General features: G+C 56.0%; 51 protein-coding genes, 2 pseudogenes and 1 riboswitch (2 of these 54 cut by a window edge). Of the genes and pseudogenes, 4 read left to right on the forward strand and 49 right to left on the reverse strand.

Going from position 1 to position 57,671, the window contains the following annotated elements; translation table 11 throughout:
• Positions 1-224, forward strand: partial view of a Gfo/Idh/MocA family protein gene (locus tag SD70_RS05720; RefSeq protein WP_041046468.1) — the 3' portion only. It extends 892 nt beyond the left edge of the window; the window shows 224 of its 1,116 coding nt (coding positions 893-1,116); its start codon lies off the left edge, out of view; the stop codon is at positions 222-224.
• A gap of 97 nt (positions 225-321) precedes the next feature.
• On the opposite strand, the gene SD70_RS05725 is transcribed toward SD70_RS05720, so the two are convergent.
• The 16 genes and pseudogenes from SD70_RS05725 to SD70_RS05800 form a co-directional block, all read right to left on the reverse strand.
• Positions 322-1,599: a sensor histidine kinase gene (locus SD70_RS05725; protein ID WP_041046470.1), complete on the reverse strand. Its 1,278-nt coding sequence runs from the start codon at positions 1,597-1,599 to the stop codon at positions 322-324.
• Positions 1,600-2,058: 459 nt separating this feature from the next.
• Positions 2,059-2,847: an arylamine N-acetyltransferase family protein gene (locus SD70_RS05730; protein WP_041046472.1), complete on the reverse strand. Its 789-nt coding sequence runs from the start codon at positions 2,845-2,847 to the stop codon at positions 2,059-2,061.
• A gap of 80 nt (positions 2,848-2,927) precedes the next feature.
• Positions 2,928-3,620: an LrgB family protein gene (locus SD70_RS05735; protein ID WP_041046474.1), complete on the reverse strand. Its 693-nt coding sequence runs from the start codon at positions 3,618-3,620 to the stop codon at positions 2,928-2,930.
• Positions 3,617-3,991 (reverse strand): CidA/LrgA family protein, encoded by a 375-nt coding sequence (locus SD70_RS05740; protein ID WP_041046476.1) that lies wholly within the window; start codon positions 3,989-3,991, stop codon positions 3,617-3,619. Before SD70_RS05740 ends, SD70_RS05735 begins: the two co-directional genes overlap by 4 nt.
• Positions 3,988-4,599: a GntR family transcriptional regulator gene (locus tag SD70_RS05745; RefSeq protein ID WP_041046478.1), complete on the reverse strand. Its 612-nt coding sequence runs from the start codon at positions 4,597-4,599 to the stop codon at positions 3,988-3,990. Before SD70_RS05745 ends, SD70_RS05740 begins: the two co-directional genes overlap by 4 nt.
• 274 nt (positions 4,600-4,873) lie before the next feature.
• On the reverse strand, positions 4,874-6,058 hold the full coding sequence (locus tag SD70_RS05750; protein WP_041046617.1) for an iron-containing alcohol dehydrogenase: 1,185 nt from the start codon (positions 6,056-6,058) through the stop codon (positions 4,874-4,876).
• Between the two features lie 23 nt (positions 6,059-6,081).
• Positions 6,082-6,924 (reverse strand): SDR family NAD(P)-dependent oxidoreductase, encoded by an 843-nt coding sequence (locus SD70_RS05755; protein WP_041046480.1) that lies wholly within the window; start codon positions 6,922-6,924, stop codon positions 6,082-6,084.
• Between the two features lie 79 nt (positions 6,925-7,003).
• Positions 7,004-7,804, reverse strand: coding sequence for a carbohydrate ABC transporter permease (locus tag SD70_RS05760; protein ID WP_052487091.1), 801 nt, complete (start codon positions 7,802-7,804; stop codon positions 7,004-7,006).
• A complete protein-coding gene (locus tag SD70_RS05765) occupies positions 7,801-8,748 on the reverse strand; it encodes a carbohydrate ABC transporter permease (RefSeq protein ID WP_052487092.1) in 948 nt (315 codons plus the stop codon). Before SD70_RS05765 ends, SD70_RS05760 begins: the two co-directional genes overlap by 4 nt.
• 74 nt (positions 8,749-8,822) lie before the next feature.
• Positions 8,823-10,181 carry an ABC transporter substrate-binding protein gene (locus SD70_RS05770; protein ID WP_041046482.1) on the reverse strand — a complete coding sequence of 453 codons (1,359 nt, stop codon included), beginning with the start codon at positions 10,179-10,181 and terminating at the stop codon, positions 8,823-8,825.
• Between the two features lie 62 nt (positions 10,182-10,243).
• Positions 10,244-11,664, reverse strand: a pseudogene (locus tag SD70_RS05775) (aldehyde dehydrogenase family protein).
• A gap of 26 nt (positions 11,665-11,690) precedes the next feature.
• The gene (locus tag SD70_RS05780; RefSeq protein ID WP_041046484.1) at positions 11,691-12,887 is read right to left on the reverse strand and encodes an iron-containing alcohol dehydrogenase; all 1,197 of its coding nucleotides are present in this window, start codon (positions 12,885-12,887) and stop codon (positions 11,691-11,693) included.
• 3 nt (positions 12,888-12,890) lie between these two features.
• Positions 12,891-14,414, reverse strand: a complete 1,524-nt coding sequence (locus SD70_RS05785; RefSeq protein WP_041046486.1) for a xylulokinase — start codon at positions 14,412-14,414, stop codon at positions 12,891-12,893.
• The gene (locus SD70_RS05790) at positions 14,411-15,445 is read right to left on the reverse strand and encodes a zinc-dependent alcohol dehydrogenase (protein ID WP_041046488.1); all 1,035 of its coding nucleotides are present in this window, start codon (positions 15,443-15,445) and stop codon (positions 14,411-14,413) included. The genes SD70_RS05785 and SD70_RS05790 overlap by 4 nt, the downstream gene beginning before the upstream one ends.
• Before the next feature lie 11 nt (positions 15,446-15,456).
• Positions 15,457-16,899 carry an FAD-binding oxidoreductase gene (locus SD70_RS05795; protein ID WP_052487093.1) on the reverse strand — a complete coding sequence of 481 codons (1,443 nt, stop codon included), beginning with the start codon at positions 16,897-16,899 and terminating at the stop codon, positions 15,457-15,459.
• A 186-nt stretch (positions 16,900-17,085) separates the two neighbouring features.
• On the reverse strand, positions 17,086-17,601 hold the full coding sequence (locus tag SD70_RS05800; RefSeq protein WP_041046490.1) for a GNAT family N-acetyltransferase: 516 nt from the start codon (positions 17,599-17,601) through the stop codon (positions 17,086-17,088).
• A gap of 168 nt (positions 17,602-17,769) precedes the next feature.
• Between SD70_RS05800 and SD70_RS32895 the strand changes: the two genes are divergently transcribed.
• The gene (locus SD70_RS32895) at positions 17,770-18,600 is read left to right on the forward strand and encodes a trypsin-like peptidase domain-containing protein (RefSeq protein ID WP_052487094.1); all 831 of its coding nucleotides are present in this window, start codon (positions 17,770-17,772) and stop codon (positions 18,598-18,600) included.
• Between the two features lie 56 nt (positions 18,601-18,656).
• On the opposite strand, the pseudogene SD70_RS05810 reads toward SD70_RS32895, so the two are convergent.
• The 23 genes and pseudogenes from SD70_RS05810 to SD70_RS05915 form a co-directional block, all read right to left on the reverse strand.
• A pseudogene (locus SD70_RS05810) lies at positions 18,657-19,981 on the reverse strand (MATE family efflux transporter).
• A 330-nt stretch (positions 19,982-20,311) separates the two neighbouring features.
• Complete coding sequence (locus SD70_RS05815) at positions 20,312-20,731, reverse strand: cupin domain-containing protein (protein ID WP_156157902.1); 420 nt, start codon at positions 20,729-20,731, stop codon at positions 20,312-20,314.
• A gap of 269 nt (positions 20,732-21,000) precedes the next feature.
• Entirely contained in the window at positions 21,001-21,771 is a 771-nt protein-coding gene (locus tag SD70_RS05820) for an HAD family hydrolase (RefSeq protein ID WP_156157903.1), read from the reverse strand.
• Positions 21,771-22,592, reverse strand: a complete 822-nt coding sequence (locus SD70_RS05825; RefSeq protein WP_041046496.1) for a carbohydrate ABC transporter permease — start codon at positions 22,590-22,592, stop codon at positions 21,771-21,773. Before SD70_RS05825 ends, SD70_RS05820 begins: the two co-directional genes overlap by 1 nt.
• Positions 22,593-22,631: 39 nt before the next feature.
• Entirely contained in the window at positions 22,632-23,600 is a 969-nt protein-coding gene (locus SD70_RS05830) for a carbohydrate ABC transporter permease (RefSeq protein ID WP_231571058.1), read from the reverse strand.
• Between the two features lie 86 nt (positions 23,601-23,686).
• On the reverse strand, positions 23,687-25,015 hold the full coding sequence (locus SD70_RS05835; RefSeq protein WP_041046498.1) for an ABC transporter substrate-binding protein: 1,329 nt from the start codon (positions 25,013-25,015) through the stop codon (positions 23,687-23,689).
• Positions 25,016-25,049: 34 nt separating this feature from the next.
• Positions 25,050-25,907, reverse strand: a complete 858-nt coding sequence (locus tag SD70_RS05840; RefSeq protein ID WP_041046500.1) for a protein phosphatase 2C domain-containing protein — start codon at positions 25,905-25,907, stop codon at positions 25,050-25,052.
• A gap of 65 nt (positions 25,908-25,972) precedes the next feature.
• Positions 25,973-27,157, reverse strand: coding sequence for an extracellular solute-binding protein (locus SD70_RS05845; RefSeq protein WP_041046502.1), 1,185 nt, complete (start codon positions 27,155-27,157; stop codon positions 25,973-25,975).
• 98 nt (positions 27,158-27,255) lie between these two features.
• Positions 27,256-28,953, reverse strand: coding sequence for an ABC transporter permease (locus SD70_RS05850; protein ID WP_082053159.1), 1,698 nt, complete (start codon positions 28,951-28,953; stop codon positions 27,256-27,258).
• Positions 28,940-29,266 carry a TOBE domain-containing protein gene (locus SD70_RS39705; protein WP_331436729.1) on the reverse strand — a complete coding sequence of 109 codons (327 nt, stop codon included), beginning with the start codon at positions 29,264-29,266 and terminating at the stop codon, positions 28,940-28,942. Before SD70_RS39705 ends, SD70_RS05850 begins: the two co-directional genes overlap by 14 nt.
• Positions 29,266-30,039: an ABC transporter ATP-binding protein gene (locus SD70_RS05855; RefSeq protein ID WP_331436730.1), complete on the reverse strand. Its 774-nt coding sequence runs from the start codon at positions 30,037-30,039 to the stop codon at positions 29,266-29,268. The genes SD70_RS39705 and SD70_RS05855 overlap by 1 nt, the downstream gene beginning before the upstream one ends.
• 131 nt (positions 30,040-30,170) lie before the next feature.
• The gene (locus SD70_RS05860; RefSeq protein ID WP_052487095.1) at positions 30,171-31,202 is read right to left on the reverse strand and encodes an ABC transporter substrate-binding protein; all 1,032 of its coding nucleotides are present in this window, start codon (positions 31,200-31,202) and stop codon (positions 30,171-30,173) included.
• A gap of 1,124 nt (positions 31,203-32,326) precedes the next feature.
• Positions 32,327-33,919, reverse strand: coding sequence for a response regulator transcription factor (locus SD70_RS05865; protein WP_041046504.1), 1,593 nt, complete (start codon positions 33,917-33,919; stop codon positions 32,327-32,329).
• On the reverse strand, positions 33,912-34,148 hold the full coding sequence (locus tag SD70_RS37670) for a sensor histidine kinase (RefSeq protein WP_041046506.1): 237 nt from the start codon (positions 34,146-34,148) through the stop codon (positions 33,912-33,914). The genes SD70_RS05865 and SD70_RS37670 overlap by 8 nt, the downstream gene beginning before the upstream one ends.
• Positions 34,100-35,728: a cache domain-containing sensor histidine kinase gene (locus SD70_RS05875; protein WP_041046508.1), complete on the reverse strand. Its 1,629-nt coding sequence runs from the start codon at positions 35,726-35,728 to the stop codon at positions 34,100-34,102. Before SD70_RS05875 ends, SD70_RS37670 begins: the two co-directional genes overlap by 49 nt.
• A 37-nt stretch (positions 35,729-35,765) precedes the next feature.
• On the reverse strand, positions 35,766-36,848 hold the full coding sequence (locus tag SD70_RS05880; RefSeq protein ID WP_231571059.1) for an MFS transporter: 1,083 nt from the start codon (positions 36,846-36,848) through the stop codon (positions 35,766-35,768).
• A 263-nt stretch (positions 36,849-37,111) separates the two neighbouring features.
• Positions 37,112-37,564, reverse strand: a complete 453-nt coding sequence (locus SD70_RS05885; RefSeq protein WP_041046510.1) for a VOC family protein — start codon at positions 37,562-37,564, stop codon at positions 37,112-37,114.
• 98 nt (positions 37,565-37,662) lie between these two features.
• On the reverse strand, positions 37,663-38,574 hold the full coding sequence (locus SD70_RS05890) for an EamA family transporter (protein WP_041046512.1): 912 nt from the start codon (positions 38,572-38,574) through the stop codon (positions 37,663-37,665).
• 147 nt (positions 38,575-38,721) lie between these two features.
• Positions 38,722-39,816 (reverse strand): Gfo/Idh/MocA family protein, encoded by a 1,095-nt coding sequence (locus SD70_RS05895; protein WP_041046514.1) that lies wholly within the window; start codon positions 39,814-39,816, stop codon positions 38,722-38,724.
• A gap of 36 nt (positions 39,817-39,852) precedes the next feature.
• A complete protein-coding gene (locus SD70_RS05900) occupies positions 39,853-40,683 on the reverse strand; it encodes a sugar phosphate isomerase/epimerase family protein (RefSeq protein ID WP_041046516.1) in 831 nt (276 codons plus the stop codon).
• 23 nt (positions 40,684-40,706) lie between these two features.
• Positions 40,707-42,017 carry an ABC transporter substrate-binding protein gene (locus SD70_RS05905; RefSeq protein WP_041046518.1) on the reverse strand — a complete coding sequence of 437 codons (1,311 nt, stop codon included), beginning with the start codon at positions 42,015-42,017 and terminating at the stop codon, positions 40,707-40,709.
• 118 nt (positions 42,018-42,135) lie between these two features.
• Positions 42,136-42,969 carry a carbohydrate ABC transporter permease gene (locus SD70_RS05910; RefSeq protein WP_041046520.1) on the reverse strand — a complete coding sequence of 278 codons (834 nt, stop codon included), beginning with the start codon at positions 42,967-42,969 and terminating at the stop codon, positions 42,136-42,138.
• Positions 42,969-43,850, reverse strand: coding sequence for a carbohydrate ABC transporter permease (locus SD70_RS05915; protein WP_041046522.1), 882 nt, complete (start codon positions 43,848-43,850; stop codon positions 42,969-42,971). Before SD70_RS05915 ends, SD70_RS05910 begins: the two co-directional genes overlap by 1 nt.
• Positions 43,851-44,006: 156 nt before the next feature.
• On the opposite strand from SD70_RS05915, the gene SD70_RS05920 reads away from it, so the two are divergent.
• Complete coding sequence (locus SD70_RS05920) at positions 44,007-45,803, forward strand: cache domain-containing sensor histidine kinase (RefSeq protein WP_041046524.1); 1,797 nt, start codon at positions 44,007-44,009, stop codon at positions 45,801-45,803.
• On the forward strand, positions 45,800-47,425 hold the full coding sequence (locus tag SD70_RS05925) for a response regulator (RefSeq protein ID WP_041046526.1): 1,626 nt from the start codon (positions 45,800-45,802) through the stop codon (positions 47,423-47,425). Before SD70_RS05920 ends, SD70_RS05925 begins: the two co-directional genes overlap by 4 nt.
• A gap of 58 nt (positions 47,426-47,483) precedes the next feature.
• On the opposite strand, the gene SD70_RS05930 is transcribed toward SD70_RS05925, so the two are convergent.
• The 10 genes from SD70_RS05930 to adhE all read right to left on the reverse strand — a co-directional run.
• Positions 47,484-48,326 (reverse strand): MetQ/NlpA family ABC transporter substrate-binding protein, encoded by an 843-nt coding sequence (locus SD70_RS05930; RefSeq protein WP_041046528.1) that lies wholly within the window; start codon positions 48,324-48,326, stop codon positions 47,484-47,486.
• Between the two features lie 41 nt (positions 48,327-48,367).
• A complete protein-coding gene (locus tag SD70_RS05935) occupies positions 48,368-49,027 on the reverse strand; it encodes a methionine ABC transporter permease (protein WP_041046530.1) in 660 nt (219 codons plus the stop codon).
• Complete coding sequence (locus SD70_RS05940; protein WP_041046532.1) at positions 49,028-50,026, reverse strand: methionine ABC transporter ATP-binding protein; 999 nt, start codon at positions 50,024-50,026, stop codon at positions 49,028-49,030.
• 96 nt (positions 50,027-50,122) lie between these two features.
• A riboswitch (SAM riboswitch) is annotated at positions 50,123-50,228 on the reverse strand.
• 88 nt (positions 50,229-50,316) lie between these two features.
• The gene (locus SD70_RS05945; protein WP_041046534.1) at positions 50,317-51,324 is read right to left on the reverse strand and encodes an SDR family oxidoreductase; all 1,008 of its coding nucleotides are present in this window, start codon (positions 51,322-51,324) and stop codon (positions 50,317-50,319) included.
• 22 nt (positions 51,325-51,346) lie between these two features.
• A complete protein-coding gene (locus SD70_RS05950) occupies positions 51,347-52,183 on the reverse strand; it encodes a sugar phosphate isomerase/epimerase family protein (RefSeq protein WP_231571060.1) in 837 nt (278 codons plus the stop codon).
• Between the two features lie 22 nt (positions 52,184-52,205).
• A complete protein-coding gene (locus tag SD70_RS05955; RefSeq protein WP_041046544.1) occupies positions 52,206-53,297 on the reverse strand; it encodes a M24 family metallopeptidase in 1,092 nt (363 codons plus the stop codon).
• A 137-nt stretch (positions 53,298-53,434) separates the two neighbouring features.
• Positions 53,435-54,238, reverse strand: coding sequence for a GerAB/ArcD/ProY family transporter (locus tag SD70_RS05960; protein ID WP_052487097.1), 804 nt, complete (start codon positions 54,236-54,238; stop codon positions 53,435-53,437).
• A complete protein-coding gene (gene pflA, locus SD70_RS05965; protein ID WP_052487098.1) occupies positions 54,235-54,999 on the reverse strand; it encodes a pyruvate formate-lyase-activating protein in 765 nt (254 codons plus the stop codon). The genes SD70_RS05960 and pflA overlap by 4 nt, the downstream gene beginning before the upstream one ends.
• 30 nt (positions 55,000-55,029) lie before the next feature.
• A complete protein-coding gene (pflB, locus tag SD70_RS05970) occupies positions 55,030-57,300 on the reverse strand; it encodes a formate C-acetyltransferase (RefSeq protein WP_041046545.1) in 2,271 nt (756 codons plus the stop codon).
• A 21-nt stretch (positions 57,301-57,321) separates the two neighbouring features.
• Positions 57,322-57,671, reverse strand: the 3' end of a protein-coding gene (adhE, locus tag SD70_RS05975; protein ID WP_041046547.1) for a bifunctional acetaldehyde-CoA/alcohol dehydrogenase. 2,260 nt of this gene lie beyond the right edge of the window; 350 of the gene's 2,610 nt are visible here — the last part of the coding sequence; its start codon lies beyond the right edge, outside the window; its stop codon occupies positions 57,322-57,324.

The raw sequence follows: 57,671 nt of genomic DNA on the forward strand, positions 1-57,671 counted from the left end.
TCGCGGAATTGCCCGTTCCTGCGCAATATGATCGGCCGGCGGCTTCTCCGTTACAACCGGGACCGGCTTTCAACGTCGCCCAGCTCTATGCCCAAATTTATAGCGATTTGCTGCATAATACGAACCGTGCCCCGGACTTTCGCACTGCCGCAGCTGTTCACGAATTGCTAGATCAGGTCCGTAAGGCGGCGGAAACGGGGACTGCGCGAAAAATTAAGCGGTAACCGCGTCCGCCGTTGCCGCTCGAAGATCGTTCCGTTAGCGATGCGACGGATGTCCCGCGGCAGCCCGGTTCGGCGCCAGCCTCCTAATCCGCTCCTGTTACGTTGCGCTGCTGTCCGCCTTCGCCTTCATGAGCGGCAGCTTGATCAGAAACTCCGTCCCGGCCTTGGGCTCGCTGCGTACGGAGACGGAGCCGCCTAACGCCCGGATGACGCGGTAGGAGAACGTCAGACCCAGCCCGGTGCCGCTCGACTTGGTGGAAAAATAAATGGCGCCGAGGCGGCTCATCTGTTCCTGGCTCATGCCGACGCCGTTGTCTTTAATCGCGATCGCGGCATGTTTGGCCGCCGTATTGAGCCGTATGGACACCATGCCGCCGGCCGTTTCGGAACACGCCTCGACGGCATTTTTAATAAAATTGACGAGCATCTGTTTGATTTCGTCGGCATTGGCGAATATCCAGAGAGGTTCGGGCGGGCGCTGCATGTCCAAACGGACGTTGCTCATATTCGCATACGGGCTCATCACGTCCAGAACGGTCTGCAGATGATGCGCCAAATCGATCCGTTCGCGCCGTTCGATGAGAGGCTTCGACAAGGAGAGGTATTCCGAAAGTATCGATTCCGTGCGCTGCATCTCGTCAAAGCTGATATCGATATATTTTTCGATTTTGTCCTTGGATAGGGCGTTTTCACGGATCAGCGTCAAAAATCCTTTCACCACCGTCAGCGGATTCCGCACTTCATGCACGAGCGAAGCCGCGACGTGGCTCATCACCCACACTTTCTCGATTTGCGCGTAGCTGAGCGACAATTCCTTGTCCAAAACAGCCTGGTTAAATAATGAAATGAGGAGCCAGATGCCGAGCGAGTTTTGGACCGGCAAAGCGAGTACATGAAACCCGATATTGCTTACAAAATAAGCAGAATCGAAAAAGGAGTAAGTGAAAACGAACGGAATGATGGAGAACACGATTCCCGCGAGAAAGGTGATGAAGGTGACGCGGTGTGTGCGCTGGTACAGCCGGTTGAATAAAATCGACAGCGGAAACGTGCACACCATAATGATCATCGCAACCCATCTCCCTTCGCCGCCGAGCCAAAACCGGTAAAGTACGAATTCCACGAGCAAAATAACGCCGGTCTTGACCCCGCCGAACACGATGCCGAAATACATGATGATGTAGCGGATATCGAAAATAATTCCGTGCTTGACGCTGGAAGCGAACGTCATCGACACAAACAAAGAGGTCGCGCAAGTGACGACGATGAATTTGCGGCTGTAATTTTGCGTTTTGTCCCGATAAAACACGTTAAACGCCAAAAACGGCAGCAACGCGAAAAACAGCTGCAGTAAAGTGTCTTTAATTATGTGCACGCGGGTACTCCCTCCGTTACGCTTACAGCAAATGCCAGCTCTTCGTTACTGACATATTCTACATGCTGCGCGCAATGCCTCCTTAAAAAATGTTAAGAATCGACATTTTTCGATAATTTCCTGCCGAAATATTGGAAACCGGCTCCACCTCCGCGGCCCACAACCCGCGGTCGGGCACGACTTGAACCGTTAACCGACAGTGCGGCTTGCTTCCTGCACCCAGCCGAACTATTTTCTTCATTTTCGTTCGGGTATGTGATGTAATGGGTGCAAACAAAAGCAAACAGAGGAGTTGTAGCTATGGAGGAGCTACGTTATCCCATCGGTCCGTTCCAACGGCGGGATTCGCTTGACGAGAAGACGCGGGCAAATTGCATCGCGGTGTTTGAGGAAACGCAGAGCGGCAAAACTGGTCTTGTTCGCGAGAATAAAAGGCAAGCCGCAGCTGCGGCTTGCCTTTTATACGCCTATCTCAATTCCGAAATACGTCCGCAACGCCGTCTGATAGTCGGCTTCCGTCTGCGGCGTAAATGCGCGTACGCCTTCGGATGTAAAAATGCGGAATTCGTTGCCGGAGACGGTATTGCGCCCTTCCTTGGTGCGGATCGCCACCATGGCGTCTTTGATGAAAATCGAATCCGGCGCGTTCTCGCACCAATACGTAGCCATAACGAAATCTTTCGGCAGCTGCGGCTCCTCCGTGAACGAGTAAAGACGGCTCCACTCGCCGCGCTTCCATTCGCACAGCATCCAGCCGTAGTAGTCGACGCGCTCCAGGCGGTAGCATTCGTCGCCTTGCTCATGCTCGAGCTTCTCTACCATCAGAATCGGCCGGCGCGGCACGATCCCGCCCACTCCGACATCGCACAAGTAATAGTTGTCGCCGACGCCGACTTTAAGGACGTGATGGCGGCGTTTCGGCGGAGGATTCGGCTCGTCCCGCCAGAAGCGGGCCATCAAGCTGACGACCGGGTATCCGAGCTCTTGCAGCAGCCAGCCGAACAGGGCGTTAAGCTCGAAGCAGTAGCCGCCGCGGCGGCGAACGACGATCTTATCGAACAAAGCGGGAATTTCCAGCGACAGCGGGACACGGCGCAATATGTCCAGGTTTTCGTATGGCACCGCATGCAAATGGCACTCCTGCAAGGCGGCGAGCGTCTCCGCGCTGCCGTCCAGCGGGCCGTCGTAGCCGATGCGCTCAAGGTATGCCTGAATGTCGGGTTTTCCATCGTGACGAACATCGCTCATCATGATCACTCCTTATCTATGTAAATGTATTCGCACTGCGGTCTCCGTTTACCTTTTTTTTCACTCCTAACGTACAAAATTCAACGCAGCCATGCGTATATCGGGATAAACAAAAGGCAAGTCACGATTCCCGCGAGTCCCATCGTGACGCCGCTCAAGCTGCCCTGCAGTTCGGATTCCCGGATGATGCGCGCTGTCCCGATGCCGTGCGAAGATGTGCCGATGGCGACGCCAATCGGCATGTCGCCCGAGATGCGGACGAGGCGCAGCAGCCCGGGTCCGATCATGCTGCCGAGCAGCCCGGTCAGGACTGTGAAGACAGCTCCCAGTTCGGGAATACCTCCGGCCTGGCGGACGATTTCAAGCGAAATCGGGCTCGTCACCGATTTCGGCATCATGGTCACGATCAGCTCCCGCGTGCCGCCCGTCAGCCATACGAGCACTCCCGCGCTAACGATGCCGCTGACCGAACCGACGGTCACGCCGGAGACGATCGCCGCGAAATACTTCTTGATGTACGCTCTTTGCCTGTACAGCGGTACGCCGAGCGCCACCGTCGCTGGGCCCAGGAAGAATGTGACGAGATCGCCGCCTGTTCTGTACTTCTCTAACGGTATGTCAAAAAGCAGCAGCAGGGCGATGATGCCTCCCGAGCAGACGAACAGCGGATGCAGAAGTTTCCATTTGCCATGCAATTTCAAGGCAATGACGTACGCGCCTACGGTAAGGGCGAAACCGAATAGCGGATGTTGAAAGATGGTTTGCGTACTCATAGATCGATAAGTGCATCCTTCTTTGGTTTATTACCCGAGCCGATGCGCCCGACGAATGCGGCGACCCCGCCGGAAACCAGCATGACGATCAGCGTGCTCGCCACCAAGCTGATGACGATTGTAAACCCGTATTGACGCAATATGGAGAAGAACGAAATCGTGCCCACGATGATCGGCGCGAAAAACAGCATCATATGTTTCAGCAAAAAATCAGCCGATTGTTCCACCCATTCCACCTTCACGATTTTCAGAAACAACGCCGCCACGAATAAAATAAGTCCCAGCACGTTCGCCGGAACCGGAACGCCAACTGTTTTTTCCAAAATCAGGCCAAGCAGATTGAATCCCAGCAGGATGCATAATCCGGTCAAAGGCAGCTCCTCCTATCGGTACAACGTGATGTTGTAGGAATAAAAGTCGCCCCGGAAATAAGACTCGAGCAGCTCGACCGGAGTGCCGTCCGACGTAAAGGAAAGCGTTCGAAATAAAAGAACGGCTGGCTTTCGGCAATGCCGATCGTTTTGGCGATCGTCGGAGCCAGAACGGCTTCCATTCGCTGCTCCGCCTTTTCGACAGGCCGGCCGATGGAATTCAAGTAGGTGTAAAACGAAGATGAGGATAAGTCGACTTGCTCCAGGCCTGGCACCAGATGAGCGGGTGTGACAAGGTTTTGCAATCCGATCGGCTTATCGTCTACATAGCGGATCCTTTGGATGAAATAAACGTCCTGGCTCTTTTGAATATGGAACCGGTGCTGTTCCAGTTGGCTCGGTTCGCGCCGGACGAACTGCAAAATCTTGGAGCTTGGCTTGAGTCCCAGCTCGGTCATATCTTCAAAGAAGCCGTTCAGCTTGTTCAAGTTTCGTTCGAGCTTGGCCCGGGCTACGAAAGCGCCTACTCCGTGGACACGGTACACGAGGCCTTCGTTGACCAACTGGGTAACGGCGTTTCGCGCTGTCATCCGGGAAACGCCGTACATTTCAGAATGTCGTCCTCCGAAGGATTCTGGCATCAACCTCGTACTCCCCGTTTCGGATTTTGTCTCGTATAATTTGCGCAATTTGCAAATAGATCGGTACCGGACTGTTTTTCACTATCAACGGCTTCACTCCCCCAGTTATCGGACCGACAGATTACGTGAACGCGGCATTCCTCAATCCACTAATGCTAGTCGTCTATACATCTAATTATAAAGAACCCTGAATTTATTGTCTAATACCTGGCTGTCATCGTTTTTTTGCCCCTATGTGCGGTCAATCGCCGTGCGCTTCTCTATAGTTGTAAGCGACTTCGTAGAGCCGAATGATCTCTTCCGCGGTCGGTACCCGCGGATTGTTCGCCGGGCTTCCGCTCTGGAGCGCATCATGGGCCATTTTTGGAGCAAGCCGATGGAATTGCGCTTCGTCTATCCCCCACATCTTCATATCCGGAATGTTCAAATCCGTGCACAGCCGGCGAATCTCCCCAAGTGCGTAGTCCGCCAGCCGCTCCTCCGGCATCTCCTCAGCATCGTGAACAAGCAGCCTTCCGATCTGAGCGAATTTTCGTGGAGCACTCGCCTTGGTAAAGTCGAGGACGGCCGGCAACAGCATCGCGTTGGAAACGCCGTGGGGCACATGAAACAACGCGCCGAGCGGCCGCGACATGCCGTGCACAAGCGTGACGGACGCGTTGGAGAACGCGGCTCCGGCGAGCATCGATCCGAGCGCCACGTTCTCTCTCGCCGCAATGTCGTTCCCCTGCTTGTACGCCGTCCGAAGATGCATCATGATAAGCTCAATCGCGGACCTTGCGTAAATATCCGTCACCGGCTGGGCTTTGCGGGAAATGAACGCTTCGATCGCGTGGCAAAGCGCATCGATGCCCGTCGCCGCCGTCACGTTCGGCGGGCAAGACAGCGTCAGCAGCGGATCGACAATTGCCGCGCGGGGCAGCAGCTGCGGATGCGAAATCATCATTTTCACATCGGTTGACCTGTGGATGATTACCGTAACCTTCGTAACCTCCGAGCCCGTTCCGGCGGTCGTCGGCACAGCGACAAGGGGAAGAGGATCGTGTGCGAACAACCGCCCGCCTCCGCTTCCGGCGAAATCGGCTATGCTGCCTTCGTTCGTCATGAGAGCTGCGACCGCTTTGGCTGTATCGATGCAACTTCCCCCGCCGACTGCCACGATGACGTCGCAGTTCTCGCTTCGGCACCTTTCCAGCGCTTCCTGCACATGCCTGTCCGTCGGTTCGGCATCGACGCCCGTATAGGCGGCACTTGCGAGCTGCTGTTCATGCAGGTATGCCTCGCATTGCGCCACGACATTGAGCTTAGCCATTACCGGATCGCTGACGATCAGCGCTTTTCGTCCCAGCATGGCGGCTTGTTTGCCGACCTCGGCAAACGCCCCCTTCCCGTATAAAACCGTTGGCGGCATCAGCAATTGGAAAATCCCGTCCACGAGGGCCCCTCCTTCTAGTCGTGTTTCATATGAAGCCCAGGTTTAAACGTATTCGCCAATCCGTTGTCAATGCTCAGGTCCAGCGCGCTGATGCCTTGCGCGAGCGGGCTGGACAGAAACAAAACGGCGAATGCGATTTCGTCGGGATGGATGAACCTCCGTTGCGGTACATGACGCAGCACCTCATCCTTCGCCTGCTCCCTCTCCAATCCGTGAATTTCGCCGATCCGGTCGAACAGGGCAGACAGCATCGGCGTATCGACCCAGCCGGGGCACAGCGCATTGACGGTAACCCCGAAAGGCGCCAGCTCTGCGGCCATCACCTTCGTCATATTGGATACGGCGGCTTTGGAGGACGAATACGGAGCATAAGTTTCCAATCCGATCAAGGCGGTCATCGACGCGATATTAATGATTCTGCCGCAGCCGCTCCGCTTCAAATACGGCACGAGCGTTTGATTGACGAACAGTGTGCCTTTCACATTAATGCTGTAAATCCGATCCCAGGCAGCCATGTCGATCTCGCCGACCTTGTCCTTATACATGACGCCGGCGCAGTTCACGACGATGTCGACCCCTCCGAAGCGTTGAGCGGTCGCCAGGCCGGCCTGTTCCACCTCATCGACAGAGGCAACGTCTACCGCCATGACGGCCGTCCGATCGCCGTACTGCCGCTCCAGGCTTTGCAATTCCGGGGTCAGCCGGATATCCCAGCAAGCTACGTTCGCACCCGACTGCAACAACGCTTTGGCGACGGCATAGCCGATTCCGCTGCCTGCCCCTGTAACGACTGCGCTGCGTCCTTGGACACGGATTGCTAACTCCGATGTGCTTCGACTATCGATAGCCAGACTCATGAAGACTGTCCCCTTTCATGAATGAACGAGCTATACAGTTTTTCGCGGTTACCCTTTTACGGCACCTGCGGTTAAGCCTCTAATAAAGTAACGAGTAACGAACGAGAATAAGACTACCATCGGAATGGCGATTAGCGCCGCTCCTGCCAGCATGTCCCCGCGCTGCAGCGAGGTAGAATCCTTGATGCCGGCAAGTCCGACCGGGATCGTTTTTGTTCGCGTCCGATGAAACGATCATCAGTCCAAACGTGTAATCCGTAAACGATACGATGAACGAGAATACCGCCACGCTGATCACGCCGGGCAGCATCAACGGAAATATAATTCTTGCCACGCTTGTGAACCGGCTCGCCCCGTCCACCCACGAGCTTTCTTCCAGCTCGAACGGGATGGTCTTGAAGAAGCTGACCAGCATCCATACCCCGAAGGGCAGCGTGATGGAGATATGGGAAATGATGAGCGCAACCAGCGTATCGTCGATGCCAAGCCTAATAAACAGGCCCAAAAGCGGAATCGCGAGCAGCATCGGCGGCAGCATATAGCCGATCAACATCGCGTTTAGCATCATGCTTCGCCCTATAAACCGGTATCGCGTCAGGACATACGCCGTCAGCGTTCCGATGACGATGGTGATGGCCGTCGCAGCGATGCCGACAATGAAGCTGTTTTTGTAGTAAACGGGGAAATTCGTCTCTCCCAAAATGTTGTGGAAAAACGTCAGGTCAAACCCGGTCGGAAGCAAATTGGTACTGTGGGCGAAAAAGCCGTTCTCCCCGCGAAGCGGCGATATGGTAAGCCAGTAAATGGGAAACAGCGAATAAATCAAAACGAGAAAAGCCAGGATATACAAGACGATGCGGTGGCTACGTTTTTCGTTCATTCCAGCGCCACTCCTTTTTCAGCATTCCGGCTTTTTCTTCTCAGGTATTTGCGCTTAGCCTGATTTTCCCGAAAAATCCGAAGGTACACGAGCATTGCCAGAAACATGATAAAGAAGGAAATGACGGCGATCGTGGAGCCGTAACCGACTTTGAACTGCTTGAACGTATTCAAATAGATCAGAATCGGCAGCGTTTCCGTCTTCTCCAGCGGTCCCCCTCCGGTGAGCAGCCAGTTCAGATCGAACTTGTTAAACATCCACAATCCCCGCAGCAGCACAATGGTAATGATGATGTCTTTCAGCATCGGGACGGTGATTCTCCAGAACTGGGTCCATTTGCGGGCACCGTCCAGCATCGCGCTCTCGTATACTTCATGGGATATCGTCTGCAAACCGGACAGGAACACCAGCGTGACGAAAGGCGTCCACGTCCAGGTCGACAGCATGACGCTCGTCCACATGGCCATGTTCGTCGACAGAAACTTGATTTTGCCAAGCCCTAGAGAGGCAATCAAATGGTTGATGATGCCGGTATCGGTATCCAGCATCCATTCCCAGCCGATCGTCACGACAATGACCGGTATGATGTAAGGGACGACGCTGATGCCCCTCAGCACGTTGTTTCCGGCAAATTTCTGATTAAGCACAAGCGCGATAGCGATGCCGACCGCCATCTGCAAAGCAACGGTCGCGCCGGAATAGACGATCGTTTTCATCAGGTCGCGCCAAAACCGGGGATCCAGGAACACGTCCACGTAGTTTTGCATGCCGACATAAACGGCATCGCCGGCAAAGCTGTTCGCTTGATAGAAGCTGTAATCGATAGCCAGAAACGTCGGGAAAATAATAACGAAAGCGAATATGATCAGCCCTGGCAGTAAAAATGAAGCGATTAAAGGAATATCTCGCTTGGTGACTCTATGTTCGATGGCAATCGCCCCCATGGTAAGCGCTTCGTTTCGGCTCGGATATAGCAACCCGGCATAGAAGCGCCGGGTTGCCGTTGGAATCAAAGCTTTTATTGTTTTTTCAGCATGCTGCGAATTTCGTTTGCGGTGTCGTCTACGACTTTTCCGGGATCTTCATTGTTGACCGTGATGCGCTGGAACATTTTTGGGAATACGAGCGACTGGAACACCGTAGCCGGCCTTTCGTCAGCCGCAGGCCCGTCCGAATCGATGGAATTCAGCTTGGCGTTTTTCAGCAGGTCATACTGGGGCTTCACGCCGGAATCCCAATATTTTTTAATGTTGGGCAAGCTTCTCCACGTTTCGTTCTCATAAATCGATTTTTGCGCCGGGAAATAGTGAACCGGGAACGTCCCAAGGAAGCTCAGCAGTTTCTCCTTGTAGAACCACTCCACGAATTTTTTCGTTTCGTCGGAATGATCGGTTTTCAGAATGCCGATGCCGTCATAGCCGAGCGTCGCCGCTACCCCTTTGCCGTCCTTGGTCGGAATGCCGAACACTTCGAACTTGTCGGACAAGTTTTTGTTTTTCGCTTCGATCAGATCGACGAGACGGCCGGAATAGAACGTCATCCCCACCTGATCCCCGATGAACGCTTCCGTCAAATCGGCATAAGACGCGTTCACCGCCTTCTCCGGCATGTAAGGGTACAGCTGCTTCAGCGTATTCAAAGCTTCCACGGCTTTCGGCTTCATTTGCGGCGAATCTAAAACGACGTTCCACTTGTCGTCGAAAATGTGCACGTCGTTGCTCCAGAGCAAAGAAGTCGTAACCCAGTTCGTTGAATCGTCGTTCTTCAGCGGCATGATCAGGCCAAATTTATTTTTGCTTTTATCCGTAAACGCTTTGGCAACCTGGATAAGCTCGTCCCACGTTTTGGGTACGGAAAGCCCTTTTTCCTGCAGCCAATCTTTGCGGATATAGCCGTAAGCCAGGTTGTAGTCGTACGGAATCCAATATGTCTTGCCTTCGATCGGGAACAAGATTTGCCCGTCGTAGAAGTCTTTTTTGCCGCCCAGGCTGTTGATGATATCGTCGACCGGCTCGAGGCGCCCAAGCTTCTGAAGCATGATAATATGGCCGATATAACCGGTCAGAAAGGCGTTGTACTGCGCCGAGGTGAAATAGGTAGCGTTGATTTTCGTATACATGTCGTTCAGCGGAACAGCCTCCGCAATCACTTTGACGCCGGTCTTTTTTTCATACTCGGCCCCTGCATCTGTGAGCGCTTTCATCGCTTCCGCACCCGTTTCCGCCGAAGCGATCCGAATCGTAATGCCGCTTTTGGGGGACGCATCCCCGCCAGTTCCTCCCGCAGCCTGGGTTGTCTTTTTGCCGCTGCTCATACACCCCGCGAGCATAGAGGAAAGCAGACCCACACTTAGAATAATGGATACGGTCTTCTTCATGTTCTCATCCTCTTCCTGTCCCAATTTTCATTTTCCGGATGCATTGTTTGAAGGACGTGACTTTAGGCTTGATTCAGGACAACGAGCTTCAATTCGGTCATTTCCTCGATGGCGTATCTCACCCCCTCCCGCCCCATGCCGCTTTCTTTCACGCCGCCATAAGGCATATGATCGACCCGAAAGGTCGGAATATCGTTAACGATCACTCCGCCTACCTCAAGTTCCCGAATAGCCTTGAAAGCGGTGGAAAGATCGGACGTATAAATGCCTGCCTGAAGCCCGTACCGGGAATCGTTTACGGCCGCAATCGCTTCTTCAATGGAGCGGATCTTATTGACGATCACAACCGGCGCAAACACTTCCTGGCACGATACGCGTAAAGAAGGTGCGGCGTTCAACAGCACAGTGGGCTGCAGGACAGTGCCTTCCATCATACCGCCGCAAGCCAGCTCGGTACCGGCTTGAACGGCTTCCCGAATCCACTGCTGAGCGCGAGCCGATTCTTTGGGCGAAATCATCGCGGAAACGTCCGTCTCCGGATCGAGAGGGTCTCCCAGCCGGAGCCGATTCGTACTTGCCAGGAGCGCCCGGACAAGGTCATCGAATACCTCTTCATGGGCATAAATGCGTTGAATGGAGATGCACAGCTGCCCTTGGTAGGAAAATGCCCCGTGCACGCATCGCGCAGCGATATGTTCCGCGTCGACCCCTCGATCGACGATCAGGGCCGCGTTGGAGCCGAGCTCCAGCGTTACATGCTTGAGTCCGGCCTGATTGCGAATCGCGGTTCCGACCTCCGGACTGCCGGTGAACGTAATTTTGCGAATTCTCGCATCCTTGACCAATTTGTCTCCCACCGTACGCCCTTGTCCGGTTACAATATTCAGCGCGCCGGCCGGCAGGCCCGCTTCCTCAAACAGTTCGCCGATGAACAGAGCCGAGAGCGGCGTTTGGGAAGCTGGTTTCAGCACAACCGTATTCCCCGAGCGATCGCCGGACCGAGCTTGTGGGCTACGAGATTAAACGGAAAATTGAACGGCGTAATGGCCCCTACCGCGCCTAGCGGCTCCCGCATCGTGTACGCGATTTTTCCTTCCCCGCCCGGAACCGCGTCCATCGGGATCGTTTCCCCGCCGATGCGTTTGGCTTCTTCCCCGGAAATTCGATACGTCTCGATTGTGCGGGCGATTTCCATGCGCGCTGCCTTCAGCGGTTTGGCGGCTTCCCGGGCCAGCAGCCGGGCGGCTTCCTCGCAACGTTCCTCCAGCGAGCGGGCTACTTTCTCCAAAATACCGGCTCTGGCATGTGCCGGCATGCTTTTCATCACAGACGCCGTGCGGTGCGCGGAAGCTATTGCGGCCTCAATATCTTCGTCCGTCGCAAGCGGAATTTCCGCCAGGGGCTCTCCGGAATAAGGGGCGGTCAGTCTCGTATAACGGCTTCCCGCAACCCGCTTTCCGCCGATCAACATCGTTTGCTTCATCATGCTTTGTTCCCGCCCTCCTCCTCTTACGGCTCGCCGTCCAGCCCGATGCCCCGGAATGCCGCCTCATAAATGCAGCGTATATTGTCCCTGGCAAGCGGCATCGGGCTTCTGGAGAGCAGCCGGGTTTGTTTCACGGCGTCATCCGCAAGCGCGTCGAGCGCACTGTCGGGAATGCCGAAATCCGTTAATCGCGAAGGCAGCTGAAGCGTTTGCACAAGAGCATGCAGGCGCCTCGCGCAGGTTAATCCGGGATCGGGCTCGAACGCCGGATGCTGCCGCTTATCGAACTCGCCGCCGAGCGCATCGACGATTGCGTCTAGCCGCTCCGGCGCCGCTCTCCGAATATGATGAATCACGTAGGGCAGCAGCACCGCGTTTGCTTCTCCGTGCGGCAAATGGAACTGTCCGCCCAGCGGATAGGCCAGCGCGTGAACGCCCCCTACCCCGGCCATGAAAAATGCGCTGCCGGCCAGAAGGCTGGCCTCGCTCATCCCGGAACGGGCGGCCAGATCGTTCCCGTCCCGCACGGCCCGAAGCAGCGAACGGCCGATCAAGCGGATCGCCTGCAGCGCCAGCCCGTCGGACATAGCGCTCGCCTGCACCGAAAGATAAGCTTCGATCGCGTGCGTCAGCGCATCCATACCGGTTGCAGCAGTGACGCGCGGGGGCAAAGTCATCGTCAGCTCCGGATCGACAATGGCGATGTCCGCGAGCAAATAATCATGTGCCACGACATCCTTTGTGTTGTTCAGGGAAACGACCGATATGTTCGTAACCTCAGAGCCGGTGCCGGAAGTGGTCGGGATCAAAATTTTGGGCAGCCCTTTTCGCGCCGGTCTTCTTGTCCCGGTCAAGTTGAGGTAGTCTGCGACGCCGCCTTCATTCCCGGCGATGACGGCAGCCAGCTTCGCGAGGTCCAATGCGCTACCGCCGCCGACCCCTATGACCAGCTGGCACGAAGTGCTGCGCACATGGCCGACAAGTCGTTCCGCCAGCTCCAGCGAAGGCTCCGGCTCCAGATCCGTGAACAGCTCTACGGACACTCCGGTTTCAAGCAAAGGAGCGGCTAAGCGCTCCAGGACGCCCAGGCGGCGCAGCACCGGATCGGCGACGACCAGGACTGAGTCGGGGGCAAAATTCCCGACCTCGGAAGCCAGCTGGTTTACTGCGCCGGGTCCGAAACAGCAGACCGGTACGAACGCATGTCTCGAAACGGCCATGATCTACACCCGACTTTCCTGCAATTTCGTCAGCCGATGGGACAGCTGCTTCGTCTGCCGGTGCAGCTCCCGGTAAATGTCAAACATTTCATTGTACACGGTTACATGTTTAGGATTGGGAGAAACTGTTTTTACTATCGTTTGCGTGCTTCGCACCGCTTCCTTCAGATCCGGGAACCAGCCGATCGCCGTGGCCGCAATGAGGCAGCAGCCGAAAGACGCGTCGCTGACGCCGGGAATCTCCATCTCGGCATTGAGGATGTCCGCCATAATTTGTACCCAGACGTCGCCCTTGCTTCCGCCGCCAATGATTTTTAGCGACGATTTCGGTGTGCCGGCGAATTCCATCGAAGCGTCCCGGATCGAGTATCCGACGCCTTCGAGCAGCGCCCTGGCGAAGTGGCCCCGGTGATGCCTGGCTGTTATGCCAAAGAAGGAAGCACGCAAATACGGGTCCCAATGCGGCGACCGCTCCCCGTTCAAATAAGGCTGGAACAGCAGTCCTTCCGCTCCTGCGGGAATAGAGCGAATTTCTTCGTCGATGAAAGGGTAGATCGGCTTGCCTGCCGCCTTCTCCTCCAGTTCGCGGTAAAACCCTTCCTTGAACCAGCGGTAGGAGGAAGCGGCAAAATTGGTGGCGCTGTTCTGGTAATACAACCCTTTCACCACATGGTCATAAGCGATAATATTGGTGTTCACGGGCAGTTCCTTGGAAATGACGGTGAAATTGCCGGCCGTCGCCAGCTTGACCACGCCGTCGCCGGCTTCCACAGTGCCGCAGCTGTATACCTCCGCAGCTGTATCGGCCGTTCCCATGACGATCGCTGTTCCTGGCGCAAGCCCGATCCGTTCCGCCATTTCCGGCAGCAGCGTGCCGCATAAATCGGTCGGCTTGTATACAGCGGGGAGCATCGAACGTTCCAGCCCGATCATCGAACAGAGCTGCTCCGACCATTCCTGCTTGCGGATGTCATAGAACAAGGTGCCTTCCGCTTCGATGTAGTCTGTAGCCAGCTCGCCGCTGAAGCGGAAGCGGACGTAGTCTTTCATGAAGACGATTTTATCGATTTTCCCGTACAATTCGGGCTCATGCTTTCTCAGCCACATCATGTGGCACAACGTCCAGGTCGGCGTCGGCCTGTTGTTCGTTATCGCGAAAATGTTATGGCCGTACGTCTCCTCCAACCAGGCCGCCTCTTCCCCGCTCCGCTGGTCGTTCCACATAATGACCCGCCGCAGCACGTTGCGGTCGGCGTCCAGAAGCACCGCGACATGATGGGGGGCCGAAAAGCCGATAGCCCTCACTTGCAGGCGCTGTTCAGGTGTAAAGCCGGACAGCGCCCTGCGTATTCCTTCCACGGCAGCATCGATCCATTGCTCCGGCTCTTGTTCGACCCATCGGTTATGCGGGTAGTAAGAAGGATAAGAGACGTTCGCCTCCGCCGCTACGCGTCCGTTCGAATCGAGACAAGTCACCTTGCAGCCGCCTGAACCGTGGTCTACGCCAAGCACATATTGCCTGTTCATGCTTCACCCTCGTTATCCATCCGAATGAGAATTTTGATGACCGGATCGCCCCGGTCAATCGCTTCAAAACCGTCCCGTATCGCATTTTCCAGCGGAACAATGCGGCTGATATAATCTGCGGGCACAAATTGCCCTGTTTCGAGCAAGCGGAGCGCATCCGTATAGTCCTCCGAGCGGTACACCCGGGAACCGGCCAGCGCCAGCTCCTTCGCTACGATTTGATAAGCGTCGATGACCGGAGGCTTTCTCGGCAAGCCGGCTACGACGATTCTGCCATGCGGACCGGCGGCCGAGATGCAGTCGGACAAACCGAAGTTCGTGCCGGTCGCTTCGAACGCTACGTGGGCGCCATGCCCGCCGGAAACCGCTTGCATCTTTTCGGCGATGTTCTCTTCCTGCGGATTCACCACCCGGAACCCGAGCTCTTTCGCCTTCTCAATCCGGAACGGATGAATTTCCGAAATCCAGACGTTTGCCCCTTGGAGTGCCGCTACCTTGGCCGCAATGAGTCCGATCGGACCTCCGCCGACGACAAGGGCGGTCTGCCCGGGCTTCACCCCGGACTGGCGCACCATATGTACCCCGACCGCCAGTGGCTCGACAAAAGCTGCGCCCTCCAGCGAAACGCCGGCAGGAATCCGGAACAGCTTATCGATCGGGGCCTTGACGTAGCCGGCCATGCCGCCGTCGGTGTCGATCCCGATCAACTGAAAGGAGCGCGTACAGACGTTGTAATGGCCGCTCGCGCACGCCGAGCACGTTCCGCAGGTGAGCAGCGGCTCGACGACGACCCGGTCGCCGATCCCAAAGGACGAGTTCGCATCGCCCAGCTGTACGATGGTGCCGGAAAATTCATGCCCGAGAATAACGGGCGGCTTCACGCGCGCCAGTCCGTCGTGCCAAATCAGCATATCCGTCCCGCAGATGCCGGTGTAAGCGACTCGAATGAGCGCTTCGCCTTTGCCGGCAACAGGCTGCTTAGCTTCTCCGATCGTCAATGTATGGTTTCCTTCGTAAAACAACGCCTTCATCCGTTCTCCTCCTACCAGATCCCGAAGCCCAGTTTGCCAGGATTCATAATGCCTTTGGGATCGATCAGTTTTTTGATGTCCAGCAATACGTCGAATGTGTCTCCGTACTGCTCGCGCATTAACCAGCCCAGCTTAAAGCCGATGCCGTGATGCTCGTTCAGCAGCGCACCGTTCGCCATGTTTACGCGGGAGCATTCCGCCCAGATCTGATTGTGCAGACGGAACGCCTCCTGAGGATCTGCCGGCGGCCGATCGATATAAAACCGGTCGTAGATCATCGTGCCCCAAGGGTACCAGTGGGAAAAATGCGCCATATATTGGGCGTTCCACTCCTTGTACTTTTCCTCCACCAGCTTCTTCTTCTCTTCATATAGCTTCTGGATGTTCGCGTAAGTCGTAACCGTCTCAACCGTGCCGTAAAGCAGCGGATAAGCCGGTTGCAGCGGCGGTTTGTAGAAATCGTAACGGTGCTCCCACCAATATAGGCCCGGTTCCTCGCCGAGGTCAATAGCGCCGTGAGATTTGCAGATTGCCACCACTTTATCCCGGAGCGGCTCGGCAATTTCCCGATAGCCGTCGAACATCAGCACCATATGAACGCCTTCTACGTTCATCCCCGTGTCCTTTAAAGATCTCCTTGTCGAACCCGGATCGTACAGCCGCATAACGGTGGGATTCAGGCGCTTGACCATAATTTCCCGGCCGGCCTTCAGGCCGTCCTGCACGGAAGGAAATTTCATCATGCGGAACAACCGGGTTTCCGGGAGCGGATCCAGCCGCATGCTCACCTTCGTAATCACGCCGAGGGTGCCTTCCGAGCCTACGAACAGCTGCAGCAGGCCGGGTCCGCACGCATGATTGGGCGTAGGGAGCGTTTCGATGATTTTGCCGTCGGGAAGCACGACTTCGAGGGACAGCACCATGTCTTCCGCTTTGCCGTATTTGGTGGACATGACGCCAGAACCGCGGGCCGCCAAATAGCCGCCCAGCGTCGAAATATCTACGGAGGAAGGATAGTGCGCCAGCATATATCCCTTCGCGTTCAGTTCATTTTCCAGAACTCGGCCATTGATGCCTGGCTGGGCAGTCAGAATCAGCGATTGCTCGTCAATTTGGAGAATTCGGTCCATCCGGGTCAGGTCCAGCAAAATGCCGCCATACAGCGTCGCTGCCCCTCCCTGCGTCCCCGATCCGCCACCGCGCGGCACTACAGGTACTTTGTACGTGTAGCAAATCCGCATCACTTTGGAAACCTGTTCCGTAGTAAGAGGCCTCACGATGAAGTAAGGCAAAGGCATATCCTGCTTCTTTTCTTTCCACATGAACGTGAGCCAGTAATGGTCGATGGATTGCTCTTCCTGCTGCTGCTGCTTTACCGATATGACGTTCTCCACACCGACCGCGTCTTCCAATTCCGACCGAAACATCTCCAAAGCGTAGCCAACCAATTTCAACAATCCCACTCCTCGCCCAGATCTTTGATCGACACATTCTCTTGACTAGTTGTATATACGTCTTGTTGTCTATAATAAATCCCGCCTTTTCACCTGTCAACGATTTTTTTATCCGCTTTTATCCAAAATCGAAAAAAATGAAGCCGGACTTGCAGCTGCCGCTGCGTGTCCGGCCTCATTTTTAAGCTAGCTTTCGGCGACGGAACGCTCGTACAGGCTGGCGCTCCAGCCGTTCCCGTCCTTTCGGCCCCTGTACGTAAATCCCGCTCGCGTGTAAAACTCGTTCAGTTTCGGGCTGTCCGCCATGCAATCGAGCCTGAACATCTTCTTGCCGCTCGCCCGCAAATGCCGTTCCGCCAGGTCGAGCAGCTTGAAGCCCAGTCCGCGTCCGGCATAAGCTCTCCTCACGACGAGCCGGTGCAAATAGCCGCAGCCGCCGTCGTCATCGCCCCATATATGCGGATCGGAATCGATGATGAAAAATGACCCTGCCGCCCGCCCATTCTCCTTGACGACAAAAAGCTCGGTTGTGGCCAGGCAGTACTCCGCAATTTCCACCGTCAGCTGGTCTTCCCGCCACTGGTCGATACCGCGCGATTTCATCCAGTCGGCCGCTTCGAGCCACATGGCATGAATTTCCTTGATATCGTGCGGCGAAGCTTTCACCAGCTCCAAACCGTCCCGTTCGTACGCCGAATCCATTCGCGGCACCCCCGTCAAGCCCAACTTACTAAATCTTCCTGCAGCTGTCAACGATTTGACCTTTATTTGGATGAGGCGCATTCATCGGTTTTTAAGGTTTCGCTACTACAATAATGCCGGCGCGGTCGTGGACGATTTTTAACGGATGGGAAAAGGAGTGAACGTGCGATGACGAAAAAATGGATCCCGCTTGCCGCAGTGCTGTTACTGTTGACTTCAGGCGTCGCCTTGGCCGATCGTGAAGGCTTTGTCGACGTCTCGCCAACCTATTGGGCTGCTGGCGCAATCGCCGGATTGGAGAAGCTCGGTATCGTACAAGGGTATGGCGACGATACGTTTAAACCCGAGTCCGGCGTTACCCGCGCCGAAGTCGCACAGATGATTTACAACGAGCACCAAAGCATGGAGAAGGAATTGAAGGCCGTGCAAACGGCGGACAATGCTGTGACAACAGCAATAGCGAACGCGCTTCCCGGCGTCGTGGTGATCGATGCCGGCAACAAGCTTGGGGCGGGATTTTTTATTGATGCAGGCCATATTTTGACTGCGGAGCATGTGGTGGACGGCGAAGACTCGATACAGATCACGACGTTATCGGGTCATTCTTATGCTGCCAAGGTGCAAGCAGCGGACATGGACAAAGACCTTGCGCTGCTGCGGGTAACGACCGGCAATGAACAGGTCAAGCCGCTCTCGTTTGCGAATAGCTATACCGTCGGGGAAACCGCCATTGCGATCGGCCACCCGGACGGTCTGGCATACTCCGTATCCAAAGGCATCATCAGCAATTCCGACCGAAGTTTGGACGGCATTGCCGCCAAAATGATTCAGGTAGATACCGCAATCAGTCCCGGCAACTCCGGAGGCCCGCTCCTCGACATTGGCGGAAACATCATCGGCATCGTCGACTCGAAAATAAACGCCAAAGCTTCGGAAGGACTTGGATTTGCCGTCAGTCTTGAGGATATCCAAAGCTTCCTGAAACAATACGGGCTTTGATCGCGAAAAAAGAACAGCCGCCTTATGGCAAGGCGGCTGTTCTTTTCGTTTGCAAACTATTGTACAAGACGGACAATGCGCTTCTTTTTCCATACCAACCGGTAATACCCATACTGCAAGGCGAGGCTGACGATGAAAGCCGCCGGGTATCCGATCCATATCCCTTCGATGCCGAGCTGCCGATCGAGAGCACGTACGCAACGGGAACTTCGACGCACCAGATCGTAAACACGCCGAGCAGGGTCGGCCAAAGCACCGTGCCGCTTGCCCGCATGAGCGCAGCGATTATTTGCCCATGCCCGAATATTAAATAGCTCCATAGTGTAATCATAAGCAGGCTATGAGCAATATTCAGCGTAGGCACGCTGGTGAGGAACCACGATAAAATCGAATGGGAGAACAAGTAAGCAAGCGCGATTAACACGCCGCCGATCGTATAGTTCAGCAGCAATCCGGCACGAATGACTTGCTTCAGGCGCTCCAGCTGATTGCTTCCGATAAATTGGGCGGCGAATACGGATACCGCAATAGCGATGCTGATGGCCGGCATCTGTACATAGCTCACCACCTGGTTCACCGCGCCGTAGGCAGCGGTAGCGTCGGAGCCGAACCGATTGACGAACGTCATGACGGCTATTTCCGCGAGCGACACCATGATCATGCTGATGCTTGACGGGACCGCCAGGCGCAGAAGCAATTTCAGCAATTCCCCGTCCATCCGCAAATGCCGCCGAACGGAGGCGCCGAACTGCAGCGGATGGTTTTTCATTTTCAAGTAGACGAGCATGATGATAAAAGTCAGAAGCGTTGAAATGACGGCCGCATACGCCGCCCCGTATATGCCGAGCTTCGGCATGCCCAGCCATCCGAATATGAGAAGCGGCAGCAAGGCTATATTGAGCGCCGTACTGACGATAAGAAAATAAAACGGGGTTTTCGAATCGCCGATGCCGCGGAGAAACGTCGTATATACGAAATATAAATACAAAATCGGCATCGCCCAAAATAAAATGCGCGCGTAGCTGGCGCTAACGTCGATAATGTTGTTCGGCGTGCCGATCAGGCGAAGCACATCGTGCGTGAAAATGCCGCCGAGCACGGCAAAGGCGACACCCAGAATGAAAGTAAACGTCAGCGTCGTTCCGACGATGGCGGTGAGCCGTTCTTCGTTACGCGCCCCGTATGCCTGGCCGATCAGAATGGCGCTGCCGGAACCGATGCCGATCGCAAACGAAACGAGCAGAAAAAAGAGCGGAAAAAATGCCGATATCGCAGCCAGAGCTTCTACGCCGAGAGAGCGGCCGACAACGATCGTGCCGACCAGCTGCCCGATCGATTGAAGCGCATTGCTGAGCAGCAAAGGGATAAGGAACAGGAACATGGTTCGCCATAGCGGCCGGTTCGCCCCTTCCTTATCGCGGGGACTCGCAACATTTTGGTTTGTATCTTGATGTGCTTCCAAGTTCATAACTCCTATTCCCGGATAAACGATCACCCGTATTGTTTGTATCCTGCATAGACATATTAGAACATTGTTTATAAAAATTCAATGGGTAAAATCGTTATAAACAAACGTTCCTTGACGAATATAGGGAATTACATAAACAAAATTCGCATATGTTTATGCAACAGCAGCCTCGGAACACTTTTATCGTATCCCGGGGCCGCTGCTGTAAACTTCTATTGAAGTCTGGAAGACTTATCGAATGAACTATTCCGGCCAATTCACCGGTTTATCCGGAATGACACCGTCAGTCATCACCCATTGCCGGAGACTGCCTGACTGAACTTGAATGACAATGAAATACAAATCGCCGGTACCGTTATTGCGCAGCGTGCGTTCGCCCTCAGGCGCTACTCGAACCGCTGTTCCTTCCTTGACATCAAAAATGTGTCCATCCACCTGGAACTGACCCTGGCCGCCGATGAAAAGGTACAGCTCCTCATTCTCGCGATGTTTGTGATAAAACGGGATATCGCCTCCTGCCGGCAGTTGGTTCAGTGAAACCTCCATGCCGGTTAGCCCGAGCCTATCCTTCAGAAAGTACTTACCCGGGATGGGATCCTTCGTCGCATTCAAAAGACCGCCAAAAGAACCCGCTTCGACAACGCTGAAATTCGTTCCGTTCATTTGCCGACTCACCTCGCAAGATTTCATTTTCTGTGCCGTACGTTACTTCGTTGTTCTGCCTCGATTCCAATAATTAACCTACTTCCTGCTGCACTACTATATCATATAGAAACACTGCGTGGTTTCTTACGGATTGCTATTTTGAAACGGTTCGCTAAGGAACGGGGCAGGATAGCTCGATTAATGGCTTGCGGCCGAGATACAAAGAACATGACGCATTGGTTGCCGTTGCGGCAAACAAATGCGTCATGCGATCGCTGTGCCGGGCACTATGTAACGCAGTCGAGCAGTTCCTCCAGCCGAACCAGCACATGGGTCGGCTTATATGCGGCGGGGTATGGATCCACTGCGGCGAGCGGATTTTCCGCTTGCAGCTTTTCCGCGCAAATCGCCGCAAATTCGGCGTTCGCCGCACGTTCCTGCGGCGTCAGCGCGCGGAGCGGCTCAGGCAGCTTGCGGTGGATGAGCACGGACGGGACGCCCGCCCGGTTCGCCATGTACACGTCATGATCGAGCCGGTCGCCAACATGAGCGACGATCCGCCCGGTTTCCTGCAGCAAGCGAAGTATGCCCGCATCCGGCTTGCCGCAGCCCGCCTTCTCGGGGGTGACGATTTCGTCGAACCATTCGCCAAGACCAAGCCGCTCCATGACCGGATACTGGTATTTGTAAAATCCGTTCGTTACGGCCGCGAGCGAATACCCCCGCTCGGCGAGCCGCCGCAGCGTCGGGATGACCGTTTCCTCAAGCAAGTAAATTTTCGGCGCGGCCGAATGTTTGAGCACGAGCCGCTCCACATCGAGGTCAAGCTGGAGCTGCAGCTCGGCGAGCAGCCGCCGCACCATGTCGTCCCAATCGTAAGCTGCCACCGTCAGGCCCTGCTGCATGCGCAGCTCATGCTCCCGCACCAAGGCCTCCGTCGCCCGGAACGGCCGCTGCAGGGCGGCGGAAATTTGCTCCTCCACCTCGGGAAACACTCCTTTGCCGAACGGATTTTGCATGAGCGTCCCGTCCAGATCGAACGTAATCCACTGTTTCACTATTTGACCGCTCCTGTCGTCATGCCCTCGATAAATTGCCGCGAAGCGAACAAGAAGGCGAGAATCATCGGCAGCGAAGACAACGTAAGTCCGCAGAACAGCAAGTTCCAGTCCGTGTCATACTCCCCGAACAGCGTCAGCATGCCGAGCGGAATGGTGCCGAGCTCCGTGCTTTTCAAGAAAATAAGCGGGTAGAAGAAATCGTTCCATATGGCGATCAAATCGACGATGCTGACGGTAGCGAGCGCCGGCCGCATGAGCGGAAGCACGATTTTGTAGTACACCTGGAAGTCGTTGCAGCCGTCGATGCGGGCGCTTTGATCCAAATCTTTGGGCAGCGTACGGAAAAAGCCGTAAAACACGAACACCGCAAACGAAATGTGACCGGCTACATAGACGATAATGAGCGAAGTAAGCGTATCGAGCAGCTTCAGCTTCAGCATCATCATATATAACGGAGATATGGCCAGCCTCATTGGCAGCATCAGGCCCAGCATGAAGAAGAACAGCACGAACCCGCTCCAGCGGAACGAATATCTGGCGATATAAAATGCGGCCAGCGACGATACGAGCAAAATGAGCAGGACGCTTACGGCGCTGACGTACAAGCTGTTGACGAAGTAGTCGGCAAAATGCACTTTGTTCCATACTTCGATGTAATTGTTAAGGGAAAAGCCGCTAGGGAGACCTAATGGGTGAGTGATGATCTCCATCTTCGTTTTGAACGATGACATGATCATCAACAATATCGGATAGATCGAGACGAACGCGAAAAACAGCAAAACGACGTATTTGCACGTTTGTTGCAGTCGCAGCGCCATGAATGACCTCCAAATCTAATGTACTGGCGGAGATTGCCCTTAATGCTCGACTTCCCTGCGTTTAAAGAAAAACATCGATACGGCCGTAGCGCACGAGATGAGCACCAGCAACACGACGGCGAGCGCGGAGCCGATGCCGATCGATTCTCCGCCGCTGACGGAGCCGAACGTCAGGCGGTAAAAATACAAGCCCAGCACGTCCGTCGAGAAATAAGGCGCCCCGTTGTTGCCTTGCATCGCGTAGATGAGCTCGAACGTCTCGAATGCGCCGATAAACGTCAAGATCGTCATGATCATAATGGACGGCATCGCGAGCGGCAAAGTGATCGTGAAGATCATTTTGAGCCCCGAAGCCCCGTCGATTCTCGCTGCCTCGTACACTTCCTGCGAAATGGCCTGGAGCCCGACAAGAAAAATAAGCATGGCGAAGCCGAAGCCGTACCAGCTGTTCACGATAATAATGGCGTAAAGCGCCGTATGCGGATCGCCGAGCCAAGGTCTGGCCAGCCCTTCGAGTCCGATGGCGGCAAGCAGCGTATTCAGCGCTCCGTACGTCGGATTCAAGATAAGGCTGAAGAGGAAGCCGACGACGATAACGGACAGCAGCTTGGGCACGAAGTACAGCGTCTTGAACAGCTCTTTGCCGCGGATTTTGCTGTTGATCAGCAAAGCCAGAATAAAAGCGACGACGAGCTTGGTCAGCACGAGGCCTATGAAAAACGTCACGTTATGCCCGAGCGCCCGGACGAACGTTTCTTTGAACGGCGTTTCGGTAAACAGGCGGACGAAATTTTGCAGCCCGATGAACGGGCCCCGCGTCAGCCCTTTCCAGGCAAACAAGCTGTTGAGCAAAGCCTGAAAGATCGGATAAATCATAAAGCCGACATAAAAGACGAGGGCCGGCAGCAAAAATAGATGGACCAGATGCTTCGCGATCCGCCGCTTTCTTCTGGCGGGCGGCTTGGGCAAGTTCATTTCCGCTTTGCGGTCGAATGTCGTACTCGTCATAGGCAGCTCCTTTCTGCGACGGCCCCGCTTATGACAATGGTGGGAGGGGCTTCCCCCCGTCCCACCATGCCGGCGCGCCATTGGAATTATTTTTGCGGCTTGAACCATTTGTCTGCGGATGCTTGCGTATCTTCAGCCACCTTCTCGGGCGTCAGCTTGCCGATGTACATGCCCTGCAGTGAATCTTCGAACGTCGTCTTGGTCGTCGGCGTGCCTTGGCTGAACTTGGTGAGCAAAAGGTACGGCGTGCTGTTTTTCTCGGCGTAGGCAGCCATTTTCTGAAGCTGCGGATGCTTGGGCGCCACTCCGTTGATCGGGCTCACCCTCGTCAGCTCGTCGCTATACATTTGGCCGAACTTCTTGGACGCGATAAACTCGATGAGCTTGAGCGCCTGCTCCTGGTGCTTCGAGCTTTTGGCGATGCCGTAGGAGCCGTCTACCCAAGTGGCGATCGGAGCCGGGTCTCCCTTTTTGCCGGAGAGGCCGGGCATGAATTCGACAGGGAACGCCACTTTGTTCGTTTCGAACGTTTCCAGCCGCTGGCTTCCGTTGATGTACATGGCGGCTTTGCTCGTATAGAACAGCGCCTGTGCGTCTTTGTCTTCGATCGCTACGAAATCTTTCGGGAAGTACGCCTCGAGCTGCTTCATGCGCTTGATCGACTCGACGAATTTGGCGTCCTTGAAGTTCGTGGCGCCGCTGAGCACCGCATTCATGAAATCGGTTCCGCCGCCGTATGCGCTCGGGCCGATGACGGCATGCGTCGTGGAGAGCAAGTACGCTGCTTTGCCGGACTGGGCGATCGGAATAATGTTTTTCGCTTTCAGCGCGTCGCAAGTTTTCACGAATTCGTCCCACGTTTGCGGCACCTGCAAGCCGTTGTCGTCAAAAAGCTTCTTATTATAGAAAATAACGGCGTTGTTCAGCATAATCGGAATGCCGTACACTTTTTTGTCCGAGCCGCGGGCGGCGTCCAAATAGCTGTCCGGAATATTTTCGATGCCCTTCACCTTGTCTACCGGCGTTAAATAACCCGCGTCGGCAAGCGCTTTGGCGCCGTCATAAGGGCGCAGCTGCAACACGTCCACGCCTGTGCCCGACTGCAGGGCGTTGGTCAGAATCGTGTTGTATTCCGTCGATTTGAATGGCTTGAATTCCACTTTGATGTCCGGATTGTCTTTCTCGAATTCGGCGACAATTTTGGCGTACCCGTCTTTATCTTCCGGCCTCCAGCTGTACATAACCAGCTTCACCGGATCGCCTTTCGGCTTCGCCGCTTCGCCGCCGCTTGCGGCCGGTTTGGCGTCGGACGGCTTGGCGTCGGCCGGCTTGGCAGCGCTTCCACCGCCGCATGCCGTAACGATCGAGCTTAGAAGCAGCATTAAGGAACCGATATACCATTTGCTTCTCTTCATATACCCATGCCCCTTTACATAATTTTCTAGCTCTTCATAAATTATAAATCCAGATTCCCGTTTTGTCGTCGGAAATTTTAAATCTCGGGTATTTTCGGCACTCTTTGTCTTTCGCTTCGATTGCGAAAAGCCAATCGACATACCCTTGGAGCGTCATTTCGGAAACGAGGGGAACGATTTCTTGGACGCTGTCGGTGGCGGGTGAAATGCTCTCTTTAGGCAGAAACAGTCCGTCGGTTACGAGCAGCAGCGACTGCAGCTGGATCCGGTTGATGCGCCCGTACTCGATCAAGTCGTCGAGCTCGAGCTCGCCGCTCAGCACCGAATAGCCGTGGAGCGTATTCATTTTCGATTTGTTGGCGAGAATGGTGGGCTTCACAAGCTCCCACAGCTGCTCTCTGTTCTCGACTCCGTTCTTGATGCCGTCTTCCCAGACGCGTTTCGCCATGTAATCGATGTGCGCCACCTGATCCCTGGATACCGCCCGGACGGTGCCGTCGGCATAAACCGCGGCAATCATGCAGTCTCCCACCTGCGCATAGTCGATATAATGCTCGTGGATGCGGATCAGCGCAAGGGCGCTCGTCCACAGCGCGGTTTTGTCCGAAAGGTCGATTCCCGCCGCTTCCATCTCCTCTCTGAGGCGCATGTTGGCCTCGACGACCAGCTCTTTGAGGCCGATGCCGGCCACGTCTTCCGCCTGCAGCGATTCCAAATATCGCTGGACGATCCGGGAGGCCAAGTAGCCGCCGGTTTCCTGCTGCGGACCTCGATACGGGCGAAGGGAAGTTGCTCCGTCAGCAACGCCGTACAAAGAAAGCGCCTCGTTGACAATAAGCGCATCCTCGTTCCATTCGCTAGTCCCTTTCCTTGTAACCGTCTCTATGTTCATTCCGGTTTCCTCCACCCATCCTTATGATGCGTAACGTTCGCGAGCGTCTCCTCCGGGCGCGCCTATCAATACAGAGCGCGCGTATCCCCCGCCGGTTCTGCCGGATTCAGCTCCAATTGCTCCAGCTTTCGTTCCGTCTGCTTCCATTTCCGAAAATCGTCGTAATCCGGATTCCTCGCGACGAACTGCGGCACGGCCTCCAGTATCCGCTTCCGGCGCTCATCCGTTCCCGGCTCTTCCTCCAGCTTGCGAATGACGTCGGCGCGCGAAGGGATCAAGCCGAACGCGCTCCACAGAGCCGATTGAGTATCCGGCTCCGCCATGTAGCTCAGGAACGTTTGGGTCGCCTTCAATCGGGAGCCGTCCGATTTCGTTACCGCGAGGCCGTGAACGCCGGGCATAACCGATGTCTGCTCCCACACCGGCAGCTGCTCCAGTTCGAACTGGAACTTGCCGCCGATATAACGTTCGATGACCGGCAATTTTTCGGAGGAGCCGATAAACATGCCCGCTTTGCCGTTAATAAAATCGCTGGCCGCCGTATCGTGCTGCAAAGGCTTCATCCGCCCCGAACCATGAACCAGATTCCGCCACAGCTCGAAGGTGCGGCTCCTGCTCGCGGCAGCAGAAGCGGGATCGCCGTTCGGCGCATAGCCCAAGCTGGCGAAAAACCACGGCACCTCTTTATCCATCGCAAGTTTGCCGCTAACGCCGCCCATCACCTCGTCCCACGTGCCGAATGCAGGGCTGCTTCCGCCCGCCCGTTTGACCGGTTCCTCTCTGTAGTAAAGCAGAGGCAGGCTTCCGCCGAGCGGCATCGCCCAGTTTTTATTACCGATCCGGAAGGCGGCCGTGAACGCCGGAACAAATGGAGCGTCTCCGGCCGCTTCCAAATCGCCGGCGGGAGTCATGGCCCCGGTTGCCATCAGCCCGGCAATTCCGTAAAAGCTGTGAATTTCCGCGAGCTGCGGAGCGGCATTCGCCGAGATGGCGGCCAGCAGCTCGGTATACAGCTGCTCGTACGAACGGAACGTGCGCACGTTGACATCGATATTCGGATGCTTTTGCCCGAACGAATGAACGATATCGTCCCAGCCTTTGCTGTATACCCAAAGCGAAAGGGAGGCGGAGTCGGGCGCGGGCGCCTGCCCCTTATCTCCGTGCTGTCCGCTGCGATTCCATGTATAAGTCAACATTCCCGCTGCGGCCGTTCCGATCGCCAGGCCGATCAACCAGTTGCGCAGTCTCACGATGCGTTTCCCCCACATGCCGTAATAGGATGCTCAAGCTTTTTGTCCATTGTATCACGAACGTGCCGGGAACCATCATAGCGAGGGCGCGATACGAATCAAAGCTGGAGCCCTTTTTTGCTCAGCTTGTTGGCGATCAGCAGCGAAATCAAGGTGGTGGCGGACAATATCGATGCCAGCGCCGCCCCGGTTCCGTAGTTAGCCGTAAACACTTCGCTGTAAATGGATACCGATATGGTCGCCGTCGCTCCGGTATAAAGCACGACCGTCGAGCTTAGCTCGTTAATGGTCGTAACCCAGCTCAGTATCCCGCCGGACATGACCCCAGGCGCCATCATCCGGCCCGTTGTCTTAAAGAAGGTTTTCATCGGCGGAACGCCAAGGCTGATGGACGCTTCTTCGACGCTTTTATCGAGCTGGTGAAGGATCGCCGTGCTGGAACGAATCGTATAAGGGAGCTTGCGGATCACATAGGCGATGACCAGAATGACCCAGGTTCCCGTTAAAATGAGCGGCGGCTTGTTAAAAGCGATAATGAGGCTGATCCCAAGCACGGTGCCGGGCATGACGTACGGAATCATAATAATGCCGTCCAGCATCGCGGTAATTTTCGATTTTCTTCTGACGAGCACGTAGGCGACGAGCATCCCCATCACGATCATAATGACGATGGAAATGAGCGAAAACGTGTACGTATGGGCGATCGCTTTCGGCACTCGGAACAAAATTTCTTTGTAGCTGTTCAAGCTGAAGCCCGGATGGAACACCGGCCCCTTCGTTTTGATGAAGGAAGTGACGATGACCGTCGCCTGCGGAATCATGGATACGCACGCCACGAGCAAAGCGCAGCACGTCAATATCCACTTGGGCAGTGTCTTCAGCTGCTGCACTTTCGGCGTCCGCATCCCGGTCATCGTGTAATTTTTACGGGAAACGACGTACCGCTGCAGGAACAAAATCGCCGTCGAACAGACGATCAGAATGACGCTGAGCGTGCTGGCCATGGCCGGATTGCCGCCCATCTCGCTGATGAACTGCTCGTACGCGAGAATCGGCAGCACTTTGAAGCCTTGCCCGAGCAGCATCGGCGTGCCGAAATCGGCGAAAGAGGCCATGAACACCATCAAGGCGCCTGCCGACAACGTCGGGAAAATGAGCGGAAGCGTGATCGTCATCAGCCTGTGAAACGCGGACCGGCCCAAGCTTTCCGCAGCTTCTTCGAGCGATGTGTCGATCGTGCGGAGCGCCCCGGACACGTACAGGAAAATGTGCGGGTAAAATTGCAGCGTGAAGACGAAGACGATCCCTTTCCAGCCGTACACCGATTTAAACGGAATGCCGATTTCGTGCAGAAACCGGGTGATGAAGCCGTTGTTCCCGAGCATCAAAATCCACGAGTAGGCCCCGATGAACGGAGGAGACAACAGCGACATGATGACCAGTATGCGGATTAACCCTTTGCCTTTAATATCGTAGCGAGTCGTGACGTAGGCGAGCGGGACGCCGACCAGAATCGCAAACACCGTCGCCAGCCCCGATACTTTCAAGCTGTTCCACAAGGAGCCGTAGTAATATTTCAGCTTCAGGAAATGGCCGTAGTTTTCCAGCGAGAACGCGCCTTTGTCGTTAAAGAAGCTGTTGAACAGCAGCGAAAAGAGCGGGTACACAATGAACGCCAATAAAAACAAATAGACTGCCGCCGTCACCCAAGTCCAGAAATCCCAGCGCTTCGGCCTGAACAGCGCCCGCAGCGGATTTCCCGGCAGCGGCGGGGTTGCCGCTTTAATATGCTGCACGCGAAAGTACCTCCCTCCCCGCTTCGTCGAACATCGTCGCTTTATCGAGCTGCAGATCGAGATAGACGGTCTGCTTCGCTTTCCGCATCATATGCGGCTGGACGGCGTGCTCCTGAACTTCGAGCTCGGAGCCGTCGGGCAGCCGCACGGAGTAGCTCACTTTTTCTCCCAAAAAAGTGACGTTTTCGATCGTGCCCCGCACGAGACGTTCCCCGGCGCCCTCGGCACTCAGCTTAATCCTCTCCGGCCGCAAGGAGAACAGCACTTTGCCTTGGTACGGTTTGGCCAGCTTTTGCTTCCACTGCTGCTCCATCAGCTGCAGGCTGCTACGTGCGCGCTCTCGTCATAGCCGGTGCAATGTCCTTCAATAATGTTGGAAGTGCCGATGAAATTGGACACGAAGCGGTTGGCAGGGTAAGCGTAAATGTCTTCCGGCGTGGCGATCTGCTGGATCACCCCTTCACTCATAACCGCGATGCGGTCGGAAACGGCCAGCGCCTCTTCCTGGTCGTGAGTCACGTAAATCGTCGTGATGTTCAGTTCCTTTTGCAGCCGCCGGATGTCGGATCTCATTTTGACCCTTAATTTGGCGTCCAAGTTCGACAGCGGCTCATCCATGAGCAAAAGCCCCGGACGAATGACGATCGCGCGGGCTAGCGCAATCCGCTGCTGCTGTCCGCCGCTCATATCGGACGGAACGCGATCCTTCAAATGGGCCAGTTCCACCATTTCGAGCGCTTCCATGGCGCGCTGCTGCATCTCGCTCTTGGACACGTTTCGCGCCTTCAGGCCGTAGCACACGTTCTCGAACACCGTCATATGCGGGAAAATGGCGTAGTTCTGAAACACCATGCCGATGTTTCGTTGGTGTGTCGGCACATCGTTGATTTTCTTGTCGCCGAAGTAAATGTCACCTTCCTCTTGGCGGTAAAAGCCCGCTATCGTGCGGAGCAGAGTCGTTTTGCCGCATCCGCTCGGGCCGAGAAGCGTGAAAAACTCGCCTTCCTGTATCGTGAAATGCGCGTCGTTAACCGCCTTATGGCTGCCGAAATATTTGGTCACATGATCGAATACGATCTTTTGCATAGCTTGCTTAAACCCCCGTTCGAATGCGGATAACAAAGGGTGCCTTATCGGAGCGGATCGTCGTCAAAGGCACCCGTGGGCAAGTTCGTTCAGCGATTATTCCGCACCGGTTACGATTTTATCGAAACGTTTCAAGTTATCGTTCTTCTTGCCGGCTGCCAGTCGAAATCGTAGTTGACGAGCTTGATGTCTTTCGTCGGCACGATGCCCTGGATCGGCTCGGCGTCTTTCCGCACGGAACGGCGCTTGAACTCTTTCTGGATGAGCGACTGTACGTCCTTGCTTACCAGGAAGTCGATAAACTGCTTCGCCTGCTCCATGTTTTTGGCGCCTTTGACGACAGCCGCTCCGTCCGGCACAGCGGACGTGCCTTCCGAAGGATAAATGATGCCTACCTTCGCTCCGCCTTCCACGTAGCGAAGCGCAGCTTCTTCCAGCGTAATGCCGAGCGCAAATTCTTTGTCGGCTACGCCCTTGTACACGAGCCCCGAGCCGGAAAGCACTTTGCCGTCGAGGTTTTTCACGAATTTCTTGAAGAAGTCCCAGCCTTTATCCTCTTTGCCGTAAGCGGTAAGCATCGTCACCATTTGCGTATAGGACGAGCCCGATTTGGACGGATCCGCATAAGCGATTTTGCCTTTCCATTTCGGATCGAGCAGGTCGTTCCAGCTTTTCGGCTCTTCGCCCGCTTTGACCAGCTCCTTGTTGTACATAATGATCATCGGCAAAGCCGCGAACGGCGTCCATACATCGCTCTTGCTCACATATTCCGGCAGCAGGTTGTCGTACTCTTTCGTTTTGTACGGCTCGAAATATTGCTTGTACGCTTCCAGCGAGTCCGCTCCACCCGCCCAGAACACGTCGGCCTGCGGGGAAACGGCTTCCGCTTGCACGCGCTTGAGCAGATCGCCGGTGCCGCCGGTAATGAGCTGCACTTCGATGCCTGTCCGGTCCTGGAATTCCTTGATGATCGGATTGTTCACTTCCGCAGCGTTAGGCGAATACAAGGTGAGCTTGCCGCCTTTTTTCGCCGCCGGCTTTGCGCCGGCGTCTGCTGTCGCTGCCTTGTTCTGCGCCGGCTGGTCCGCCGTGCCGCATCCCGCCAGCATAACCGCGCCGAGCAGAACGGCAACCGTGCCGTTGAACGCTTTTTTTCTGTTCATGTGCTACCCCTCCGTTGTTTGTAAAGGCTTTCGCTTCGTTTCTACTATAACCGCTGCACGTAAACGCTCTCAATGAGGCGAAATTTCCTCTTTGTTGAAAATTTTGCACAAAAAATTCGGGATACTCTCTTGCGGCGCATCTCCCGCTGAGCGGTGCGACGGCTTGGCGCCACAACATGGAACGGTTTGGGCGTTACTACATGGTGTCTGTGTCGTGGCGTCGCTACATAGTAGCTTTGTTGTAGCGTCACTACGTGGTAGCTGTGTTGTGGCGTCACTACGTGGTAGCTGTGTTGGTCATCACATTAGCGTGCGGTGGTTGTTAGCGTTTACCGCCATAGTGCCGACAGCGAATTTATTCTTTAATTTAGGAATTTCCTGACGATGTACAGGGCGGATTTACGAAAATATTCGTGCAGCGCCCGAGAGTTCCATATGCAGCGTACCATGTTCGTTATCTGCGTATCCCGAGGCGCTAACAAGGGTGGAACGCCTTTTGGTTCCTAAATTGCGTCACCACAGTCTCTGCATAAAGAACTCGGGCTCTAAACCGAACTGCTGTTACGCAAAGCAGATTGGAATTCGGAAACTGCCTACAACTGCACATATACGCCGCATGCTGCAGATAATCAGCGAACATGTTCGATAATTAGCGACTCTCATGTCGGTGCTGGAGCCGGATTTTGCACACAAAAGCGATTAGCGACCGGGAATTCCGTGCGGAGAGAACAAACGTCTTTACTATCGAACGCCGGAGCGCTAACCAACGTCATTGGCCTTTTTGTTCCAATCAGCGTCACTAAAGTATTGAATAAAGACTGAGGGGCTTTTCATTGCCTGTACCCGCGCGAAACTTTGCATTGTCCTCTGCACGAACAGCGTGGCCCTAACCAACGTCGTTCGCCCATTCGTTCAGTGTATCCAATCAACAAAAAAATCCGCCTTACAGCGGATAGAGATTCCCGGAGAAAGTCAGAGCGGAGGATGGGAATGTGGGTCGTGCGCCTTTGAACTCGTGTTCCCACCATTGTTTCATAATTCAGGGAAGACGAGTTTAAGGAAGCCGAAAGCCACACTCCCAATCCGCAGCGCAGGCGCCCTTTCACAGGCAACCTGAATCCGCCTTACAGCGGATAATTGGGAATGCCGAGCCGTTTGCGGAATTCGGTCGGCGTCTCCCCGGCCGATTTGCGGAAAATTTGGCTGAAGTAGCGGGAATCCTGGTAGCCCACCTGCAGGCTGACCTCGTATATTTTCAAGCGCGGATTCGCGAGCAGCTCTTTGGCCCGGCGCATGCGCAGAGCGGTCAAATAGTCGACGAAGCTGGTCCCGATTTGCTTTTTGAACAGCCGGCTAAAGTAGCTCTCGCTCATATTGCAGCGCTGCGCCATGCTCTGCAACGTAATGTCCTCCGCATAATGCTCCCGTACGTACGCTTCGATGTCTTCGAAGCCGTTCTTGCTCTGCTGCCCCGCCTGCTCCTGGTAGCGGCGATTCCAAGCGATCAAGCTTTCGTACAGACGGTCCAGCCATTGCTCCAGGCGATCCGGCCGCTCCGCGGTAGCCGTCAGCAAATCGGTCTCCTGCACAATCGGCCTCAATTCGTCCTCGCTCAGAAGGCGCCCGTACAAAGAAACGATGCAGCCGAGCAGCGCTTTGCCGGCTTCCCATTCCTGATCCGGGTATTTTTGCGCAATCAGGCTCCAGCAAAGCTGCGTCTTCTCCCGAATCGCCTCCTCCGTCCCCCATTTGACCAGCTCGACGAATTCCTCGAGGGAGAATTGCAAAGGATCGCTATGGGCCGGCTGCGCTTCCTTGTCCTCGAACCAGGCGAGCCGTTCCGTTCCCCACAGCAGCGACCGGTACAACGTGCTTGCCGCCTGGTCAAAAGCTTCCGGCAGAGCATCCAGGCTGAGGTGCGCAGCGCTTACAGCCAAAGCGAAGCGCTCTTCCGCCGCTTCCCCGCCAGCGTCGTGAACCAGCTTTTCCAGCACGGGCTGCAGCTCGCCGCGTCCGGCATGACGATGAAGCAATATCGCGAACTTTCCCTCGTGAATGCGCACCGGGGGAAAAGAGGATACGGCCGAACACCGGGCCGCGACGCTTTGGCGGAGCTCCGCCGATACTTTTCGCTCGGCCCGCAGAGGCTCCGTGTGAAGCAGAGCGATCCGGAATTCGCCGAGGGCTTCCCCGATTTCGGCGACGTATTCCCGAAACAGCTCTTTCTCCATCGTCCCCGCATGGTCAAGCAGCAAGTCGTACAGCATCGTTTCCAGCATGAGCGGCTGCCCTACGGTCAGCCGCAGCTCCATGCGTTCCTTCTCCGCCGACAAGCGTCGCTCTTCGTCCAATTTGGCCGTCAGCTGCCGGATGAGCCGCGTCAATTCTTCGAAATTCGTCGGCTTCAGCACATAATCGGCCGCTCCGAGCCTGATCGCTTGCTGGGCGTATACGAAATCGTCGAAGCCGGTCAAAAACACGATTTTCACGTGCGGGTAGCGCCCGGCCGTCTCTGCCGCCAATTGAATGCCGTCCATCCCCGGCATCCGGATATCGGTGAGCAGTATATCCGGCGCCTCCTCCTCCATCATCTGCAGCGCCGTTTCGCCGTCGCAAGCTTCCCCCAGCAGGCGGCAGCCGAGCTCTTCCCAATCCATAGTCGTCTTCAAGCCTTCGCGAACGAGCCATTCGTCTTCCACGATGAGCACTTTATACATGCGGTCCCTCCCCCGTCGTCCTCACGACCGGAATCTCGATGATGACGGTAGTTCCCTGCTGCGGAGAGCTGACAATGTCAAACCGGTGCCTTCCCGCAAAATAGAGCTCAAGCCGCTTTTTCACGTTTTCCAGGCCGATTCCCGTTTTCCGCTCCGTGGCGGAGACGAACCGGCCCGACGTCACCCGTTCGACGATGTGCTGCGGCATGCCGACGCCGTCGTCGCGCACTTCGAACCGCACCCGCTCCCCGGCAAGCTTGCGGCGATGTACAAACAGCCTTTACCCTTCTTCATTTCGAGCCCGTGCGTAATGGCGTTCTCGACGATGGGCTGGAGCATCAGCTTCAGCGTATACAGCTCTTCGATCTTCTCTTCCATCTCGATGTGCGCTTCCAGCTTGTCGCCGTACCGCAGCAGCTGAATTGTCAAAAAGTTGCGGATTTGCCCGATATCTTCCCGCACCGGGATGAGCGGCTCGCCTTTGCGGATGCTGAAGCGGAGCAGCTCCCCGAGCGAAACGACAGTGCGGCTAATGTGATCCAGCTTATGAATGCGGGCCAGCCAGTTGATGGAATCGAGCGCGTTGTACAAAAAATGCGGATGAAACTGGGCATGGATCGCTTTAATTTCCGCTTCCTGCAGCATCAGCTGCTTGTTGTACACTTCGTCGATCAGCTGCTTGATGCGATGCACCATCGCATTGAAGCTCCGTCCGAGCTGGCCGACTTCGTCCCTGTATTTGGATGCGAACGATACGTCCAAATTGCCCGTTTCCACCGTACGCATAAGCAGCTTGAGCTTGCGCAGCGGTCCGGTGATGCTCACCGACAGCACGTACGCGAGCAGGCAGGAAACGGCGGCGCCGAGCCCGATCACGAGCAAGGTCAGGCTGCGGATGCTGCTGCTTTGCTTCGTCAGCGCCTCGACCGGCAAAACGTTCACCAGCTTGAACCCCGTCACTTCGGACGTATCGTAGACGACCATGACCGGCGACGCCCCGCCGCTGTCCAGCTCGAAGAAGCCTTTGCTTCCGGCGAGCACTTGATCTACGAAAGGCTCGTCCAGCTTGGTGCCGACCTTGTGCTTGGACGGGGTGCTGGAAATGATGTAGCCGTTCCGGTCGAGAAGGAGCATTTGGCCTCCGGGCTGCAGATGCGCCTTTTTATATTTGTCGGCAAGGGCGCTCTCCATAATATCGACGACCAGATAGCCGAGCGGCTCGTTCGTATCGATTCGTTTCAGGAGCCGGCCGCTGCTGAGCACGACCCCGAAATCGTCGGTTTTCTTCATCGTATAATGCGTATCCCAGACGACGTTGCCGCCGGCTAGGCGCATTTTCCGGAAATGGCCCCAATTGGGGTTGTAGTCGTCGTAAGGGCCGGGAAGCAGATCGCCAGTAAAATACCGGTCGCCGTTCTCCCCCAGCAAGTAAATGGAAATATCCCAGTTTTTGAAGCCGAGGAACGCTTCCAGAATGTCGCCTATTTTTTGCTTGTCCTGATGCTTTTCGGCGAGCGGCCGGTTCGGGTCTTTGGCCAGCACGTCCTGGATGTCCCGGTTGCTGTATATATACATCGTGAGCTGCTCGATGTCTTTCACGAAATAGTCAAGGCTATAGTTGACTTGAGACAAGCTTTCCAAAATCGTCTGGCACACTTGCTGCTGCACGACCTGCGCGGATTTATGGTACGAGAACGTCCCCAGCACGGACAGCGGTATGATGGCGAGCGGCAAAAAGAACAGCAGCAGCTTGGTCTGCAAGCTTGCGCCAAGCATCGTATTTTTCAGTTTGCGCATGAAGTCCGCCATCCCCTGATCCTCCCGTAACTAATCTGGCGCGCCCGAATTACCCGGCTGCGCTCCTAATGCGGCTGTCCGCCTCTTCTGCTGCGCGGAAACGTTCCTTCCCGAAGAACAGATGGAACAAGATCGAAATGAGCGTATACACGATGGCAGTAATGGTAAATGCGTACGCATAGCCGTAGTAGGAGCCATAGCGAGCGACGAGTCCGGTGCTGACGGGGGAGGCCAGGAACCAGCCCAAATTGAACACCGCTTCGCCCGAGCTGGACGCGAGTCCGCGCAAGGAGCGGTCGACGTATTTCATTTTGATCGTATTGTAGAACGGGTTCGCGGCATTCATGAGCGCTTGCCGAAACAAATAGCCGGCGCTCGCCAAGTAAAAATTCGAGGAATACGCGGTAATGAGCAGAAACGGAATCGAGCCGAGCTGGAGCACGACAACCGCCCTGGCCTCGCCGAGCTTGCGCGCGATCGCCGGCCCGAGCAAATAAGCGAAAGCCGTAGCGCCTTGCCCGAGCGATACGATAATGCCGATTACCGTCTTGGACGCTTCGAACCGGTCCTCGAAATAGACGTTCAAGTAAGGAACGATCATGCCCCCAGCGGTGGAGGACAGCAGCCCGAGGAACGCGAACAGGGCGATGACCTGCAGCGACGATTTGTGGTGCTGGGCCGCTTGCCGCAAGTTCGCCTCCTTCCGCGCGGGCGCCGCTCCGGACTGAGGCTGAACGCCGTCCGCCGAATAGCGCATGACCGGAACGATCCCAAGCGCGGCCGAACCGACGCCGATCAGCAGCGTGATGCGCAGGCTCAGCACTTCCGGCAGCCCGAACGCATACTGAAACAAATCGCTGAGAAAGCCGCCGAGCACGTTGCCGATGACGCTCGCGAACATTACGAGGGCCATATTCAGGCTGAACAGATGGACCCGCTGCCCGGGCGAGGAATTGTTCGCCATAAAAGGCAGCACCGTCGCCGACACGACCGCTTGCGACATGCCGCCCAGGAAGGCGGTTGCCGCCAGGCCCGATGGGGCAGCGAGCAGCGAGCGCGCCGTCAAAGCGGCCAGCACAAAAAACAGCCCGAACGAGACGACCCGCTTCGGACCGAATTTGTCGTTCATCATCCCCGCAGATGAGGATGAGAGCGGAAGCGATCGCTGTCATGCCTACCAGGTGGCCTACCATCGTCTGATCGTACCCGAGCGCCCGGACGTATAAGTTATAGACGAGCCCGAACATGCTGAGCCCGATGTTCCACACCAGGTTAAACAGCAAAAACAGGCGTATGTTGCGGCTGTACTGCAGCAGCTGCATTTTCCAATCGTTTAGTAATGTACTCATGTCTTAAGAGTAACCGATTTGGGCGCGAAGCGGAATCCTTTTTTACTCATGCTCTGCCGTGCAGAGTCTCCCATTCCTCCCAAGAGACGATGCCCATCTCGGGCTTAGGCTCGTCGGGCAGCATGGAGATGAATTCCAGACTGTGTCCGTCCGGGTCCGAAAAGTAGATCGACACCGCAGGCATCCAAGCGAAGACGAACGGATTTTCGTCGCCGTCGTCATGAAAGTTGCGAACTTGCAAGCCCCGATCCTTCAAATACGGTACAATGACTTTCATATTGTCTATTGAAGTATGGAAGGCAAAATGCTGGCGGACGATTTGGGATGCCTCTTTCTCCCAAATGCCGAGCATCGCTTGTCCCCGCCCGCCGATCCAATACAATCGCACGCGGCGACGATCTTCATAAGCGAACTCCAGCCCGAGAACCTTCTCGTAAAATTCCGCCGACCGCTGCAAATCGGCAACATGAATATGGGTTTCGAAAAGTCCTTGTATCATAGAAACGCCTCCTTCGGATCAAGTGTAAATCACGGCGCTGCCAACCGGCATCGGTCGAAAGTCGTACGACCGTTTTCGAGCGCCGTATTCCGATCCGCTCAAGCCGCGGTTCCTTTCGTTTGCGAATCTTTCTTTTGCACCCGATGAACAAGCTCGTTCGCCGATACACCTGCCAAAATAACGACAATTCCGAGCCATTGCAGCAAGGACGTCTTTTCGTGGAGGAACAAGCCCGAGCAAGCGATAACGACCGGAAGCTCGACCGAGCCGAGCATGGCGACAGCGCCGGTGCCGATGCGAGGAGCGCCTTTCGCGAACAAGTACGGCGGGATAATATAGCCGAACACGCTTAGCAGCAAAGCCCATAACCACAAGCCGTGGCCAAGGCTGCCGTTCCAAAGAAACTGCGGCGGATATATCAGCAACACCGCCGCTGCGCCGCCCGTCAGCATCCAGGAGCTGCGCTGCACAGCCGGAACGTTCACGGCCACATGGCCGCTGAAATACATAAAAGCCGTATAGCAAACTGCCGCCAGCAGCCCAAGCCCTACACCTGTAAGCCGTACGGAAACGGGCGAATGCTCCGCTATGCCGGAAGCAAGCAGCGTCCCCGCCAACACCATAGCGACCGTGATCCACTGGATGCGGCCGGGACGCCGCCCATGAACCGCCCATTCCACCGCCATCCCCATCCATACGAACTGGAACAGCAGCAGCACGGCAAGCGAAGCGTCCAGCATCTGCAAGCTGTAATAGTAAACGACTCCCGTCAGCCCCGTAAACACGCCGCTGCCGATGAGCTTCCAGCGCGTGGCCCAGCCGATTTCCGCACGATCCCGAATTATAAGCCGCAGCAGCCACATGATGAGGCAGCCGGCCGCCGCTTGCCCTCCGGTAATTTCCCCTACCGTAAACCCGTCCCGATAACCGAGCTTGACCATTGTCGACAGAACGCCGTATGAAGCCCCGCCCAGCAGGACGAGCAGGACAGCTTTTCCTTTTTCGTTCATTTGCAATCACCCATGATGCCGCATCTTCCTTTCTGGCAAAGCCCTTACCATTATAAACAAATACAAACAAAAAAGCAGGGCTTCGCCGCTTGCGAAAGGGGAAGCCCTGCCTTTGCCTATACACGTACGGAAGCCGGCCGAATCGCTTTACCCGTCAAGCGCGTTCCGCGGAAGGTCTGCGGGAAGCGCCGCCGGCCGCCTGCAGCCGCTCTTGACTTCGTAGTGGATGCCCTGTTCGGAGGACAGGTGGAACCCGTGCATCAATTCCAGAACATGATAGGCCATTTCGCCGCTTGCCCGGTGTTCCCGCCCGTTCCTGATCGCGTAAGCCATATCCACGACGCCGAGCCCGCGGCTGTTTTCCGTAAATCCGTGCGTGAGCGGAATTTCCGCAAAATCGGACTGGTTATGCCGCTTGATCAAAACCGGTCCGCCGAACGTGTTCGGGTCCGGAACGATCAAGGTGCCGGCGGAGCCGTAAATCTCCATATGCGGCAGGCTGGATCCTTGAATGTCCACGCTCGTAATGATCGTGCCTACCGCGCCGCCCGCGAAGTCGAGCGTTCCGGCGATATGAGTCGGAACCTCGACCGGTATTTTTTTGCCGTAGTCGATGTCGTTCGTTATCGTCCGTTCCGGGTAAGTCATTTGCGCCGAGCCGCTGACGCGCCGGACCGGGCCGATCAAATTGACGAGCGCCGTCAAATAGTACGGTCCCATATCGAACATCGGCCCCGCGCCTACCTGGTACAAAAATCCCGGGTTCGGATGCCAGCTTTCCGGGCCTGATCCCATCATAAATGCGGTAGCCGCGACCGGCTTGCCGATCCAGCCTTCGTCGATCAGCTTGCGGCACGTTTGAATGCCGCCGCCGAGGAACGTATCGGGGGCCGAACCGACGAGCAAGTTTTTCTCTTTGGCGAGCGCCAATATGCGCTGACCGTCTTCCATGCCGATGGCGAGCGGCTTTTCGCCGAACGTATGCTTGCCTGCAGCAAGCGTCCGCAAATGGATGTCCGCATGCGCGCCCGGAATCGTCAGATTGATGACGATTTCGATCTCCGGGTCGGCCAGCAGCTCGTCGACGCTGCACGCTTTCGGGATGCCGAATTCCGCCGCCCTTGCGCGCGCTCTGTCTTGATCCAGATCGGCGCAGGCGACGATGTCGAGAATATCGAACTTCCGCCCCGCTTCGAAATAGATCGGGCTAATGACGCCGCAGCCGATAATGCCTGCCTTCACTTTTTTTCATCTTACCCATGCCTCCGTCTTAGCCGCTTATGCCCCGAATAATTTGGAAATGTTGCGGTAGCTGATGGCGACGCTTTCCAGCTGGTTCCGGCTCGACAAATCCTGCTCGACGAACATGTATTTCGCCGCTCCGATTTCCCGCGCCGCGCCGATGATGCCGCCGATATCCAGCACGCCTTCGCCGACTTCGGCGAAATCGTTCACGTCCACCGATTTGACAAAGCTTTCGAACGTAATTTCCGCGTTGTCTCCGGCCGCCTCCACCAAATTGACCTGCTTGACGCCTGCCGGCAAATCTTTCTGATGAACGAGATCGCAGCGGTCGCCAAGCTTCTTCAAATAGGCGATCGGATCGACTCCGCCCCTGACGGCCCAGTACGTGTCCAGTTCGACTTTGACAAGATCCTTGTCCGTATTTTCGAGAATGATGTCCATAACGTACTCGCCGTCGAACTTCTGGAACTCCTGGTAGTGATTATGGTAATGGAAGTCGATGCCGCCTTTTTTGTAGGCTTCGCCGTGCCGGTTCAGCACTTGGCAAGCGTCGAGCACGTCCTGCTTGTTTTTAAAGAAAGCGATGCCGAGACCGATCGAGCTGCAGCCGAGTTCATGGAGATAGGCGATAATATCGTCGTAGCGGTCAAGCGGTCCGATGTGGCTGGAAACGACCTTCATGCCGAGCGCGTCCAGCCGCTTTCTGAACTCCGTGGCGTTCGGCTCCAGTCCTTCATCGGCATTGTGAATGGCGATTTCCAGGTTTTTGTAGCCGATGGCAGCCACCTTCTCCAGCGTTCCCCAATAATCTTTTTTCAGCTCGTCGCGTACCGAATAAAGCTGAAGCCCGAATTGCAAACTCATCGTCGTTACCTCCTAATTAGTAGTTATCGCGATTTCATTTTGTCCCATGCGGCTTGGAACTCGGCGAGCATTTGCTCGCTGGAAATTTTTTGTGCGATATATTTCTGCATCGATGCTCCGAACTCCTGCGCGGCCCCGTCGGGGAATTTCGCCCAATGCCAGCCGAGCACTTTGCCCTTGTCGATGTATTGCTGCACCGCTGCGCTAAGCGGCCCGATATCGGCCGGGTTCGCCTTGATGTTCGAGAACGCCGGTATGAATTTGAATTCCTTGGTCAAATATTTTTGGCCGGCTTCCGAGCTGACGAGCCAGTTCAGAAACTCTTTCGCTTCGTTTTTGACCGGGGATTTGTTGTAGATGACCCAGTTGTTGGCCGGGCCGACGAACAGCTTGTCGTTCATCTTCTCGTCGTCGTTGATCGGCATCGGCATAATGCCGACGTTCATGCCCGGGCTCAGCTTATCCAGCACCGGCTGCAGCCAGTTGCCGCCTTGGTTGATAGCCCCTTTGCCGGTGGCGAACATCGTCGTCGCGTTGTTGTAATCCGTCGTTAAGGCGTTTTTGTTGCCGTATTTGATGTCGAGGTCGAACAGATGGACCCAGTCTTTAAAAATCGCATTATCCGTAAACTTGGCCGAGCCGTCGTTCAGCCCCTTAATAAACGCATTAGGGTCGGGCTGTTTGGCAAACGCGTTGTCAATAGCATGGAATCCGAGTCCGAACCAGTTGTCGAACGTGTTGACGAACGGCTGCATGCCTGCCGCTTGAAGCTTTTTCGCCGCGTCCTCCAGCTGCGTTAACGTCTTCGGCGGCTCGGTAATGCCGGCTTTGGCGAACATATCTTTGTTGTATACGAAGCCCAGCCCTTCGAGTCCGACCGGCATGCCGTACACTTTGCCGTTTCTCGTCATCGGCTCTTTGGCGATCGCGATTTCGTCTTTCACCCAAGGCTGGTCCGACAAGTCTTCCAAATATTCCAGCCACGGGTCCATCTGCTTGTAGCCTTCGTTGTTGAAAATATCGGGCATTTCGCCGGAGGCGAACCGCGCCTTCAATTGCGTGTTGTAATCGTCGCCGCCGAGCACCGTATCGATTTGCAGCTTGACGCCGGGATGCGTTTTCTCGTATTCCTCTTTCAGCTTGTTGAACTGCTCGGCGATTTCCACCTTGAAGTTCATAATTTTGATCGTGACCGCTTTCCCCGGTTTGTCCGGCCCCTTCGCCGCGTTTGCCTGCGCATTGGCGCCGCTTCCCGGCTCCGCCTTGCTGCCGCACCCGGCCATCAAAGAGCCCGACACCGCTATAGCACCCAAGACCGAAATCCATTTTCTCATCGCAACCTGCTCCCCTCTTATGTTTGTTGCACTACACTGCCATTCTAGGGTAATTTCGCAAACGCCTACACTCATCGCTTTGACTATTTAGGTGGACAAATTTGCGTACCTGTTGCGGTTATCCTTTCACCGCGCCCGCCGTAATGCCTTGTATGATATGCCTTTGCAGGGCGAGGAAAAACGCGAGAATCGGTGCGATACCCATCACGAGCGCCGCCAGCGCCAAATCCCATTGCTGCATATATTGGCCGAACAGCGAGTTCGTCGCCAGCTGGATCGTTTGCAGCTGCGGCTTTTGCAAAACGAGAAGCGGCAGCAAGAAATCGTTCCACATCCACAAGCTTTGCAGCACGACGACGGTCACGGTCATCGACTTCAGGAGCGGAAACACAATCCGCCAAAAAATTCCATACGGGGTGCAGCCGTCGATAAGAGCCGACTCCTCGATTTCCTGCGGTATCGATTTCATAAAGCCGTGGTACAAGAAAATCGTAAAGGAGGCGCCAAGGCCTGTATAGCAGAAAATAATGCCGGGTAGGCTATTCAAAAAGTGCAGCCAGTTGCCGACCTTGACGAGCGGAATCATGATCGTTTGAAACGGGACGACCATCGAGGCGATAAACAGCGAAAACAAGATCCGGTTCGTTCTGCTCGGATAACGAAGCAGCCGGTACGCCGCCAGCGACGAGACGACGACCATGCAAATGTCGCTGAACGCCGTAATCACAATCGAATTGCGCAGCGCGCGGGGAAACTTCAGCACGTCCCAGGCCCGCGCGTAATTGTGCCAATCGAGGCTTTTCGGCAAGCCGGACGTATCCGCGAGCAGCTCCGCGAAGCTCTTGAACGAATTGGCGACGACAAAATAGAACGGCGCGAGGAACAAGGCGGCGACGAGCACGACGGCGATTTCGGAGGCGAGCAATTTCCATCCGTACGGCTTCGCATTCATCACATCTCCACCTCCCGCTTCTTCGTGATCGATACTTGCACCATCGTAATGACGGTGACGACGACGAAAAAGATAAACGCTTTGGCCGTTCCCAGACCGTAACGGTTGTTTTTGAACGCCTCGTAATAAATGTTCATCGCGACCGATTGCGACGATTTGAACGGGCCGCCCTGCGTTAACGAAAAGTTCAGATCGAACGATTTGAACGTCCACGAGATGCTCAGGAACAGGCAGACGGTCACGGCCGGCATGATGAGCGGCAATATGATCGTGCGCAATATTTGCCAGCCTGTCGCGCCGTCGATCGCAGCCGCCTCCAGCATATCGCTCGGAACGTTCGTCAGGCCGGCGATGTAAATGACCATCAAATACCCCGCTCCTTGCCATACGCTGACGATGACAAGCCCCCAGAAAGCCGTTGCTTCCGTACTGAGCCACGCCAGTTTGAAAAATCCGATGCCCGTTGCTTGTCCGATCGCCGGAAAGCTTTGCGTCAAAATAAACCGCCAAATAAACCCGAGCAGCAGGCCGCCGAGCACGTTCGGCATAAAAAAGACGGTGCGCAGCACATTGCGCGTTTTCATCGGCTTCGACAGCAAATAAGCGATCGCGAAGCCGAGCGCGTTGCTGATGGCGACGACGGCAACGGTAAACCGGGCCGTGAACCAAAACGATCGGCCGAAATCGGGATCGTCGGTCAAAATCGTTTTGTAGTTTTGCAGCTGCACCCACCCGATATGGCTGGATACGCCGTTCCAATTGGTGAACGAATAATACAGGCCGAGCAAAAACGGCACTACCATGACAACGGCGTACACGAGCAGAGCGGGTCCCAAAAAGACCGTCTGTTGAATAGGTTGCGATGTCAACCATCTTCTCACTGCAAGCAAGCCCCCCTATCCAGAATGTTGATCACACACCCTCATTGTATCGGCGGCATCCCGCAATGCCCACTCAGTAATTTGAGAACATAGGTGGACAATTTTGACTAGCCGATGCTAAGATGTAAGCGATAACAACAGGAGGAGACATCATGCATGCGATTTCTGCGAACCAGCGTACGCTACAAGCTTATTTGCTTACTGTTGATCTCCACCGTAATCCCCATTGCCGCATCGATATTCGTCACTTATTTCTACACGAAAGAATCGATCAAGAACCGGACGATCCAGGAAAATACCCGGCTTATGTCCGAAGGCAAAACGAACATTTCCAATTTCCTGGAGGTCGTCAACAGCGCCTCCCTCGTCCTTTATTCCAATACCGCCCTCGGCGGCATATTGGCAAACGGCGTCACCGACAACAAGGAGCGCTCATACGTTTACACGGCGCTCCAGCTCGTTGCCCAGGCTGCGGAGAACATTCATCAGGTTTATCTTTATTTGGACAAAGACCCTGACGCCTACTTGATGTACAAGGGCAAATTTGCGAGCGGGCAGACGGACGCCTTGCGCAAAGAAACGGATATCGCCCCTTATGCCGCCAAAACGGTCCCGACGCATTGGAGCGACGATTACGGCATTCACTTAATGCCGCCGAACACGCCGGAGCTCGTCTTTTCCGTGTACCGCCCTCTGTACCGCGTGCCGACGCAGGAAAGAATCGGGTTTCTGGCGATTGACGTGCAGGTGGACGCCTTGCGCAAATTGTGCGCCCAATTGTACGATGCGAACAGCGAGAATATGTACATTTTGGACGGCGGCGGCACTGTCGTCTACGCTTCGGACGAAGCGGAAATCGGGCAAAAGCCGGAGCAAGCCTGGATCCAAACCATTTTGGGCAGCACCGCTATTTCCGGCAGCCTGGAAAAAAGGCAATCCGGCTACGACGGCATCATTCTGTACGATAAAATCAAGCTGCCTTATTTGGATTGGACGCTCGTCAAGCGCATTCCCGGCCACTATTTGTACGCGCACGCCCGCAACCTGACGATGATCAATACCGTCATCGCGGTGCTGTTCCTGTCCGTTGCGACCGCTGCCGTCCTGCTTGTCTCCATTCGGTTCACCAACCCGATCAAAAAGCTGATCCGCAGCATCAACAAAATTCAGTCCGGCCAGCTGGAAGAACCGATCGATATTTCCCGCCAGGACGAATTCGGCTTGCTGGCCAGGCGGTTCCGGACGATGATGCATACGATCAACGACTTGATTTTGCAGGAGTACAAGCTGAAGCTCGCCAACAAGACGAATCAGCTCAAGATGCTGCAGGCACAAATCAACCCGCATTTCATCAACAACGCACTGCAGTCCATCGGCGCGTCCGCGCTGGACCATGACGCCCCCGAGGTGTACGGGCTCATCTCCTCGCTGGGCCAGATGATGCACTACAGCATGAACATGAAGGAGACGATCGTGCCGCTTTCGCAGGAGCTCGAATACGTCAATCATTATTTGCTGCTGCAGCAGCAGCGCTTCGAACAGAAATTGAAGATCGAATATGCGCTTGACGAGCGCGCGGGAGCGGTGCCCATACCGAAAATGATCGTTCAGCCGCTCGTCGAAAACTATTTCAAGCACGGATTTCATAAATGGCAGCATACCGGCGTGCTGAAGATCGGCACACAGCTGCACGGCGGCTTGCTGCAAATCGTCATCGAAGACAACGGCAAAGGAATTTCGGAAGAAAGGCTTGCCGCCATCCGGAGCGAATTGTCTTCTCCGCATGACGAGCTTTCGGATGGCGGGGAGCGGATCGGACTGATGAACGTCATGTTCCGGCTCCGGCTTTATTACGGGGAGCAGGCGGCTCTGCAGCTCGAAGACTGCCGGCCGCACGGCCTGAAAATCACGATGACGCTGCCGATTTTGCAGCAGGGGGAGACAGCGGTATGAAAGCGCTTATCGTCGATGACGAAAACCATGTCCGCAAAACCGTTCGCCGGCTGATCGATTGGGAAGCGTTCGGTTTTCACGAAATTTTCGAAGCGGAGGACGGCTCGGCCGCAGTGGAAATCATTATGGAGCAGCGGCCCCAGCTTGTCATAACGGACATTATGATGCCGCTCACGTCAGGCATCGAGCTGATGGAATGGATCGAAACGAACAACGCCGATTGCAAGACGATCGTCATTAGCGGCTACAACGAATTCGAATTTGTGCGGCATACCGTTAGGTACGGCGGCATCGATTACTTGCTGAAGCCGATCGACCGGAGCCTTTTGCAGGAAGCGGTCGGCAAAGCTGCCGCCAGATGGCGCGAAAGCGCGCAGGAAAAGCTTCAGCTGCAAGCCAAGAGCATCGAGGTGAACGAGCTGAAGCCGATGTACCGGGATAAGCTCCTGTCCCGTTTGCTTGCCGAGTCGGCTTCGGGCATCGCTCCTTCTCCGGGCGAGTCGTATCTTCGGGAATTCGCCGAGCTTGCGGGCATTCGCTCGTGCCGGGTCGCCGTTCTCGATCTGAAGACGCTCAAGCAGCCGATCCGCGACAAATACGCGGACAATATGGACTTGCTTTTCTTTTCGCTCCTGAATATCAGCAACGAATTTTTGCATCCGGCGCGGCGAGGGACCGCTTTTCGCAATTGGAACCATCCGGGCGAAATCGTGCTGCTGATCTGGGATGCGCCCGAAGCGGCTGCCGGCTGGCTGCGGCGCATTTCGGACGGAATCGGCCGCGTTCTGAAAGCCTCGGCCGAGTTCGGCATCGGCGCGGAGTGCGCTTTCCCTTCGGGCCTGCATCAGGCGTACGTGCAAGCGCAGGAAGCGCTGGCCAGGCGCAATTTGCTCGATCCCGCTTCCCGCATCCACGAATATTCGCCGTCGCTGCCGGCGCGGGCAAGCGCGCTTCGCTTCGGCAAATTCGAAGAACAAATTCGTCTCGCGGTCAGAAGCGGCAACCCCGATCTGATCCGGGCTACCGTCGGCGAATGGTTTCAGCTCGTCGCCGCGATGGACCGCATCACGATGGAGCAGCTGAAAATGTGGTGGGACGAATACAATGTGGCGAAGACGGGCTGGGTCGAAGATTTTCTGCAGGAATATAACGAAGCGCCGCGCATGCCGGTGGAAGACAGCCCGTTCGTCGTCCCTTTGGAAGAAGACGGACGCTTGTCGTTATCGCAGCTGCAGCAGCAATTGACGAGCCGCCTCGTCAAGCTTTCGCAAGCGCTGGCGTCGCTGCAAGATCAGGCGCTCAGCCACAACCCGATGCGCGAAATCGCGCGTTATATCGAGGCGAACTATACGAAAGACATTACTTTGCAAGACATATCCGCCAAATTCCACTTGAACCGGGAGTACATTTCCCGCAAATTCAAGCGCGAGTTTCAAGAAACGCTGATCGATTTCGTCAACCGGATTCGTATCGAGAAGTCGAAAATGCTGCTTCAGAGCCCTCACCTCAAAATCGCGCAGGTGGCGCAAATGGTCGGCTACAAGGACGAAAAATATTTCAGCCGCGTGTTCAAAAAAGTGGAGCGGATGTCGCCCAACGAGTTCCGCAAAAGCACGCAATAACGGAATGGAAATAGAAAAAAAGACGGAGCGCACGCCCGTCTTTTTCAATTTTATACGATTAGAACGCCGGCACGACCGCGCCTTTGTACTTGTCTTCGATGAACTTTTTCACTTCCGGGCTGTTCAGCGCTTTGGCCAGCTTCTGCATCGCTTCGCTGTCTTTGTTGTCCGGGCGGGCGACGAGAATGTTGACGTACGGCGAGTTGCTGTCTTCAATGAACAGCGCGTCCTTCGTCGGGACGAGGTTCGCCTGCAGCGCATAGTTCGTGTTGATCAGCGCAAGGTCGACGTCGTCCAGCGTACGCGGCAGCATGGCGGCTTCAAGCTCTTTGATTTTGAGGTTTTTCTTGTTTTCGACGATATCCTTCACCGTGCCGCTGACGCCGACGCCGTCCTTCAGCTTGATCAGGCCGTTCTTCGCGAGCAGCGCCAAGGCGCGGCCGCCGTTCGTCGCGTCGTTCGGGATGGCGACGGTGGCGCCGTCCTTCAGCTCGCTGACGTTTTTGATTTTTTTGGAGTAAGCGCCGAACGGTTCGATATGAACGCCGACGACTTTGACCAGATTCATGTTGTTTTTCTTATTGAAATCGTCCAGGTACGGCGTATGCTGGAAGAAGTTTGCGTCCAGCTGCTTCTCGTTGACCTGCACGTTCGGCTGTACGTAATCGGTGAACTCCTTCACTTCCAGGTTGACTCCCTGTTCCTTGAGCATCGGTTTGACGAAGTTCAAAATTTCCGCATGCGGCGCCGGGCTTGCACCTACCTTGAGCGTTACTTCCTTGCCCGCTGCCGGAGCGCTCGGCGTTGCCGGTGCGGATGCGGACGGGCCCCCCGCCGCAGGCTTTTGTCCGCAAGCGGTAAGGGCCAGCATGAGGGTGGCGGCTAAAATCAGTTTTTTCATCGTACGGTTCCTCCCTTGTTTTATATCTGCTATATATAAAGTCATCTGCGGCTGAATCGCTGGACAAGCTTGTCCCCGATCATCTGCAGAATCTGGACGAGCGCGATGAGAATAACGACAGTGACGATCATCACTTCTTTCTCGAACCGCTGGTACCCGTAGCGAATGGCCAGGTCGCCGAGTCCGCCGCCGCCGATCAGGCCGGACATGGCGGTGTACGACACGAGCGTCACGGTCGTAATCGTAATGCCTGCGAGCAGACCCGGAAGCGACTCCGGCAGCAGCACTTTCCACACGATTTGGCGGTACGACGCGCCCATCGACTGGGCCGCTTCGATGACGCCGCGGTCCACTTCGCGCAGCGACGTTTCGACCAGGCGGGCGAAGAACGGCGCTGCGGCGATGACGAGCGGCGGAATCGAGCCCCGCACGCCGAGCGAAGTGCCGACGAGCAGCCGCGTCAGCGGGATGACGGCAATCATCAGAATGACGAAAGGAAAAGAGCGCAACACGTTGATGACGAGCGAAACGGCGGCGTAAAACGGACGATTTTGCAATAAGGCGCCTTTCGACGTCAAATACAGCACGATGCCAAGCGGCAACCCGACGAGAAACGTAAACAGAGCGGACAAGCCGAGCATATCGAGCGTATCCAGCGTCGCTTGGCCGATTTCCGGCCAGCTGACTTGGGAAAAATCCAATTACGCCACCTCCACGTCAAGTCCGTCCGCCCGCAGCGTTTCGATCGTCCGCTCGATGGCGGCGCCGTCGCCCTCCAGCTTGACGACAAGCTGGCCGTACGGAACTTGTTTTAGCTTCGATATCGTGCCTTGCAGGATCGAGAAGGTGACGCCGGTCGCTTGTACGGCTTTGGACAAAATCGGCTCGTACGTCCGCTCCCCGAGGAACGTAATTTTCAGCAGGCGCGCCGCCAGGTCCGCCGCCGGCGGCAGCTCCACCGGATCGGACACTTGCTCGACGAATTCCAACGTCACCGGATGCTGCGGCTTCAGGAACACGTCCACGACTCGGCCTTGCTCGACCAGAGTCCCTTCGTGAATGACGGCAACGCGGTCGCAAATCGAGCGGATGACGTGCATTTCATGAGTGATGAGCACGATCGTCAAGCCGAACCGCTCGTTGATGTCCAGCAGCAGGCTCAAAATCGAATTCGTCGTTTGCGGGTCGAGCGCCGACGTCGCCTCGTCGCACAGCAGCACTTGCGGGTCAGCCGCCAGCGCCCGCGCGATCCCGACCCGCTGCTTTTGCCCGCCCGACAGCTGGGACGGATATTTGAAGCGGTGTTCGGTCAGGCCGGTCAGCTCCAGCAGCTCGCTCACCTTGCGCCGGATGTCGGCCTTTGGCGTCTTCGCCAGTTTGAGCGGAAACGCGATATTGTCCTCCACCGTCGCCGACGAGAGCAAGTTGAAATGCTGAAAAATCATGCCGATCTTGCGCCGCTGCTCCTGCAGCTGCTTCGTACCGAGTGCGGTCAAGTCGGTGCCGTCCACAATGACGCGGCCGCTTGTCGGTCGCTCCAGCAAATTGATGCTGCGCAGCAGCGTGCTTTTGCCTGCGCCGGAATGGCCGATCACGCCGAAAATTTCTCCTTTGGCGACGGCCAAATCAATGCCCGAGAGAGCGGTGACCCGCCGCGAGCCTGTATCGTAATGTTTGGTAATGCCTTCAAGGCGTATCAACCATATCACCCCCGGTGTGTAAAAATGAAGAACCCCTTTTTGTCTGAAGACAAAAAGGGGTTTGAGCATCGCTAAGCTATATCGAATGTCGTACCCTTCTCATCTTTCAGTAATCGCCGATGCGATTCTGAAGGAATTGGCACCAGGTGAACCGGTTGCCGGGCTTCATAGGGCCTTGTCCCTCCGCCGCTCTTGATAAGAAGATCCGTGTAAGCATATGAAATTGTAAATGAACAAAAGTAAGTATACGGCCACGTACCGGGGAAGTCAATACTTTTTTGACCTGTTGGTTAATTCATCGGGAGCGACGACTGATAAGCGCCTATGATTCGGTCCATCAGCGCGTTCCATTCGGCGTCGACGGTGCATTTGCCGGGATGCGCCTCGAATGAGCGCACCGAACGTTCGATTCCTTGCTGGAAGCGGACCGTCGCGGTGAATCCGGGTGCGAAGCTCTTGATTTTGCTGTTGTCGAAAACGACGCTAACCGCCTTGTCTCCAAGCAGGCCGCCGATATGGTCGGGCGACAACGCGCCGATGAATTCGCTCGAAATATGGACCAGCTTCGGCTCCACTCCGGCCGCTTTGCCGATCGCGCGGTAAATTTGGTTCCAATCGAGCACTTCGTCGGACGTAATATGAAACGCGTGGCCGATCGCGTTCATGTTGCCGAGCAGCGGCACGAACCCTTTGGCAAAATCGGTATTGTGCGTCATCGTCCATAGCGACGTTCCGTCGCCGTGGACGATAATCGGCTTGCCGGCGCGCATCCGGTCTACGAGCGACCAAGGGTGCCGCCAGCTGTTGAGCGACGCCGGGATGCTCGTGTCGCCGTACGTATAAGACGGGCGGACGATCGTAACCGGGAACCCGTCGTTCCTGTACGCGTCCAGCAGCACATTTTCGCAGGCGATTTTGTCGCGGGAATATGGCCAATACGGGTTGGCGAGCGGAGTCGATTCGGTAATCCGATAATGCGTCGCAGGCTTCTGGTATACGGAAGCGGAGCTGATGAACACGTACTGGCCGGTCTTCCCCCGCAGCAGCTCGATGTTCGGCTGCACTTGCTCGGGAGTGTACGAAATCCAATCGACTACGGCATCGAACGATTCGCCGCGCAGCGCTTCGGCCGCAGCCGCCGTATCGCGAATATCGCCGCGGATCAGCCTTACGCCGTCAGGGATCGCCTCCTGCCGCTGGCCGCGGTTGAACAGCACCAGCTCGATGCCCGTTTCGACCGCCAGCTTCGATACCGCTTCGCTAATGATGCCGGTACCGCCGATAAACAACACCTTCATCGGCTTCCACCCTCCTGTCAACTCATAAATACGGTTCAACGAGCTCTCTCACGCGCTCGATGCCCGCCCACATGTCGCCGGGACCGTCGTATACGAGCGTGATCGGCCCTTCGTAGCCGCTCTGCCTGACGACATCCATGCAGCTCCGGAATTCCTCGGCGTCGGGCAAGCCGCTGCCGTCCGTCATCGCTTTGGCATGGATCGACTCGCTTCGCGGTACAGTGCGGGAGAGCTCCTGCAGCTTGGCGGGGCCTTTGAAATTGCCGAAATCCGACGTTAGTCCGAGTTCCCCGCCGCACGCATCAAGCAGGGCCAGGCAATTGTCGGCCGTTGAGGTGAGCGGATGAAAATTTTCAGTGACGACTTTCACGTTCTTGTCCCGCGCATAATCGACAAGCCGCTGCAGCTGGGCTGCCGCCAAGGCGACGGCTTCCCGGCTCGCCGGATCGGCGTCCCCGCCGATAATGCGGATTCGCTCGGCTCCGGCGGCGGAGGCGACGTCGATCCAGCCTTTCATCCATTCGATATCCGCCTCCCGGCGCCGCTCGTCCGGGTTCGTAATGTCGCCGTAGTCGGCAAGCAGCGTGTAAAACCGTATGCCCGCCCGCTCCACGGCGCCGCGCAGCTCCCGCAAATACGATTCGCTCGTATCCGGAAAATGAAAATGGCACACTTCCATAGCGGCGAAGCCTCTGCTCATTAGCACGCCGGGAAGCTCGAGCAGAGATACGGTTTGCGGCTGCTCGTCGACAACGGTCGCATGCGCGCCCCGCTCTTCGTCCCACTTCGTCCAGCGCATCGGACCGAGATTCCGGTGCAAGCTCCATGTCGTCAGCGACAAATAAGGCACAGCAATCACTCTCCCTTTCCTGATTAAGATACTATACGCCGATCACCATCAGTTCTTTCGGAAAAGTTGTCAATACTTCCGCCCCGTTCCTGGTGACGAATACATTGTCCTCGATGCGGACGCCGCCGATCTCCGGCATATAAATGCCCGGCTCCGCGGTAAACGTCATCCCTTCCCGGACCGGATCGGCATTGTTCGCATGAATCGACGGATATTCATGGATTTCCAGACCGAAGCCGTGCCCGGCGCGGGTGATGAAATGCGGCCCGTAGCCTCTCTGCTCGATGACGCCGCGCGCCGCCAAATCGAGGCTGCCGAGCGGAACGCCCGGCCGCACCGCGGCGATCATCGCCAGGTTCGCCTGCAGCACGGCGTCGTAAATGTCCCGGCACTTGTCCCCGATATCGCCGACGGCGAACGTCCGGGTCAAGTCCGAGGCATAGCCGTCAATAAAGACGCCCGCGTCGAACAGCAGCAGGTCGCCCTCCCGAATCGGCTCCACCCCCGGCACGCCGTGCGGCAGTCCGGATTTGCGGCCGGTCAGCACCATCGTTTCGAACGACGGGCTGTCCGCGCCGAGCCGCTTCATGCGGTATTCCATTTCGGCGACGAGCTCGAGCTCGGTCACACCCGGTTTCACGAGAGCGATCGTATCGCGAAAGACGTCCTCGATGCAGCGGATGGCGCGCCTGATCACGGCGACTTCCCCGTCGCTTTTGACAACGCGCATCAAGGCGAGCTTCCCGTCCAAGCCGATCGCCTGCTTCGCGCCAGTCGCCTCCAGCAGCGCCCGGTAGCGCTTCACGTTCAGGTGTTCTTCCTGAAGGCCGATGCGGCTCATTCCGCTTCCCAAGTGCCGCTGCAGCACCTCGTAAGCATTTTGCGCATCGTCGTGGGCGTATATCGCCTTAACGCTGGACGTCTGCACCGCCTTCTCCCTGTCGAGCGCGGGCACGAACAGAAACGGCTCGCCGCCTTTCGGGCAGACGAAGGCCAAAAACCGCTCGTGCGGATCCGTCATAAAGCCGGTGAAATAATAAATAAGCTTCGGCAGCGTAATCACAATCGCATCCAAAGCTTCTTGCTCCAGCAAGCTGTACAAGTTGTCGATACGAGCGTTCATCGGACGGCTCATCCTTCCAAGAGGGATTACCCAGATTGTACCATATCGTACAGGCAGGTGCAGTACAAAAAAACGATGGCGGACGGGCTGCGGTCCGCGCATCGTTTGCGATCGATCACGGTCAAGGGCGTGATTTCCTAGAACCGTAGCTTGTATTTGCCCGTATCCCGAACCCGCAGCTTGACGTCAACTCCGGAAAGGGAATGTTCCCGCAGCGGAAACGATTGACCGGCAAAATAACGTTTCCGGAGACTTTGGTTGGTGCGGTACCGGTTCGTCAGCAAAAGCAGCAAGATTAGCTCGGCGAAGCCGGCGATGATGTAAACGCCGCCGGCAACAACGGGGGCGAAGCCGTTTTCCAATACGGGGAATAGAAGTTTGTATTGTTTATGAGGCAAGTTGGCTGTCATGACAAAGTAGCCCAATACGGCGACTAGAGGAAGCAACATGCCGCCCACAACAGCGATGACTCTTGCTCCTTGATCGGCAGTAATGACGCAGAGAACAATAAAGACGAAGGAAATGAACCCTTTCGGCGTAGAAGGAAGGTACGCCATTTCCAGCCAGTCCATCGTCTCCTTTATGGTAATAGCGGCTATCGAAACCACATAGAGCCCAAGCAAAGCCATGATCGCCCAAGCGATCGCCGCATGGCTTCGCCGCGCCAAATAATGCTGCAGCCGGCTGCTTCCTATCCGCTTCATGACAAACCCGATAACAGCCGCCAAGCAGACGGCCGGACCAGCCGCAAACAAGACGGAAAGCCAGGAATCTCTCCCGGCTACGTCCAGCAATATGGGGATTAAGATGACGTGATCCATGAGTCCCGCCGATAAAATCACCAGCATCATCAAGTGGGTACGGCCGATCATACGTAGAGAATTACCTCCGGCCTCCATTTCCGCTTGTTTTTCCCACTTGCCGGATTCTTTATTCATCATCGCCGCGTTTCTCCCGCAGCGGGACGCTCCATTCGGCCGCCGGCAAGCCGCCGCATATCTACGATATGGCGGGCCCGCTCCATCTCTTGTTCGCTTGGGACAGGAACGCGCTCCAAAGCATACGTCTTTCCGAGCTGCCGCCATTTGTACGCTCCCATATTGTGATAAGGCAGCAATTCCACCTTTTCCACGTTGTCCAGTTCGCCGATAAACTCCCCGAGCGCCTTCAAGTCGACATAACTGTCCGTGAGGCCAGGAACGAGCACGTGCCGGATCCATACCGGTATGCTGCGTTCGGACAGCCGCCTGGCAAACCTGATAATGGTGTCGTTCGGATGGCCGGTGAGTGCGATGTGCTTGGCGCGGTCCATCTGCTTCAGGTCCAATAAGACCAAATCCGTCACGTCCAGCAGCTTCTCCGCATGCGCCGGATCGCAAAAGCCCGATGAATCGAGGGCGGTGTGCAAATTCCAGCGCCGCTTGCAAGCTAGGAATAGCTCGGTCAGGAAGGGGGCCTGCAGCATCGGCTCTCCTCCCGTAACCGTAATGCCTCCGCCCGATCTCCGGTAATAGTCGAGATAAGGCTCGACTTCGGACAAAATCTCTTCGACATCGGCTGATCTGCCGCCCGTTCTGTCCCACGTATCGGGATTGTGGCAATATTGGCATTGCAAAGCGCAGCCCTGCATGAAAAGTACAAAGCGTATCCCCGGACCGTCCACGGTGCCGAAAGTTTCAATCGAGTGAATGCGGCCTTTCATGCGCTTACACTTCCTTCTGCCGAATCGGCTCTAGAACGTTCCGTGGAACGTACGGTTGATGACATCCAGCTGCTGTTCCCTGGTCAGCTTGATAAAGTTGACGGCATAGCCCGACACGCGGATCGTCAGCTGCGGGTAATTTTCCGGATGCTCCATCGCATCGAGCAGCTGCGCTCTGTCGAACACGTTCACGTTGAGATGGTGGCCGCCGCTTAGGGCATAACCGTCCAAGAGCGACACAAGGTTGCCCACGCGGTTGTGCGGCTCTCGCCCGAGCGCTTTCGGCACGATGGTGAATGTGTTCGAGATGCCGTCTAGACTGTGCTCGTAAGGAATTTTCGCCACGGAGGCAAGAGATGCGAGAGCGCCTTTGCGGTCCCGGCCGTGCATCGGGTTCGCTCCCGGAGCGAAAGGCTCGCCCGCTTTGCGCCCATCTGGCGTGCTGCCCGTCTTTTTGCCGTACACGACGTTCGAGGTGATCGTCAGCACCGACATCGTATGCATCGCTCCGCGGTACGTTTCATGCTTGCGCAGTTTGTTCATGAACGACTCGACGACCTGAACGGCGATGCTGTCGACCCGTTCGTCGTTGTTGCCGTACTGCGGGTATTCCCCTTCGATGGCGAAATCGACGGCGACGCCCTGCTCGTTGCGCACCGGACGCACGACTGCGTGCTTGATGGCGCTCAGGCTATCGGCTACAACGGACAAGCCGGCGATGCCGCACGCCATCGTGCGCAAAATGTCCCGGTCGTGCAGCGCCATCTCCAGACGTTCGTAGCAATATTTGTCATGCATGTAATGGATGACGTTAAGCGTATTGACGTACAGACCGGCCAGCCATTCCAGCATGCGGTCGTATTGTTGCATCACTTCGTCGTAATCGAGCACCTCCGAGGTGATGGGGGCTGTTGCCGGCCCTACTTGCATACCGAGTTTCTCGTCGACGCCGCCGTTGATAGCGTACAGCAGCGCTTTGGCCAAGTTGGCGCGGGCACCGAAAAACTGCATCTGCTTGCCGATCCGCATCGCCGATACGCAGCAGGCAATGCCGTAATCGTCGCCGTAATACGGGCGCATCAGGTCGTCATTCTCGTACTGGATGGAGCTCGTATCGATCGACACTTTGGCGCAGTACCGCTTGAACGGCTCAGGCAGCTTCTCCGACCAAAGAACGGTCAAGTTCGGCTCCGGCGCCGGCCCCAAATTGTACAAGGTGTGCAAAATCCGCAGCGAGCTGCGCGTCACCCGGGTCTCGCCGCTGAGAGCCATGCCGCCGATCGACTCCGTCACCCAGGTCGGGTCGCCGCTGAACAGCTCGTTGTAGTCGGGCGTGCGCAGAAACTTGACCAGGCGCAGCTTCATGACGAAATGGTCGATCAGCTCTTGCGCCTCATCTTCCGTCAACGTCCCTTCCATCAAATCCCGTTCGATGTAAGTGTCGAGGAAGCTCGATACCCGGCCGAGGCTCATCGCTGCCCCGTTCTGCTCTTTGATCGCCGCGAGATAAGCGAAATAGAGCCACTGCACCGCTTCCTTGGCGTTATTCGCCGGCCGCGAGATGTCGAAGCCGTACGATGCCGCCATCCGCTTCAGCTCCTGTAAGCTGCGCACTTGCTCCGAAAGCTCCTCCCGCGCGCGAATGACGGATTCGCTCATCGCGTCCACTTCGAGCTGCAGCAGGTCGTTCTTTTTGTCTTCGATCAGACGATCGACGCCGTAGAGCGGGACGCGGCGGTAATCGCCGATAATGCGCCCCCGCCCATACGCGTCCGGAAGACCGGTAATAATTCCCGCTTTGCGGGCTAATTTCATTTCCGCCGTATACGCGTCGAACACGCCCTGATTATGCGTTTTGCGTATGTCCGTGAACAGCCGCACGATGTCGTCCGGCAGTTCAAAGCCGTAAGCCCGGCAAGCGTCGATCACCATGCGGACGCCGCCAAAAGGCTGAATGGACCGTTTGAGCGGCGCATCCGTCTGAAGGCCGACGATCTGCTCTTTCTCCTTGTCAATATAACCTGGAGCATGCGATGTGATCGTGGATACGGTGTCGACGTCGACATCCAGCACGCCGCCGTTCTCCCGCTCCAGCCGCATCCATTCGCGGATTTGCCGCCAAAGCTCCTTCGTCCTCTCCGTCGGTCCGGCCAAAAACCGTTCGTCTCCGCGGTAGGGGGTCAAATTGCTGTCGATAAAATCTTTGACGTCGATCCCGCGCTGCCATTTCCCGGGCTTGAACCCTCTCCAGCCATCGTTGTCGGATTGCCGTCTTGCCGCTTCAGATTCGGTCATTGCCATGACGAGCGCCTCCTGATTTGATTATTCGAACTTGCCGTAAAACGCTTTGCGATAAATGTCCGCGAGCTCGGTTACGAGCGGCATGCGCGGATTGGCCGTCGTGCACTGATCCTCGAATGCGCGGTCGGCCAAGGCGCCGACCTTCGCTTCGAAATCGGCCGGATCGAAGCCGAGATCCTGGAACTTTTCCGGAATGCCGAGCGATTTGTTCAGCTTGCGCACCAGTTCGATGAGGCTGTTCACGCCTTCTTCCGTCGTACGCGCGGGCAGCCCCAGCATGCGGGCGATTTCGGCATAGCGCAGATCGGCGACAAAATGGTCGTATTTCGGGAACGAAGCGAACTTGGTCGGTTTCTGCGCGTTGTAGCGGA

Source organism: Gordoniibacillus kamchatkensis (assembly GCF_000829455.1).
In the GTDB taxonomy this organism is placed as follows: Bacteria; Bacillota; Bacilli; order Paenibacillales; family NBRC-103111; genus Gordoniibacillus; species Gordoniibacillus kamchatkensis.

Bases quoted from the DNA above. Each gene is read 5' to 3' on its own strand.
- SD70_RS05730 (WP_041046472.1), bottom strand. From the start codon at position 2,847: ATGAGCGATGTTCGTCACGATGGAAAACCCGACATTCAGGCATACCTT.
- SD70_RS05735 (WP_041046474.1), bottom strand. From the start codon at position 3,620: ATGAGTACGCAAACCATCTTTCAACATCCGCTATTCGGTTTCGCCCTT.
- SD70_RS05745 (WP_041046478.1), bottom strand. From the start codon at position 4,599: ATGTACGGCGTTTCCCGGATGACAGCGCGAAACGCCGTTACCCAGTTG.
- SD70_RS05755 (WP_041046480.1), bottom strand. From the start codon at position 6,924: ATGAGTCTGGCTATCGATAGTCGAAGCACATCGGAGTTAGCAATCCGT.
- SD70_RS05760 (WP_052487091.1), bottom strand. From the start codon at position 7,804: ATGAACGAAAAACGTAGCCACCGCATCGTCTTGTATATCCTGGCTTTT.
- SD70_RS05765 (WP_052487092.1), bottom strand. From the start codon at position 8,748: ATGGGGGCGATTGCCATCGAACATAGAGTCACCAAGCGAGATATTCCT.
- SD70_RS05770 (WP_041046482.1), bottom strand. From the start codon at position 10,181: ATGAAGAAGACCGTATCCATTATTCTAAGTGTGGGTCTGCTTTCCTCT.
- SD70_RS05780 (WP_041046484.1), bottom strand. From the start codon at position 12,887: ATGGCCGTTTCGAGACATGCGTTCGTACCGGTCTGCTGTTTCGGACCC.
- SD70_RS05785 (WP_041046486.1), bottom strand. From the start codon at position 14,414: ATGAACAGGCAATATGTGCTTGGCGTAGACCACGGTTCAGGCGGCTGC.
- SD70_RS05790 (WP_041046488.1), bottom strand. From the start codon at position 15,445: ATGAAGGCGTTGTTTTACGAAGGAAACCATACATTGACGATCGGAGAA.
- SD70_RS05800 (WP_041046490.1), bottom strand. From the start codon at position 17,601: ATGGATTCGGCGTACGAACGGGACGGTTTGGAGCTGGTGAAAGCTTCG.
- SD70_RS32895 (WP_052487094.1), top strand. From the start codon at position 17,770: ATGACGAAAAAATGGATCCCGCTTGCCGCAGTGCTGTTACTGTTGACT.
- SD70_RS05815 (WP_156157902.1), bottom strand. From the start codon at position 20,731: ATGAACGGAACGAATTTCAGCGTTGTCGAAGCGGGTTCTTTTGGCGGT.
- SD70_RS05825 (WP_041046496.1), bottom strand. From the start codon at position 22,592: ATGGCGCTGCGACTGCAACAAACGTGCAAATACGTCGTTTTGCTGTTT.
- SD70_RS05830 (WP_231571058.1), bottom strand. From the start codon at position 23,600: ATGACGAGTACGACATTCGACCGCAAAGCGGAAATGAACTTGCCCAAG.
- SD70_RS05835 (WP_041046498.1), bottom strand. From the start codon at position 25,015: ATGAAGAGAAGCAAATGGTATATCGGTTCCTTAATGCTGCTTCTAAGC.
- SD70_RS05840 (WP_041046500.1), bottom strand. From the start codon at position 25,907: ATGAACATAGAGACGGTTACAAGGAAAGGGACTAGCGAATGGAACGAG.
- SD70_RS39705 (WP_331436729.1), bottom strand. From the start codon at position 29,266: ATGGAGCAGCAGTGGAAGCAAAAGCTGGCCAAACCGTACCAAGGCAAA.
- SD70_RS05855 (WP_331436730.1), bottom strand. From the start codon at position 30,039: ATGCAAAAGATCGTATTCGATCATGTGACCAAATATTTCGGCAGCCAT.
- SD70_RS05860 (WP_052487095.1), bottom strand. From the start codon at position 31,202: ATGAACAGAAAAAAAGCGTTCAACGGCACGGTTGCCGTTCTGCTCGGC.
- SD70_RS05865 (WP_041046504.1), bottom strand. From the start codon at position 33,919: ATGTATAAAGTGCTCATCGTGGAAGACGAATGGCTCGTTCGCGAAGGC.
- SD70_RS05875 (WP_041046508.1), bottom strand. From the start codon at position 35,728: ATGGCGGACTTCATGCGCAAACTGAAAAATACGATGCTTGGCGCAAGC.
- SD70_RS05880 (WP_231571059.1), bottom strand. From the start codon at position 36,848: ATGATGAACGACAAATTCGGTCCGAAGCGGGTCGTCTCGTTCGGGCTG.
- SD70_RS05885 (WP_041046510.1), bottom strand. From the start codon at position 37,564: ATGATACAAGGACTTTTCGAAACCCATATTCATGTTGCCGATTTGCAG.
- SD70_RS05890 (WP_041046512.1), bottom strand. From the start codon at position 38,574: ATGAACGAAAAAGGAAAAGCTGTCCTGCTCGTCCTGCTGGGCGGGGCT.
- SD70_RS05900 (WP_041046516.1), bottom strand. From the start codon at position 40,683: ATGAGTTTGCAATTCGGGCTTCAGCTTTATTCGGTACGCGACGAGCTG.
- SD70_RS05905 (WP_041046518.1), bottom strand. From the start codon at position 42,017: ATGAGAAAATGGATTTCGGTCTTGGGTGCTATAGCGGTGTCGGGCTCT.
- SD70_RS05910 (WP_041046520.1), bottom strand. From the start codon at position 42,969: ATGAATGCGAAGCCGTACGGATGGAAATTGCTCGCCTCCGAAATCGCC.
- SD70_RS05920 (WP_041046524.1), top strand. From the start codon at position 44,007: ATGCGATTTCTGCGAACCAGCGTACGCTACAAGCTTATTTGCTTACTG.
- SD70_RS05925 (WP_041046526.1), top strand. From the start codon at position 45,800: ATGAAAGCGCTTATCGTCGATGACGAAAACCATGTCCGCAAAACCGTT.
- SD70_RS05930 (WP_041046528.1), bottom strand. From the start codon at position 48,326: ATGAAAAAACTGATTTTAGCCGCCACCCTCATGCTGGCCCTTACCGCT.
- SD70_RS05945 (WP_041046534.1), bottom strand. From the start codon at position 51,324: ATGAAGGTGTTGTTTATCGGCGGTACCGGCATCATTAGCGAAGCGGTA.
- SD70_RS05955 (WP_041046544.1), bottom strand. From the start codon at position 53,297: ATGAACGCTCGTATCGACAACTTGTACAGCTTGCTGGAGCAAGAAGCT.
- SD70_RS05960 (WP_052487097.1), bottom strand. From the start codon at position 54,238: ATGATGAATAAAGAATCCGGCAAGTGGGAAAAACAAGCGGAAATGGAG.
- pflA (WP_052487098.1), bottom strand. From the start codon at position 54,999: ATGAAAGGCCGCATTCACTCGATTGAAACTTTCGGCACCGTGGACGGT.
- pflB (WP_041046545.1), bottom strand. From the start codon at position 57,300: ATGGCAATGACCGAATCTGAAGCGGCAAGACGGCAATCCGACAACGAT.